Raw genomic sequence first — 57671 nt, forward strand, 5'->3', positions numbered from 1 at the left:
CGCAGCCGCTCCTCCACATCGAAGAACCCAGGCTGCCGAACCATCGCCTTCCCCCGCGCCGATCCGCGTCAGTGAATCAGCCAAACAGCGTCAGGGCGAGGGGTTTATGGAGGTGTCCACCTCGGCGATGTTCGGGTGCAGCCGCGGCAGCTCGGGCCGAGACCCGCCAGCGATCTCCGCTTCAAGCGCTATGCGCCGGGCCTCGAATTCGTCCAGCTTGCCCTGCAGGCCGGGCGCGCGCAGCCCGTCAGCAATGGCATCGATCAGCCCCGCGAGCCTGCGCCGTACACCATCCAGCTCGCGCTGCTTGCCCGCCAGACCGGCGCTTGCCTCCTGGAGCGCACCCCATTTCGACCGGACACCCGGCGCAACCTGAGGGCCTAGGTGGGAGCCTAGGCGTGCGCCTATGTCGAAGCCCGTTGAGCGCGTCGAAGTCATCACCGGCCGCGAGCGCCGGAGGCGATACACTGCAGAGGAGAAGGTCCGGCTGGTCGAGGAGACGGCCCGGCCCGGCATGACGGTCTCGGCCGTCGCCCGGCTTCACGGCGTCTCCCCGAGCCTGCTGTTCGGGTGGAGGCGCCGCATGGCCGAAGGTGGGCTGGAGGCGGTCAGGGCGGACGAGGACGTGGTCCCGGCCAGCCGCGTCCGTGAGCTCGAGGCAAAGGTCCGCGAACTCGAGCGCCTGCTCGGCCGCAAGACGATGGAGGCCGAGATCCTCCGCGAGGCGCTGGACCAGACCCACCCCAAAAAACTGGCGTTGCGCTTGCCGTCGCCGCCACCGGGCGGTTCCCGGTGAAGACCGTGGCCGACACCCTCGGCGTCGCTCGGTCCAACTTGGTGGAGCAGCTCCGGTATCCCGAGCGCCGCCGCCGCGGCCCATACCGCCGAGTCGGCGACGACGAACTCTTGGCTGCGATCCGCGCCATCACCGACGCTCGGCCCACCTACGGCTACCGCCGCGTCGCAGCTCTGCTGAACCGCGCCAGGCGGGCCTCCGGCGAGCCGCCGGTCAACCGGAAGCGCGTCCTCCGTCTCATGCAGGGGGCCTCGCTGACGCTGCAACCGCATACTGGCAGGCGGCCGATCCGTGCTCACGAGGGCACCGTCGTCGCGCCTGCTTCGAACCAGCGATGGGCGTCCGACGGCTTCGAGATCCACTGCTGGAAAGGCGACGTGGTCCGCGTCGCCTTCGCCATCGACACCCATGACCGCGAGGTCATGGCCTGGGTCGCCACAATCGGCGCCGGGATCAGCGGCGAGATGGTGCGTGACATGATGCTGGCGTGCGTCGAGCGCAGGTTCGACGCCGTCCGCGCCCCCGAGCCGGTGCAGTGGCTCGCCGACAACGGATCTGCCTACACCGCAGGCGAGACGGTCGATTTCGCCACCGCGCTCAACCTCGTCGCCTGCTTCACGCCGGTCCGCAGCCCCGAGAGCAACGGCGTCTGCGAGGCTTTCGTGAAAACCTTCAAGCGCGACTACGTCCGGGTGAACTCGCGCCCCGACGCCATCTCCGTCCTGCGGCGGCTCACCGCCTGGTTCGACGACTACAACATCGTCCACCCCCATAGCGGCTTGCACATGCTGTCGCCGCGTGAGTTCATCGCCCAGCAGTCGTCCACCCCAGCCGCGTGTCCGGTCTGACGGGGTGCACTCGAGACAGCCCGTCGGACCCAGTTCCAGATCGACTGCGCCGTCGGCTCGAACTCGCGCGAAAGCTCCTCCGGCGTTCGACCTGATCTGACCAGCTCCACCATCTGCCGCCTGAACTCCGGCGGGTATGGCAGCCTGAATTTCGGCATCTCGGACACCTCCGTCTCAAGCCTCGGGGCGTCCACGAAACCGCGTCAACTCCAACTCCAACCACCCGGGACGTGACCTCGGCATCGCGCCGCCACCGCCCAGGTCTTGCGGCAGCATGGCGCCTCCGCTTCATTGCCGGCGACCAAGAGGGGCGGATCGCGGATGACTGCATCGGCCATTGGCCGCTCCATGCCGAGGTCGGAGGCGCCCCGCCTTGTCGCCGGCGGCGGTCGATACCTCGACGACCATGCCGAGCGCGGGGAGTTGCAGGCCTGCTTCCTCCGCAGCCCGCTGCCGCACGCGCGCTTCGCGCTGGACGTTGCCGCCGCAAGGGCGCTGCCGGGGGTCGAGGCGGTGCTCACCGCCGCCGATCTCGCCCCCGTCTGCCGGCCCTGGCGCACGGAATCGCGGAGCTTCCCGGGCCTGGTCTCGCCGCAGCAGGGACCACTCGCGGATGGCCGCGCGACCTGGCAGGGCGAGCCCGTGGCGATGGTGCTCGCCGCCACGCGCGCCATCGCCGAGGACGCGGCCGAGGCGATCCTCGCGGAGTGGCACGAACTGCCGTCAGTCATCACGCCCGAGGCTGCGCTCGTGCCCGGCGCGCCGCCGGTGCATCCGGGCAGCGAGAGCAACCGCGCCTGGGGTGCGACGATCGGCGACGGCGATCCCGACGCCGCCTTCGCCGCCGCGGCGCTGGTCGTGGAGGAGCGCCTGGTCTTCACCCGCCACACCGGCGTCCCGCTCGAGCCACGCGGCGCGCTGGCGACATGGGAGCCGGGCACGGGCGCGCTGACGGTTCGCCTCTCGCACCAGATGCCGCACCAGATGCGCCTGCACCTGGCCGAGCAGCTCGGCCTGCCGGTCAACCGCGTGCGCGTGGTCTGCGGCGATGTCGGCGGCGGCTTCGGCATCAAGATGCATGTCTACCAGGACGAGATGGCGGTCGCTGCGGCGGCGCGGCTGCTCGGCCGGCCTGTGCGCTGGGTGTCGGACCGGATGGAGGCGCTGCTGGCCGACATCCATGCGCGCGAGCATGTCGTCACCGCGCGCATGGCGGTGGATGCCGAGGGCCACATCCTCGGCTTCGACCTGCACGATGTGCAGGGGCTCGGCGCCTATTCGGTGTATCCGCGCAGCAGCACGGTGGAGGCGATCAGCGTGGTGCGCAGCATCGGCGCGCCCTACCGCTTCGCGCATGGCCGCGCGCGGGTGGACAGCGTGCTGCAGAACAAGGTCGCGACCGGCCAGTACCGCGCGGTCGGCGCGCCGGTCGGCTGCGCGGTGACGGAGCGCCTGGTGGACAAGGCCGCCCGGGCGCGGGGCGAGGACCCCTTCGCCTTCCGCGCGCGCAACCTGCTGCGCAAGGCGGAGATGCCCTGGGTCAACCCGTTCGGCGCCGCGCAGCACGGCATGGATCATCACGCCGTGCTGGAGACGGCGCAGGCGCTGCTCGACCTGCCCTCGCTGCGCGCGGAGATCAAAGCCGGCCGCGCGGCAGGGCGGCTGCTCGGCCTCGGCCTCGCCTTCACGGTGGAATACACCGCCTCCGGCCCCGCCGTGTACGGCGCGGGCCATGTCGCGGTCGCGGCGACGGACACGGTGGTTGCGACGCTGGAGCCCACCGGCGAGATCAGCGCCCAGGCCTCGATTACCGAGATCGGCCAGGGCATCACCCAGGGCCTGGCGCAGGTGCTGGCCGATGCGGTCGGCGTCGCGCCGGAGGCGGTCCGCGTCGGCGCCGGCGACACGCAGGCAGCGCCGCATGGCGGCGGCGCCTGGGCCAGCCGGGGTGCGGCGATCGGCGGCGAGGCCGCCTGGGGCGCCGGGCGCGCGCTGCGTGCGCAGCTGCTCGAGGCCGCCGGTGCCTTGCTGCAGGCGGCGCCGGACAGCCTCGACATCCGCGCCGGCGTGGTGACGGACGCGGCGGGCGCGGCGCGCATGACGCTGGCCGAGCTCGGCACGCTGATGCTGTTCCGCGGGCATGAGATGCCGAAGGGCGTGACGCCCGGCCTCTCCGCAGCGTTCCACTACCGGCGCGAGCAGGATGTGACGCTCGCCAACAACGGCATGCAGGCCGCGCTGGTCGAGATCGACGGCGAGACCGGGCTGGTGCGCGTGCTGCGCCACTGGATGGCCGGCGATTGCGGCCGCGTGCTGAACCCGCTGCTGGTGGACGGCCAGTATCGCGGCGGCGTCGCGCAGGGCATCGGCGAGGCGCTGCTCGAAGCCTGCCGCTACGATGCGGAGAGCGGGCAGTTCCTGTCGGGGACGCTGGCCGACTACCTGCTGCCGATGGCGACCGACATCCCCGACATCGCGCTGGCGCATGTGGAGGTGCCCTATGCCGGCAGCGCCGTCGGCGCGAAGGGCGCCGGTGAATCCGGCACCTGCGGCGCGCCGGCGGCGATCCTCAACGCGGTGAACGATGCGCTGCTGGCCGCGGGGGGCGGCGTGGTGACGGAACTGCCGATCCACCCCGTCGCGGTGCTGCGCGCGCTGGGCCGTCTCGCATGACGCCCGCGCGCTTCGCCTATGAACGCCCCGCGACGCTGAAGGAGGCGCTCGGCATCCTGGCGCGCGCCGGCGAGGACGCCGCACCGCTCGCCGGCGGGCAGAGCCTGATGCCGATGATGGCGATGCGCGTCGCGCGGCCCGCGCTGCTGGTGGACCTCAACCGCGTGGCGGGGCTCGACGCGATCGTGCTGGAAGGCGGCGTGCTGCGGATCGGCGCGATGGCGCGCCACGCCGCGGTGCTGGCGCATCCGCTGGTGGCGGCGGAGGCGCCGTTGCTGCCGCGCGCGCTGGAGGAGGTCGCGCATCCCGCCATCCGCAACCGCGGCACGCTCGGCGGCAGCCTGGCGCTGGCCGATCCGGCGGCCGAACTGCCTTCCTGCATGGTCGCGCTGGATGCGGTGGTTGTGCTCGCCTCTGCGAAGGGCGAGCGGCGCGTGGCGGCCGCGGACTTCTTCCAGGGCCTTTATGCGACTTCGCGGCGCAGTGACGAGTTGCTGCTGCGCGTCGAGATTCCGCGCGCAGCCGGCTGGACACCCTGGTTTGCCGAGGTCGCGCGCCGGCGCGGCGACTATGCGCTGGCGGGTCTCGCCGTGATGGCACGACGCGAAGCGGGCCGGATCGCGGAAGCGCGCCTCGCTTTCTGCGGCGTCGAGGCCGCGCCGCGTCGGCTGCCGGCGGTGGAGGCGGCGCTGGTCGCGGGCAAGGATCCCGCGTCGCTGCTGCCCGGCCTGCTGGAGCCGCTCGGCTCGGCCGAGGCGCCAGCTGCATACCGCCTGCATCTCGCACAGGTGCTGCTGCGCCGCGCGACGGAGGCCCTGCATGCTGCCGCCTGACGAGCCCCTGGCCGAGATCGCCTGCACCGTGAACGGCCGCCACGTGGCGGGCCGCGCGCCGCTGCGCCAGACGCTGGTGGAATGGCTGCGCACCGAGCTCGGGCTGACCGGCAGCCATGTCGGCTGCGCCCATGGCGTCTGCGGCGCCTGCCATGTGCGGCTCGACGGCGCGGTGGTGCGCGGCTGCCTGGTGCTGGCCGTGCAGGCCGATGGCAGTGCGGTGGAGACGATCGAAGCAGCGACGGGCCCCGAGGTCGCGGCGCTGCGGGAGGCCTTCGTCGCCCATGCCGGCCTGCAATGCGGCTTCTGCACGCCGGGGATGATCCTGCAGGCGGCCGAGCTGCTGCAGCGCGACCGCGCCCCGACGCGCGAGGCGATCCGGGACCATCTGTCGGGAAACTACTGCCGCTGCACGGGCTACCACCAGATCGTGGACGCCGTCGCCTCAGCCGCCGCGGCGTTGCAGCCCGGCCGCGTAGAAGGCGCGTAGCCCCTCGGCGTAGCGGCGTGCCACCTCGCGCCAGGCGCGCGCCTCCGCCGCGCCGGTGCGCACCTGGGCATCCAGCTCGGCGCGCGCGGCATCAAGGTCGAGCCCGGTGAGACGGCCGCCGCGCACCACCTCGCGCCCGGCGACGACCAGCCGGCGTACATGCGCGCGCGTGGCCCGCTGCGCGAGCAGCGCGGGCTCCTCGGCCGGGATCAGCAGGTCCTCGGCGTCGCGCCGCAGCACCAGCAGGTCGGCGGCGGCGCCCGGCGCGAGCGGCGTGGCGTCGCGCCCGCCGCCCAGCGCCTCCCGCCCCGCGATGGTGGAAGCCTCGAGCAGCGCGGGTAGCGGCCAGCCTTCCTCGAGCCCCACGCCACGATGCAGCATCCAGTTCAGCCGCAGTTCGCGCAACGCGTCGTCGTCATCGTCCACGCTGAAGCCGTCGAGGCCGGTCACCAGGCGCACGCCTTGGCGGTGCATCTCTGCCGCGGGGGCGATGCCGTTGCGCAGGTTCAGGTTCGAGGAGGTGTTGATGCTGACGGCGACGCCGCGCTCGGCCAGCAGCGCCATTTCCTCGGGCCGCAGATGCGCAGCATGCGCGATCGAGAGCCGCGGCGAGAGCAGGCCGATGTCGTCCAGGAAGCGCAGCGGCCCCTGGGGGAAGGCGGCGTCGAGATACGCGCGCTGGATCGGGCTTTCGAGCAGATGCATGTGCACGCGCCGCCCAGTCATTGCGCTGCGCTCCGCCACCAGCCGCAGCAGCGCCTCGGAGCACCATTCGAGGCCGTAGGGGCCGTACTGCACATCCACCAGCGGATCGTCGAGCTCGGCAGCGAGGTCCTCCACCAGCCGGATCTGCGCCGCGGGCGGGGCGGGGGCGCGCAGCAGGCGGCGGCGCACCGCCTCGGCGACCTCGGGCGGCAGAGCGCCCAGCACCGTCTCATCCGGCGCATAGCCCAGCGCGTTCTCGTCGCGCAGCGCGACCGCGATGGCCACGCGCACCCCGACCGTGCGGGCGGCGCGCGCGACCTCGCGCAGTTCGGCGGCGACGCGGGCCGGATCCTGCGGGCGCGTGTAGTGCACCATGATCGCGCCGAGGCCGGACAACGCCTGCCGGCCGAGCGCATTCGCCACCACCAGCCAGGGATCGGCGACCGGCGCGCCCGTCATCACCGCGAGCCACATCTCGAGCGGCAGGTCGAAGGCGCCAAGCGAGGTCGGGCGCACGCCGCGCGCATGGTCGTGCGCATTGGCAAGCGGAGGCATGATCGAGTGCGCGGCCGCCGCCTCCGCGGCAACCGGCACAGCCTCCGTCACGCGCTCCGCGGCGAAGCCGATGCGCTGCGCGGTGCAACAGAGGCAGCCGCCGCCCGGACGGATCACCCAGCCTGTCGCCGCCTCAGCCATGCAGCCCCATCAGCCGCGGCAGCAGCAGCGCGAGGTCGGGCCAGAGTGTCACGACGACGGCCACCACCGACATGGTCAGCAGATAGGGCGCGAGCGCGCGCGAGATCGCCGGCAGCGAGCTGCCCGAGATGCCGAGCACGATGTAGAGCCCGACGCCGAGCGGCGGCAGGAACAGCGCGATGCCCATCACCGTGGTCATCACCAGCCCGTAATGCAGCGGGTCGATGCCGAGCTCTTTCGCGATCGGCACGAAGACGGGGATGATCATCAGCATGCCCGGGATGCCGTCCAGCAGCGCGAAGAGCACCACGAAGACCACCAGGCTGAACAGCAGGAAGCCGATGCGCCCGCCGCCCGTCTCGGTCATCAGCGCGGCGAGCGCCTGCGGCACCTGCTCCACCGTCAGCAGCCAGGCGAGGATGTTGGCGCCGGCGATCATCAGCATCACCGCGCCGGTGGCGATGCCGGAACGCACCAGCGCGCCCCAGAAGAAGGGCCAGGTCAGCTCCCGATGCAGCATGCCGGCGAGCACGGCATAGGCCACCGCGACCACCGCCGCCTCGGTGGGCGTGAAGGCACCGCCGAGGATGCCGCCGAAGATGATCACCGGCAGGCCGAGCGCCAGCCCGGCATCGCGGAGGTGCCCCAGCCGCCCGGCGAGCGGCACGCGCGGCTCCGGCGCCGGGCCCGCGCCTTCGAGGCGGATGTGCAGCAGCAGCGCGCCCGCCATCACCACCGCGGGCAGCAGCCCCGCGGCGAAGAGTGCGGCGATCGAGGTGTTGGTGACGGAGCCGTAGACCACCATGGTCAGGCAGGGCGGCACCAGGATGCCCATGCCCGCCGCGGCGGCCACCACCGCGCCGGCCCGCGCCGGGTCCCAGCCCTTCTGCCGCATGCTAGGGATCATCACCGAGCCGACCGCGGCGGCATCGGCATTGGTGCTGCCGCTGACGCCGGAGAACAGCATCATCGCCACCACGGTCACGTTCGCCAGCCCGCCGCGCACATGCCCGACCAGCGCGGTGGCCAGCGCGATCAGGCGGCGCGAGATGCCGCCGGTCTCCATCAGCTCGCCGGCCAGGATGAAGAAGGGGATGGCGAGGAAGGTGAAGCTGTCGATCGCGCCGAAGGTGCGGCTCGCGACGATGGACAGCGGCACGCCGTCCATGAGCCAGAGCCCGATCGCCGCCGCGGCGCCGATGCCGAAGGCGATGGGCACGCCGAGGGCGACGAAGGCCGCGAAGGCCACCAGCGCACCGATCATGCGCGCTGGCCGAAGCCGATGGCGCGCAGCACCAGGTGGAACAGCATCAGCGCCGCGCCGACCGGCAGCGCCGCATAGGGCAGCGACATGCGCATCGGCAACGTCGCCGCGTCCTGCAGGTGCGCCTGCATCATCTCCTCGATGCCGGTGACCAGCAGCACCAGAAGGAAAGCCGCCGCCACCAGGATGCAGACCACCCCGGCCGCGCGCTGCGCGGCGGGCGGCAGGCGCTCCGCCAACGCGGTGAGCGCGTAGTGCGCGCCCTGGCGCACCGCCAGCGCCGCGCCGAACATGGACATCCAGACGAAGAGGTAGCGCGCCGCCTCCTCGCTCCAGATCAGCGGCGCGCCGAAGATGTAGCGCGCGATCACCTGCGCGAGCGTCACGCCCGTCATCGCCAGCACGAGAAGGCCGAGCAGCGCGGCCTCGATCCGCGCCACCCAGTCGTCCAGCAACCTCATCCGCGCACGGCGGCGGCGAACTTGGCGACCAGCTCCTTGCCCAGCCGCTCCTCGCTCTGCGCGTAGGTGCGGCGGCCGGCCTCGACGAAGGGGGCGAGGTCGGGGCGGGTGATGGTCACGCCGGCCGCCGCGATGTCGGCCAGCGCGCGCGCCTCGCGCTTGCCGCGCTCCTCCGTCACCGCCTCGCGGCCGGTGAGCGAGGCCTGGCGCACCCAGCCCTGCTGCTCGGCCGACAGGCGGCCGAACTGGCGCTCGCTCATCACGAAGGCGTTGACCAGCATCATGTGGTTGGTGATGGCGAGGTTGCGCGCGACTTCGGCATGGCGGACGGAGAGATAGGTGACGTTGTCGTTCTCCGCCCCGTCGATGACGCCCTGCTGGAGCGCGGTATAGACCTCGCCGAAGGCCATCGGCGTCGGCGCCGCGCCGAGCGCGCGGAACAGCGCGATGAAGGACGGGTTCGGGATCACGCGGATCTTCATGCCGGCGAGGTCGCCCATCGCGTTGACCGGGCGGCGCGTATAGATGTTGCGGAAGGTCACTTCCCAGAAGTTCACCACGCGGAAGCCGGAGCGCGTGCCGCGCGCCACCAGCTCCTCCTGCGCCACGGGTCCGTCGAGCAGGCGGAAGGCGGCCGCCTGGTCGGGCACCAGATAGGGCAGGTCGAGCACGCCGAACTGGCTGACGAAATTCACCATGCTGGCGGTCGCGTCGATCACGCCGTCCAGCACGCCGGCCTGCACGTTCTGCCACATCTCGCGCTGCGCGCCGAGCTGCGAGGAGGGGAAGATGGCGGCCTTCAGCCTGCCGCCGGAAAGCTCCTCCAGCCGCCCGGCCATGCGGTTGGCGCCGATGATGATCGGATGCTGCGGATCGAGCGCGCTGCCGATGCGCAGCGTCCGCGCCTCCTGCGCGCGCGCCAGCGACGGCGCGGCGAGCATGGCGGCGGAGGCCAGGAGGAGGTGACGGCGGGGGAAGGTCATGTCCGGGCTCCGTTCGTTTCCGGCGAGTGAAGAACTCGACCGTCCTGCACGCAAGAGCGCGCCGCGCGCGCAAATCGCTGGGACGGACGCCTCATGCCGAGGCGCGCGGCATCGCGCACGATTCCTGTGCAGGCCCGCTCATGCGCGACCAGGCGCCAGGGAGGCCACCTGGCGCCGGTTGAGCAGGCCCACCGCAAGCACGGCGGCGGCGCCGACGAGGTCGGTCAGCAGCCCGGCATCCACCAGCGCGACGCCGGCCATCACCAGCACAAGCCGCGAGACGTGGCCGAGCGGCGCGAACCACGCGCCGGCCACCGCCATGCCGAAGGCGGTGACGCCGACGAAGGCCGTGGCGAAGGACAGCGCGATGCTCACCGCGCTGCCGTCGAGCAGCAGAAGCTGCGGCTGCAGCACCATGAAATAGGCGAGCAGATACGCCGGCGCCGCGATCAGCATCGAGAGGAAGCCGGTGCGGAAGGGATCGGAGCCCGCGATGCCCGCGGCGGCGAAAGCAGTCAGCGCGACGGGCGGCGTCAGCCCCGCGAACAGCGAGAAGTAGAAGATGAACATGTGCGCCGCGAGCAGCGGCACGCCGAGCTCGGCCAGCGGCGCCGCCGCGACCGAAGCGGCGATGATGTAGGCGGCGATGCCCGGCACGGCCATGCCGAGCAGCATCACCACCAGCATCGTCGCCACCAGCGCCAGCAGCAGCGAGCTGCGCCCGAGCTCCACCACGAATGCCGACAGCTCGATGCCGAGGCCGGTGACAAGGATCACGCCGACCAGCACGCCGGAGACCGCGCAGGCCAGGCCGATCTCCAGCGTGCCGTCGATCAGCCCGGCAAAGGCCTCGCGCAGGCGGGGAAGGGTGTAGCGGGCCGGACCCATGACGAAGCCGCCGATCAGGATGATGGCGGTCGCCTGCAGCGCCGCATGCTCCAGCGGATAGGAATCGGCGATGCGCCAGATCAGCCAGGTGACGCCGAGCAGCACCGGCCAGTTCGCCAGCAGGATGCGCCAGGCCGGGAGTTCCTCGGCCAGGTCACCGGCGCCGATGCCGAGCCGCACCGTCGCGCCATACACATAGGCCGTGACCGCGACATAGAAGAGGATCGCCGGCAGTACGGCGGAGGCGACGACCGTGGCGTAGGGCACGTTGGCGAGCTCGGCCATGATCAGCGCGGCCGCGCCCATGATGGGCGGCGTCAGCGCACCGCCGGTGGAGGAGACGGCCTCGATCGCCGCGGCGCGGGTGCGGCCGTAGCCGACCTTGTCCATCAACGGGATCGTCACCTGCCCGCCCATCATCACATTCGCCACGTTGCTGCCCGAGACGGTGCCGAACAGCGCCGAGGAGACGATCGAGATGTAGGCCGGCCCGCCGCGCAGACGGCCGGCGAGGCGGACCGAGATCCGCTCGAAGAAGACGTCGCCGCCGATCAGCGCCAGCGCCTGGCCGAAGGCGACGAAGAGGAAGATCCAGCGCAGCGCCACCTGTGTCGGCTCGCTGAACAGGCCGAGCTCCGTCATGGTCAGCGTGCCGACGACGCGGCGCAGCGAGAGGGTCGGGCCGAAATCCCAGGATTCGGGCAGGATCAGGCCCGACAAGGCGTAGAGCATCGCCGCGACGCCGATCACCGGCAGGATCCAGCCCACCGCGCGCCGCCCCGCCTCGATCAGCAGCGCGACGAAGAGCAGCCCGATCCAGACATCGGGCGGGCGCGGGATGGCGGCCCGGCGGACGAACTGCGCGTAGTCGAGGTTGGCGTGGACCAGCAGCGCGAGCGAGGCGGCGGCGAGCAGCCAGTCGTGCCACGGCACGCGGTGCGACGCGCCCGGCCGCAGCGGCCGCGCCGCATAGCGCATGAAGGCCAGCACCAGCACGACGGAGAGGAACCCCATCGCGTGCAGCAGCGGGCTGATCGGGTTGAGGTAGATCAGCCAGAGCTGCAGCGCGAACCCGACGAGCCCGACGGTCAGCCAGACGGCCAGGTCGAAGCCCGCGAGTTCGCGCCGGTTGTTCATGCCGGAACCTCAGCCCTGTGCGCTGCGCAGGACGCCGGCTTCGACGAAGTAGCGCGCTGCGCCGGGATGGAAGGGCACCATCGCGGCCTGGGCGCGCACCATGTCGGCCGAGAGCAGGCGCTGCGAGGCGTGGCGCGTCACCAGCTCCTCGCGCGCTTCCCAGATCGCCTTGGTGGCGCGGTAGACCAGCTCCTCCGGCACGCGGTCGCTGATCCAGTGGTGCACGCCGGCGTTCGGCCAGAGCATGTCGGTCGTCTGCGTCGCGTAGACGCCGGCCGGCAGGCGCGCGGCGTTGACGTAGGGCAGGTCGCGCGCCACTGGCGCCAGCTCCTCCGCGGTGAAAGAGACGAAGCCGATGTTGCGCGTGGTCACCTGCTCGGTGATGGCGCCGGCCGGCGGCGCGGTGCCCCAGATCACCGCATCCACGTTGCCGGCGGCCAGCGCGTTGAAGGCCTGGCGCGGATCGGTACGGAGCACGTTGGCGAAGTCGCGGTCGGTCATGCCGAGCGCCTTGATCGTCGCGGTGACCACCGCCTCCGCGCCCGAGCCGACGGGGCCGAGCGCGATGCGCTTGCCGCGCAGGTCGGCGAAGCTGCGGATCGGGCTGTTCGCGTTCACCATGATGCCCTGCGGCGCGTCGTAGCCGGGCATCCAGGACAGCAGGCCAGGGAAAGGCCGCTCGCCCGCCGCCTCGAAGCGCCCGAAATGGACGGAATAGGCGCCGGCGACGTTGCCGTTGGCGGCCTCCACGTCGCCGGCCTTGATCAGGTTGGCATTCTCGATGCCGCCCTGGGTCGCGATGATCTCCACGCGCACGCCGGGCAGCGCGCGCTCGACGATGGTCTTCTGCCCAACGCTGATCGAGTAGATCGGGTGCACCGGCTGGCTCGCCGCGATGCGGATGGTGAAGCGCTCGCCCGGCTGCCAGCGCCGCTGCGCAAGGGCGGGCGTGGCAAGCGCCGCGGCGGGCAGCGCGGCCAGCAGGGAACGTCGGCTGAATCCGGTCATGTCCTCGTCTCCTTCTCGGCGGTTCGGGCTCTCAGGTGCCCAGGGTGGTGCGGAAGAACAGCTCCTCGACCGCTAGCGGCCGGGGCGAGAGACCCTGCGCGTGGTGCCAGCGCGTGAGCGCCTCCAGCGCGCGGCGATTGCGCGCGACGCCATAGGGCCAGTAGTCGTCGCCCAGCGCCTCGCGCGTGCGGGCGAATTCGGCCGGCGCCCAGGGCAGCGCGACCTTCAGCGCCTGCACGATGGAGAGGTCGGCGATCGCCAGGTCCTTCGCCGCGGTGAAGGCCGCCATCAGCGACATGGCGAGCCAGGGTTCGGCCTCCGCCAGATCGCGGCGGATGCCCATCAGGTGCATGACCGGGAAGATGCCGGTGCGCCTTGCGTAGTCGCGCTCCCGCGCCTCGTAGTCGGGGAATAGCCGGACGATGCGCGGATCGCCCTTCACGAAGGCCTTGGGCGGCTTGTAGGCGAGCAGCGCATCGAGCTCGCCCTCCATCAGCATGTCCGCCAGCATCCGTCCCTCCGGCGCGCGTTCCACGCGGAAGCCCTCGGGCAGGTCGGGCAGCGGGATGTGGGTGCGTTCCTTCTCGTCCACGTCGCCCATCACCCAGGTGACGTCGCGCGCGCCGATGCCGTGCTCGTCCTCCATCAGGCCGCGCGCGACGACGGCGGCCGTCATGGAGTATTCGCGCACGCCGATGCGCCTTCCCTTCAGCTCCTCCGGCCGCGCGATGCCGGCATCGGCGCGCAGGAACCAGGCGCCGTGGCGGAAGCTGCGGGAGGGAAAGATCGGCAGGCCGAGATAGCCGTTCGTGCCGCGCGCCACCTGCGCCATGTGGTTGGAGAAGGACAGCTCCGAGACGTCGAACTCCGCGCCCCCGAGCGCGCGCGAAAACATCGTCTCGATCGGCATGTCGTGCAGCCAGATCGGATCGCAGCCTTCCACGGTCACGCGACCGTCAATCAGCGGGCGCGTCCGGTCGTAGTCCCACACGGCGATGGTCGGGCGCAGCCGGCCCATGGTCTTCTCCTTCTTCGAAGGACGCTCAGACGGCGCCCAGATAGGCCTCGCGAATCATCGGGTCCGCGGCCAGCGCCGCGCTGCTGCCCGCGCCCACCACGCTGCCGCGGTCCAGGATGTAGCCCGCATGTGCGACGTCGAGCGCGGCCATCACGTCCTGCTCCACCAGCAGAATCGCGACACCTGCCGCGTTGATCGCGCGCAGCGCGTCCATCAGCAGGTCCACCGCCGCCGGCGCAAGGCCAAGGGACAGCTCGTCGATCATCAGCACGCGGGGATCGGCCATGATGCCGCGGCCGATCGCGCACATCTGCTGCTCGCCGCCCGACAGGGTGGAGGCATCCTGGTGGCGGCGCTCCGCGAGGCGCGGGAAGGTCTCGTAGACGCGCTCCAGGTCGCGACGGATCGCGGCCTGGTCGCGGCGGAGATAGGCGCCCATCAGCAGGTTGTCGCGCACGCTCATCGCGGCGAAGAGGCGGCGGCCTTCCGGCACGTGGACGACGCCGGCGCGCACCATCGCCTCCGGCCCTGCATTCGTCAGGTCCTGCCCTGCCGCGCGCACGCGGCCGGCGCGGGCGGAAACGAGGCCGGAGACGGCGCGCAGCAGCGTCGTCTTGCCCGCGCCGTTGGAGCCGATGATGCAGGTGATCACGCCCGCCGCGACGGAGAGCGAGACGCCGCGCAGCACGACGACGTCGCCATAGCCGGCGTGCAGCTCCTCGACCTCGAGCGCCGCGTCGCTCATGCAGCGCCACGCTCCGCGTAGCGCCGGCCGAGATAGGCCGCCACGACCTCCTTGTCGCGCACCACGTCCTGCGGCGCGCCATCGGCGATCAGGCGGCCATGATGCAGCACCGCGATGCGGGTGGAGACGCCGAGAACGACCTTCATCAGGTGCTCGATGATGACGATGGTCACGCCCTGTGCGGCGATGCGGCGGATCAGCGCCAGCGCCTCGTCGATCTCGGCGGTGTTGAGGCCGGCATTGACTTCGTCCAGCATGATCAGGCGCGGCTTCATCGCCAGCGCGCGCGCGAGTTCCAGCCGCTTCCGGCGGGCGAGCGTGAGCGTCGCGGCCGGCGCGTCGGCCAGATCGGCGAGGTTGACGAAGCCGAGGCTCTCGCGCGCCGCGGCCAGCGCGGCGGCGACATCCGCGGCGCCGCCCGCGAACAGAGCGCCGGCGGCGACGTTCTCCGCCACCGTCATGCGCGGGAAGGGCTGCACGATCTGCCAGGTGCGCGCGAGCCCAAGCCGCGCGACGCGGTGCGGCGGCAGGCGGGTGATGTCCTGCCCCTCGAAGGTGACGCGGCCCGATGTCGCGGTGTGGACGCCGGTGACGACATTGACCAGCGTCGTCTTGCCCGCGCCGTTCGGGCCGATCAGGCCGAGTATCTCGCCGCGGCCGAGTTCAAGTGAGACGGAATCGAGCGCCGCCAGCCCGCCGAAGCGGCGGGAAACGCCCTCGAGGCGGAGCAGCGCGCTCATGCGGCGCCTCGTCCACGGCGGCCGAGCAGGCGGCGCGTCGCGTCCATCAGCCCGTTCGGCAGGAACAGCACCAGCACCACGATGATCACGCCGAGCACGGCGGCATGCAGCGTCAGGAAGCTGCGCCACACCGCTTCCTCGAACAGCAGCAGCAGGCCGGCGCCGACCACCGGCCCGAAGACGGTGCCGAGGCCGCCGAGCAGCACCATCACCAGCGGCTTGACGGAAAGCAGCACGTCGAAAACGTCGGGCGGCTCGATGTAGTGCGTCCAGCTGGCATAGGCGCCGCCGGCCAACCCCGGGAAGATCGCGGAGATCGCGAAGGCGAGCGTCTTGGCGCGGCGCGTATCCACGCCGAGCATGCCGGCCGCGTCCTCGTTCTGCTGGACGCAGCGCAGCGCGAAGCCGAGCCGCGATCCGCGCAGCAGCAGCGTGGCCGCGCCGGCCAGGGCCGCGACGCCGAGCATCAGGTGCAGGAAGAACGTCGCCTGGGCGTGCACGTCCATCCCCGGGACGGGCAGGTTCAGCCCCATGCCGCCACCGGTGAGCCATTCGAGCTTGGTTGCGAGCTCGCGCAGCACCTCGGCAAGCGCCAGGCTCGCGATGGCGAAGTAGTGGCCGCGCAGATGCAGGATCGCCCCGCCCACGGCCGCCGCGAACAGGCCGGCCAGCGCGCCGCCGGCGGCGAGCGACGGCAGCATCGGCCATCCGGCGGATTGCAGGATCGCGCAGGTGTAGGCGCCGAGGCCGAAGAAGGCGGCGGTGGCGAAGGAGGGATAGCCCGCGAAGCCGCCGATCACGTTCCAGGACAGGGCGAGCGCGGCATACATGCAGAAGACGGTGCCGAGCCGCAGCGTGTAGTTGTCCGCCACCATCGGCAACGCCGCCAGCACCGCGACGCCGAGCGCGAGCAGCACCCAGTCGCGTAGCCCGCTCACGCGAAGCCCCGCCGGCCGAGCAGCCCGTCCGGCCGCAGTGCGAGGACCGCGATCAGCACCATGAAGGAGATGGTGATCGCCCATTCCGGACCGAGCCAGAGCGCGCCGAAGCTCTCGATCAGCCCGAGGGCGATGCCGCCGACCAGCGCGCCGGGCACGCTGCCGAGCCCGCCGAGGACGCAGACCGTGAAGGCCTTGCCCAGGAACAGGCCGCTGTTGAGCGGCGAGACCGGGAAGATCAACGCCAGCAGCACGCCCGCCGCCCCCGCCATCGCCGCGCCGAGACCGAAGGTGACGGCGTTGATGCGTGGGACGTTCACGCCCATCAGCGCCGCCGCGTCGCGGTCCATGCGCACGGCGACCACCGCGCGACCCAGCCGCGTGCCGCGCAGCAGCAGCCAGAGCCCACCGGTCAGCAGCAAGGCCAGCACCATCGCCGCCACGCGGTCGCCCGGCAGCACGACGTCGCCGAGGAACAGCACGCCTAGCGGCGTCTCCAGGTTCAGCCGTCGGTAGTCGGCAGTGAAGGCGACGATCATCGCGTTGTTCAGCATCAGGTCGAGGCCGAAGGTCAGCGTCAGCGTCATCAGCACCGGCGCCGCGATCACCCGGTTCACCAGCAACCCCTGCGTCGCGTGGCCCACCGCATAGAGCGCGGCGGCCACTGGCACGATCGCCAGGAAGGGATGCAGGCCAAGCACCTGATAGGCGAACAGCGCCAGGTAGCTGCCTAGCACGATGAAGGAGCCGTGCAGGATGTTGATGACGTTCAGCACGCCCCAGACGAGCGAGAAGCCGACCGCGATGCACGCATAGAGCCCGCCGAGCACCAGCCCGTTGGCCGCAACCTGCAGATACAGCATCAGCCCACGCCGAAGCGCAGATCCGCCTGCTTGATCCCCTGCGGGAAGATGACGCGCGGCTGGCCGCCCTGGATCTGGAATACCGGCGGCTCGAGCGAGGTGATCTGCCCGGTCGGGCCGAACTTCACGCGGCCATAGAAGGTGGTGGCGTCCATCGCCGCCAGCGCGTCGCGCACCTTGGCCGGCTCGATCGTGCGTGCCGCCTCGATCGCCATCTGCAGGATGGCGCCGGCCGCGGCGGCGGAGGCCTCGGCGTAGTCGGGCTCGGCGTTGAAGCGCTGCTCCCAGGCCTGGTTGAAGGACTCTGTCGTGCCGAAGAGATCCTGGCCCTGGTAGCGCACCGCGGGATGCCACCAGGCGGCGCTCGTGATGTTCTCCGCCTGGCGGCCGGTCGCGCTGATGAACTCACGATAGGCGGGGCCGGCGATCATCGTCACGACAGGCGCGCGCAGGCCGAGATCGGCCATCTGCTTGCGGATCAGGATCAGGTCGTTGGTGTAGCCGGTGGCGAAGACCCAGTCCGGGCGCTGCGCGCGCATCTGGGTGATGGCGCTGGCGTGGTCCATGGTGCCGATCGCGTATTTCTCGTCGAACACCACCTGCAGGTTCCGCTTGCGCGCGCTCGCCACCATCTCCTGCCCGATCGCCAGCGGGAAGAGGTCGTTGCGCGCGAGGACCGCGACGCGCCGCACCTGCGGATTGGCGCCGGTGACGATCTCGGCCAGCGGTTCCGTCAGCGTGCTGTTGGGCGTGAAGGTGCCGAACAGGAACTTGTAGCCCTGGTCGTAGACCTGTTCCGACGACGCGGTCGCGGCGATGGTCGGGATGCCGTAGCGCTCGTTGACCGAGGATGCGGCCTTCGCCGCGCCCGAACCGAAGGGCGAGAAGAGGAAGTTCACCCGGTCCTGCGTGATCAGCCGCTCCGCCGTCTGCACCGCGCGCGGCGTGTTGGAGGCGTAGTCGGCATAGACGATCTCGACGCGGTGCTTCGTGCCGGCGACATCCACGCCGCCGCGCGCATTCGCCGCCGCCGCCCAGAAATCGTAGCCGTTGCGCTGCTTGATGCCCTCCGGCGCGAGCGGCCCGGTCAGCGGCAGCGGCGCGCCGACCCGGATCGTGGGCTGCTGGCCGCGCGCGGCGCCGAGCGGCGCGAAAAGGCCGGCCGCGGCGACGCCGAGCGCCGAGCGGCGACCGAAGGCCGGAAGCGTCGTCATGCTGTGTCTCTCCCCGCGGTTGGATCCGGTGCGGCGCATGTCGGCATGCGGCGACGGTGATGGCAAGAGCCGATCGGGCGCGCGCACGCTTGCCCGTCGGCCTGCCATCGGCTTCATTGCATGGCGATCGTGCAGGTTGCGGACGGGGTTGCGCATGGCTCAGACAATCGCGGTGACGGCCGCCGGCTACCGTTTCGTGCCGGGCGTCTTTCAGTACTCGGCCGGCGTCGCGGCGCTGCCCGGCTTCCGAATCGAGCGCGTGCGCTTCGAGGAGCCAGTGCCGATGGCGGAGGGCTGGCGCCGCATCGCCGCCTGGCTCGACGCAGCCGGCCGCCCGCGCAATGCCTTCTGCGCCTGCGAACTGCGCTCGCCCGCGCCCTTCACGGAAGAAGGCTTCCGCAGCTTCAACACCGCCTATGCCGCGGTGTTGCGCGACTGGGGCGTGCTGCTCGACGGCAACGTCAATCCGGTTGCGCGCAGCAATGTCTGTCCCGAGGTCGCGCCGCCCGCCGAGCCCGGCTTCCACGCCTTCTCCTACACGGTCCCGGCGGCCGACGCGCCGCCTTCCTTCGTTGTCGCCGGCAGCGGCGAGGCTGAGGAAGGCCATGCCAACTACCGCGACCACATCGTGGCGCTGGACGACACCTCACCGGCCGGCCTGCGCAGCAAGGCGCGCTGGGTGCTGGGCGAGATGGAGCGACGGATGGGCGCGCTCGGCGGCAACTGGGCGGGCACGACGGCGGCGCAGCTTTACACGGTGTTCGACATCCACCCCTTCCTGGCGGAGGAGATCGTCGCGCGCGGCGCGGCGCGCCATGGCCTGACCTGGCATTACTGCCGTCCGCCGGTGGTCGGGCTCGACTACGAGATGGACTGCCGGCGCGTTGCTGTGGAGCACGTCGCGGCGGCATAAGGGCGTTGCGCATGTCCGGCGCCGCGCCTTACCGGTCAGGTGTCCAGCGTCGCCGGATCGAACAGCTCCTCGACCGCGATTTGGCGCCGCGCGAGGTGCTGCGCGGCAGACCAGCGGCAGACCGCCTGCAGCTCCCCGCGGTTCGCCATGACCCCCTGCCGCCAAGGATCGGCACCGAGCAGCGCGTGCAGCGCCGCCCATTCCTCCGCCAGGAAGGGAAACATCGTGGCTGGCGAGCTGGCGGCCAGCGCCGTCTCCCATTCCTCCTCCGCCATGCGCTGCGCGGCGAGGAAGGCGTCGAACAGCGCCCGGCCAACAGCTGGGGCACGCGCCAGCACGTCCCGCCGCACGCCGATGACATGCATGATCGGGAACAGGCCCGTGCGCCGGAAATAGGCCTCCGCCGCCGCGCGCGGATCGGGGAACAGCCGCGTCACGCGTGGATCGCCGGCGGCGAAGGCGGCGGGTGGCGTGGGCGACAGGATGGCGTCGATCTCGCCGGCGAGCAGCGCGGCGTTCAGCGTCGCGCCCTCCGCCAGCGGGCGCACATCCATGCCCGGCGGCAGCTCGAGCGGCAGCCGCTCCTTGCGCCCGGCCGCATTGGTGCCGGCGGTGCGCCAGGCGATGCCGTTCACCTCCACGCCTTGGTCATCGGCCAGGATGCCGCGCAACCAGAGGCCGAGCGTCATCTGGTATTCCGGGATGCCGACGCGCCGCCCTTCCAGGTCCTTGGGCGTCGTGATGCCGGCATCGCGCCGGAGATAGATGCAGCCATGCCGGAAGGCGCGCGCGACGAAGACGGGCAGCGCGACATAGGCCGCATCGCCACGCGAGACCTGCATGATCTGCGAGGAGAGGGAGAGCTCCGTCACGTCGAACTCCGCGCGCGTGACGGCGCGCGGGAAGGTCTGCTCCGAGGCCAGAGGGAGCGCCGCGATGCGCGCCCCCGCCACCGCGAGGCGCCCGTCGAGCAGCGGGCGCACGCGGTCATAGGCGCCGCAGGCGAGCGTGAGGGTGAGCGTCACGTCGCGCGGATGCCGGCCCGCTGCACGGTCACGCGCATGCGCTCGAGCTCGGTGGCGATGAGCTGGCGGAAGGCCTCGGGCGAGCGCGGCGCGGGCTCCGCGCCTTCCAGCGCGAGGCGCTGGCGCACCTCCTCGTCTCCGAGCAGCCCGTTGATCATGGCATTGAGCCGCGCGATCACCTCCGGCGGCGTGCCGGCTGGCGCGACCAGCCCGTGCCACTGCACCAGCTCGAAGCCCGGCACCGCGCGAGCGCCCACAGGCGGCACGCCCGGCACCAGCGGGGACGGCTCATTCGCGCTGACGCCGATGGCGACCAGCCGGTTCTCGCGCGCGGCCGGCAGCACCACCGGCGCGCCGGCGAAGCTGCACTTCACCCGGCCGGAGAGAAGGTCGGCCAGCATCGGACCGTTGCCGCGATAGGGCACGGCGACGAGATCGAGGCCCGCCGCATCCGCGAAGGCCGCCATGGTGATGTGCGAGGCGCTGCCATTGCCGGCATTGCCGTATTCCAGGCTGCCCGGATTGGCCTTGGCGAGCGCGACGAATTCCTCAGCCGTGCGCGCCTGCACGGATGGGTGCACCACCAGCACGGATGGCAGCGTGGCGACCAGCGCCACAGGGGCAAAATCGCGCAGCACGTCGTAGGGGTTGTTCGGGTAGATCCAGGGATTCACCGCGAGCGTGCCGATATGTCCCCACATCAAGGTGTGGCCGTCAGCAGCGCTGCGCACGACGTGCATCGCGCCCACCGTGCCACCGGCGCCGCCGCGATTGTCCACCACCACCGGATGTCCGCCCAACGCCTGCTGCAGCTTCGCCGCCATCGGCCGCGCCAGCAGGTCATTCGACCCGCCAGGCGGGAAGGGCACCACGATGGAGATCGGCCGCGACGGCCAACCCTGGGCCAGCGCGGGCAGGGCCAGCGGAACAGGCATCGTCGCGGCCAACAAGCCAAGCCGGCGTCGGGTGATCATGTGTCGGTGCTCCCAGCGGTGCAGAGCCGAAGCTGGCCCCGCCGCGCCAGCTCGACAAGCCACCCGGGCAGGCGGCCTCATCGGAGAGGCCGTCCATGTGCTTCACCAGGTGCAGTCCGACCATGCGGCGGGTGGACAACCCGGGCCGGCCGACGCCGTCGCGATAGAGCGGGCCGAAAGCGGTGCCGAAGCGCTGCCAGTCGCCCGCTCCAGACAGGAGCCTTGCAAACGCAAATACTCGCGCCAGCCGGAAACCCCGCATTCCTCGGACTTCCGCGTTGTCCACGGCCGACGAGTCTAGTCTAGCGCCGGGCGCGAGGCTCAATCGGCCGACGACGAGCGAGCCCTGACGCCTCACCCCCTCACGATGTTCCTAGATTCAGCCTGGAGTCCGAGGCGTCGCGCAGCGCGTCGCCGACGAAATTGAAAGCTAGAACCGTCAGGAAGATGGCGAGGCCAGGAAACACGCTCATCCACCAGTACTGCCAGCGGTCCATGCCGATGGCGATCATGTAGCCCCAGCTCGGCGCCGGCGGACGCACGCCCAGGCCGAGGAATGACAGCGAGGACTCGGTGATGAGCGCGGTCGAACCGCTAAGCGATGCGTAGATGATGAGATTGCCCGTCACGTTGGGCCAGAGATGGCGCAGGATGATGCGCGTATTGCTGGCGCCCGCGACGATCGCCGCCTTGACGAACTGCCGGCTGCGCAGGCTGAGCACCTCGCTGCGCACGATCCGCGCGAAACCCGGCGCCTTGGCGATGGCGATGGCCAGTGCGGAATTCTGCACGGAGGGGCCGAGGATCGCGACGATGGCCAACGCGAAGATCAGGAAGGGAAAGGCCATCACCGCATCCATCAGCCGCATCAGCAGCGCATCGATCCAGCCGCCGACATAGCCGGCGACGAGGCCTATCGTTGCGCCGATCACCGCAGCGCCGGCGACGGAATAGCCGACGACCTGGAGCGAGATCTGGGCGCCCCATACGATGCGGCTGAAGATGTCCCTGCCGATCTCGTCGGTGCCGAACCAGTGCCGCCAGGACGGCGCCTGCAAGGCGCGTGCAACGATCCGCTGCGGCGGGAACGGCGCGATCCAAGGTGCGAGGAGCGCGGCCACTAGCACGAGGATCAGGAAGGCGAGACCCAGCATGCCGAGCTTGTGCGTGGCGAAGCGCCGCATGTAGCGGCGGGCGGGCGAGATGCCGGCGGACGAAGCGGCCGTGGCAGACATCGCTGCCTCCTCAGTATTCGATGCGGGGGTCGACGACGGCGTAGAGCACGTCGACGAGGACCGAGACGAGCAGCACGCAACAGACGCTGAACAGCACCGCACCCTGGATGGCGGGGTAGTCTCGCGAGAAGATCGCCTCCACCATCATCGAGCCGAGCCCGGGAAGCGAGAAGACCGACTCCACCACCACGGCGCCGCCGAGCAGCGCCCCGACCTGCAGCCCGATCACGGTGATCACGGGTATCAGCGCGTTGCGCAGCCCGTGCCGGATGACCACGCGCGCCTCGGACGCGCCCTTGGCGCGCGCGGTACGGATGTAGTCGAAGCTCAGCACCTCCAGCATCGCGCCGCGTACCTGTCGCATGATCAGTCCGGCGAAGGCGGTTCCGATCGTCACCGTCGGCAGCAGCATCAGCTCCAGGTTGCGCAGCGGGTCCTCCCTGAAGGGCACGTATCCCGAGGAGGGAAGCCAGCCGAGATGCAGCGAGAAGGTGATGATCAGCAGGATCGCGGCCCAGAAATAGGGCATCGCGACGCTCGCCATGGAGATCACGCTGACCACGGTGTCCGCCACGCTGCCCCGCCACTTCGCGGCGATCACCCCGGCAGGGATCCCGATGGCCATGGCAAGCGCGATCGACATCAGGCAGAGCTGGATCGTCACGGGAATGCGGCCGACCAGCATGTCCAGCACATACTGGCCGCGGTAGAGCGAGCGGCCGAGATCACCGCTCAGGATCGCCGTGAGCCAGCGCAAGTACTGGATCGGCAGCGGGTCATCCAGGCCGTAGCGGATGCGGGCGGCCGCGCGCTCCGCCTCGCCGGCATTCTCGCCGAGGATCGCGTAGGTGGGGTCCCCCGGCAGCAGGTTGGTCAGCGCAAAGACGATCATCGAGGCGAGCAGCAGCACCGGCAGCATCTGCGCCAGCCTGACGGCGAGGAACCGGAGGAACTTCAGCATCGCGGCCTCAGAAGATCTCGTCCGAACGCGACTTGTCGCTCAGGATCGCGGCGACGAAGGGCAGCATCCACTTGAAGTGATTCAGCATCAGCCGACGCGTGCGGTTGGGGTCGCGCGCGATGATGGATTCGCCGATGGCCTCGTGGAGCCTTATGTCCTGCTCGGGCACCCGCATGTCGCGTTGCAGGTGACAGACGCGCTGCACATAGCGGACATGTTCGCTGATGCCGTTGAAGGTCTGCAGGATCATCCGGTTCTTCGAGGCGCGGATGATCGTCGAATGGAACTCGTAGTCGGCCGAGAGCCATTCGGCCGGGGAATAGAGCCCTTCCCGCAAGCGCCCGGTAATGGCCCGCAGCTGCGTGGCCTCCTCCTCCGTGATGCGCTCGGCGGCGAGTGCGGCGGCTTCCGTCTCGAGCCCGCGGCGCAGCTCGACGACGTCGTAGAGCCCTTCCGGATAGGTCTGCACCGCGTAGCGGAAGAAATCCTCGAGCACCAGCGAGTTGAGCGGGTTGACCGTGGTCTGCTTGCCCTGCTGGACCTTGACGATGCCCATCACGCTGAGCTGGTCGATCGCCTCGCGTGCCGTGGGCTTGCTGATGCTGAACTCGCGGCAAAGCTCCGCCTCCGGCGGCAGCGCATCGCCGGCCTTCAGCGTGCCGGAGATGATCCATTTGGTGATCTCCTGCGCGACGATCGAGGACAACTTGCGCTGATCGCGTGCCCTGACCGCCGTCATCGGGCCACTCCTTCCTGCCCATGCGGCGCAGGCGCCTGGTTGCGCACCGCCAGGCGATCCGCAATGCCGACGAGATCAGCGGCGCGCCGGAGATGCCGCGCCAGATCGGGCGTGATGACGAGCCCGTCACGCTGCGCACGCGCTCGGGCCTGGCGCGACCGCTCGCCCGGCATCACCACAGCGTCGACGCCGGGCAGCGGCGGACAGCTCACGACGCGGTCGCGGAAGGCGGCCACCTGCCCGCGATAGCGATCCTCTTCCATCAGCTGGCCGACAGAGAAATAGACCGAGAACAGGCTGTTGGTGTGTGGATGCACGGCGCCGGCGGTGGCGAGGATGGTGGAGGCGATCTCGCTGAACACCGAGATGGCGAAGCCCTTGAACTCGCCGAAGGTCGTGACCGCGGCATCCCCGGCCATGAAGGCAGCGGGATCCGCGGTCATCGCGCCTTCCTTCGTGACCAGCCACGGGGCGTCGAGCAGCGTGCCGCGATCGAAGGCCTGCTTGATCGTGCTGCCGGAGACGGCGGAGGTCGCGCAATCCAGGATGATCGGATCGGATGCGCCAGGGCCCGGCAGGCCCAGCGCGATCGGGTTGGTGTTCAGCCTTCCCTCCCTGCCTCCGAAGGGCGCGACGGGCCCCTCCCGCGGGATGCCCTGGCCGAAATGCAGGGAGCCGACGCCCGCGGCGGCCGCGAGCTCGGCCCATCTGCCGTTGCGTCCGAGATGGCCGGAGCCGGAAAGGCACACGAGCGCGACACCGTCCCGTCGCGCACGCTCCGTGCCGATCCGCGCGGCGAAGACGCCGGTGATCTGCCCGAAGGCGCGGTTGCCTGCGATGCGCGTGATGCTGCCCGACCCGCTCTCGATCGCGGGGCGCGCCCGGCCATCCACCTCCCCGCGCTGCAGCCGCTCGATGTAGAAGTCGATCTGCCTCGATCCATGCGTATCGTGGCCGGAGATGTCGGCATCCACCAGCGCCTCCGCCACTTCCGCCGCGATGTCGGGCGCGCAACCGGCGGCCCGCAGGATGTCCGCCAGCGCCGCCTCAAGTTCCGCCGGGTCGAGACGGGCTGGCGTCATATCGCGCCCTTCATCGGCACCCATTCGGGCCGTCTCTGGTCCTTCGGCCAGGTCCCGTAGTAGTCGCCGACCTCGTCGAAATGCCTGGCGTAGAAGCGCAGCTTGTCGCGATCGATGGACACGCCAAGACCCGGGCCGGTCGGCACCGCGATCTTGCCGTCGCGATAAGCCATCTTGCCGCCCTCGATGATGTCGTCCTCGAGGTAGTGGTAGTGGGCGTCGCCCTCGAAGGTCATCTCGGGAATGGACGATGCGGTGTGGAGCATCGCGGCGAGTTCGATGCCGAACTCGGTGCCGGAATGCATCGCCATTCCGAGCCCGAAGGTGCGACAGACCGCGGCCAGCTCCTGCACGCCGCGCGGCCCTTCCCAGTAGTGCAGGTCGGTCAGGATGATGTCGGCGGCGCCAAGCCGGATGCCCGGCGCGAGGTCGTCGAACTTGGCGGGATACATGTTGGTGGCGATCGGGATGCGCACACCGGCGCGCACCGCGGCGTTGCCTGTCAGGCCCCAGGCCGGATCCTCGAAGAACTGGATGGCGAGCGGTTCCAGCCGGCGGCCGATGCGCAGCGCCGTCGGCACCGACCAGACGCCGTTGGGGTCGATGCGCAGCCCGAAGCCCGGACCCAGCCGCGCTCGGCAGAGCTCCAGCACGCGCGCCTCCTCGTCCGGGTCGAGCACGCCGGCCTTGAGCTTCATCGCGTTCACACCGAGCGTCTCGTGCAGTTCCACGCAGTGATCTGCCGCGTCCTCGGCGCAGGTGTCGTCGCGACCGTCCTTGCGGTCGTAGCGCCAGAACAGATAGGCGATGAAGGGGATCTCGCTGCGTACCGCGCCCCCCAGCAGGTCGCTTACCGGGCGGCCAAGCACCTTCCCCTGGATGTCGAGGCAGGCCATCTCGATCGCCGCATAGATCAGCGCGTTCGAGAGATAGTAGGCCGAGCGCAGCATGCGCAGCTTGATGGCGTTGAGGTTGAACGGATCGAGACCCGTCAGGTGCGGCCGGAACTTCTCCATCGCCTTGCGCTGGTCGCCGCCGCCGACCTCACCGAGGCCGACGATCCCCTCATCGGTGATCAGCTCGATGATGGTGCGCTGGAAGCGACCGGGATGGACGCCGGTGTTGTGACGCAGCTTCGCATTCACCGGAATGGCCGCGCAGGTCACGCGGAAATCGACGATCTTCATGGCGTATCCCCTGGCAGCGAACCATCGACGACCACGCAGGCGAGCTTCCGCCCTTCGCCGAGATCGCGCAGCGGCGGCACGATCTCCGCGCAGCGCTGCTCGGCGATCGGGCAGCGCGTGCGGAAGACGCAGCCACTCGGCGGGTTGATCGGGCTCGGCAGCTCGCCGCGCAGCACCTCGCGCGCCGCGCGCTTGTCGCCGTGGAGTCGCGGTGCGGCGGACAGCAGCGCGCGGGTGTAGGGATGCAGCGGCCGCGCGTAGAGATCGTCGGCGCGCCCGATCTCCACGATCGTGCCGAGATACATGACGATCACGCGGTCGGAGACGTAGCGCACCACCGCGAGGTCGTGCGCGACCATCAGCATCGAGAGGTGGAACTCGCGGCGAAGCCGTTCCAGCAGCTCGATGATCTGCGCCTGGACCGAGACATCGAGCGCCGAGACGGGCTCGTCCGCCACGACCAGGTCCGGCCGCACCGCGAGCGCGCGGGCAATGCCGATGCGCTGGCGCTGGCCGCCTGAGAATTCATGCGGGTAGCGGTCGGCGTGTTCGGGCCGCAGCCCGACCTGGCCAAGCAGTTCGCCCACCAGCGCCCGACGTTCGGCGGCGCTGGCGCCGATGCCGTGGATCTCCATCGGCTCGGCGATGCTCGCGCCGGCGGTCAGCTTCGGGTTGAGGGAGGAGTAGGGGTCCTGGAACACCATCTGCAGCCGGCGCCGATAGGGCTGCAACGCCTTGGGCCCGAGATGGCTGATGTCGATGCCGTCGAAGCGGATCTCTCCCGCGTCGGGCTCGTAGAGACGCAGGATGCATTGCGCGACCGTGGTCTTGCCCGAGCCGGATTCGCCGACCAGGCCCACCACCTCGCCGCGCCCGACCTCGAAGCTGACATCCGTCACGGCACGCACCGGAGGCTTGCGCCGGGCGAAGCTGCCGCCGCCGAACCATTTGCGCAGGCCGGTCACGGCGAGCAGGGGATTGGCCGCCGTCACGACAGCGCCTCGGCGCCGATCCGCTCGCAACGGACGTGGTGGCCGGGCCCTGCGTGGTGGAATTCGGCCGCGGCGGAGGGCTTATCGCAGAGGCCTGGCCGGAACCGGTCGCAGCGCGGATGGAAGGAACAGCCCGGCGGCAGGTTCCGCATGTCCGGCATCGCGCCGCGGATTGCCGAGATCGCCTCGTGCCGCCCGGCGTCGATGCGTGGGATCGAGCGGATCAGGCCCTGCGTGTAGGGGTGAGCGGGATGGTGCAGCACCGCAGCGGCCGGGCCGGTCTCCACGATGCGGCCGGCATACATTACCGCCACGCGGTCGGCGACCTCGGCGACCACGCCGAGATCGTGCGAGATGAACAGCATCCCCATGCCGAACTGCGCCTGGATCGCCTTGATCGTCTCCAGGATCTGCGCCTGGATCGTCACGTCGAGCGCGGTCGTCGGCTCGTCCGCGATAAGCAGCTGCGGCTTGCACGCCAGCGCCATCGCGATCATCACGCGCTGGCACATGCCGCCGGACATCTGGTGCGGGAAGGCCTGTGCGCGCAGCGCGGGCTCGGGAATGCCGACGACGGTCAGCAGATCGATCACGCGACGACGGAGTTCGGCGGTGGAGACCTTCTCATGCAGGCGGATTGCCTCGGCGATCTGCTCGCCGACCCGCAGCACGGGATTGAGCGAGGTCATGGGGTCCTGGAAGATCATGGCCATCTTCGCACCGCGGTAGTCACGCAGCCGCGCCTGCGGCATGGAAAGCAGTTCGACCGACGCATCGCGCTCCAGCGCAAGCGTCACCGTGCCGGCGATCGCCGCGGCCGGGTGCGGCAGCAAGCCCATCACCGCTAGGCTGGTGACCGATTTACCGGAACCGGATTCGCCCACCAGGCCCAGCGTCTCGCCGCGACCGATCGCGAAGGACACGCCATTCACCGCCGTGACCGTACCATGTGCAAAGCGGACCGAGAGATTCTCGACGCGAAGAAGCGGCGTGTCCGTAGGAGTCATGCGATCCAGTTCATCCAAGGCAACTCCTATCCCGCCGGCGATGATCGCGTTCGGGCGCGGAGGGAAACAAGCCCGTCCGCGCCCGGCGGATGCGCCGCGCCGCTTGCTAGTCGAGCCAGGTGCTGGCGATATCCCAGATGCCGCCACCATCGACGGTGACGTTGCGCAGGTTACGCCGCATCACGTGGCGCGCCTCGCGGAACATCAGGAAGGCGTAGTAGGTCTTGTCCACGATGATGCCCTGCGCGCGGTGGTAGTGCTGCTTGCGTTCTTCGCGATCCAGCGAACGACGCCCGGCATCGATCGCGGCGAACAGCTCCTCGTCGCCGGTGATGTTGGCGAAGTTCTGCACGGCATTGCGGCCGAAGTGGAAGTCGTAGATCTGCACGGGGTCTGGGCGCGGGACGTTGTAGCGTGCCTGGAAGATGTCCCAGTTGCCGGAATCGCGGATCGCGGTGATGGCGCTGCGGTCCGGTGCGTTGATCTCGACGGTGACGCCGACATCGGCGAGCTGCTGCTGCACCACCTGGGCGATCTGCGTATCCGGCTCCCGCTGCACGATCAGGAAGGAGAGCTTGAGCCCGCGCGGGTGCCCGGCCTCGGCGAGCAGGCGGCGCGCCTGGGCGGGATCATGCGGGACGATGGCCGGATGGTTTGGATTGTAGTCCCAGCCGGACGGCGCGGCCGGACCGCGTGCGACGGCGCCGTACCCCTCCGCGACGAGATCGAAGATGAACTTGCGGTCCACCGCCAGGCTGATGGCGCGGCGCACGCGGGGGTCGTTCATGGGCGCCTTCTGCGTGTTGAAAGCGATCCACTGCATGACCCCCGGCGGCACCTTCAGCAGGCTAAGGTTCCGGTCGCGCTCCACCGTCGCATAGTCCGTCGGCGGGATGTTGTCGGCGATGTGCAGTGCCCCGGATCGCGCCTCGATCAGCTTCAGGGCAGGATTGGTGATGAAGCGCACGCGCAGCGATTCGGCGTAGGGCAGCGCCTGACCGTCCGCACCCTGGCGCCAGTATGACGGATTGCGCGCCAACTGCACATGGCTTCCGACTACCCATTCGCGGAAGATGAACGGCCCCGTGCCCACGGGATTGAGCCCGTAATCCTGCACGCTGCGCGCGGCGAGCGCACGGGGTGAGGACATCATGCCGGCTTCTACTGCCAGCGAGGCGAGGATGCCGGCGTTGGGTTCGCTCAGGGTGAGCCGCACGGTCGCGCTGTCCACCACATCCACCGAGGTGACGCTGCGCAGGTCGATTGCGCGGGCAGCGCCAATTCGCGGATCGCGCGTGCGGTCCAGATTGACCTTGACGGCTTCGGCGTTGAACGGCGCACCATCGTGGAATGTCACACCCTGGCGCAGGCGCAGGACGACCACGCGCCCTTGGTCCGCGACCTCCCACGCTTCCGCCAGCCAGGGGGCGATGCTGCCATCCTCGTTCAGCCGCAGCAGCGCATCGAAAATGTGGCCGGTGGTGTAGCGGTCGCTGGTCGGCGCATTGCCCATCACCGGATCGAGGCTGCGCGGCTGAACATCCGTCGAGACGACGATGCGGCCGCCGCGCTTCGGCGCGCCCTGCGCCCATGCGGAAGACCCGGCGACCGCCGTGCCCGCAAGGGCGCCTACTTGCAGCAGGGTGCGCCTGCTGATGCCGTCAAAGGACGCCATTCAACCCTCCCAGGATCTTATCGACCTTATCTAGATATCTTCAACGCGGTGTTGGGTCAAGATGACGCAGTTCGTAACTTGAGATGCGGACGTAAATTACGCGGCGAACCGCATTTCTGCGCCCGCAGTCGAATATGTGCGGTTGGTGCTGCCAAGCCCGGATTGACCACCGCGACAAAAGATATCTAGATATGATCAGCTTCTTCAGGAGGAAACCGGGCATGCAGCCACCGAAGCCCATCATCCGGCCAGATCGCGCTCTGCTCGACGGTCTGCGCGCGATCGGAACCGCCAAGCTGTCCAGCGTCATTCATCGCATGGGCTATGACAGCGTCTTCATGGAAGGCCCGACCCGCGCGCATGCTGCCGGAGTCTCGCTTGCCGGACCCGCCCTGACGCTGCAATTCATGCCGAAGCGGCGCGACATCTATGGCGACGACGAATATGCCAACCCCGAGGCCCAGCTCCACCGCCACGTGCTCTACCAAGTGGAGCCCGGTGACTTCGTCGTGGTGGACGCGCGCGGCAGCATGACAGCCGGTGTCTTCGGCGAGATGATGCTCGCCTATTTCAAGGGCCGCGGCGGCGCGGGCATGGTGATCGATGGCTGCATCCGGGACTATCCGAATGTCAGCAAGCTCGACATTCCCCTCTGGGTGCGCGGCTTCACGCCAAACTTCCACACCCAGACCGGCATGATGCCCTTCGCAGTCAACGTGCCGATCTCCTGCGGCGGCGTCTTCGTCCAGCCCGGCGACATCATCGTTGCCGATGACGACGGCGCCATCGCCGTCCCCGCGGTTGCGGCGAAGGAACTGCTGAAGAAGGGCTCCGTCTGGCACGAGTGGGAGGACTATTCGCGCATCCGCCTGCTCGAGGGCGGCGACCTGCGCCGCTACTATCCGCTGGCCGATGACGCGCGCGCCGAGTTCGAGGCGTGGAAGGCTGCGCAGGCCGCTTCGCAGGGTTGAGCGCGGCGGCGTCCAAATCGCGAGCCCTCACGCATGGGCTTGGGCGTCACAGGCGGTCGGTTGGGACGAAGAGGATCTCAGGAGGCGTGTGCGCGTACGGGTCTGATCGCCGGGTGATTGGGCAAAGCTGCCCCCACCTCGGGGAGCACGCTTCTGTTGCGAAACACGGCGTTGAGCAACCGCGTAGTGCGTGGTTCGCGCTCGAAGTACGGATTTCGGGCAAGTGGGAGTCGAACCGCAGTATGTGCCGATCGCGCCGCAAGCGGCCTTTGACCAAGGTTCTTGAGTTCCGTACCAGATCGGCCAAGTCAGGAGGTCTGGAGAGAATTGGCCTCCGGAGAGCGACTTTCGGTTTTCTCTGCGCCAGGCCAGTAAACAGGGCTGCCCTGAGAACCCCGGGAAACCTGCCACTCAGCGCGGCGGTCGGTCTGGCGGAGGACGGGACGCCCAGAGGGAACTGGCGGAGCGAAGGGGATTCGAGCCTGCGATACGGCCTGCTGCCGCATCATGTGAGCACCGTTCGGCATAAGCCGATGCGGGTCCCCGCATCCAACGTTCCCATTACTTCTCGACCAACACCCGAACGGCCGTTCTCCACCCGGGGAACGGCCGTTTTGCCGTTCGCGCCCTGCTCGGCCTCCGCGGCATGCAGGAGCGCCGCCAGGTCGCCCCGCAGCGACATCGACACCTCCCCCCGACGCTCCCTGGGGTGGATCAGGATCGCGTCGATAAGCGTCCGCAGCGCCTCGCTCGCCGCCAGCATCGTCGCCGGGTCCTTCAGCGCCTCCTCCAGCGCCTCGACGCGGCGGCGATACAGCGCCGGCACGAAACGCTGCCGGTTCCAGATCCGCTCGCCGATATACAACCGGTTGCGCAGCATCCCGGTCTCCCGCGCCGCTCCGCCGAGCAGCAGGGAAGCGGTCCACTTCCCGTCACGGGGGCCCGGGATACCCTCGGCGTTCAGCGCCCTGGCGATGGCGCGGGGCGACTGACCGCCAGCGTAGGAAGCGAACACCCGCCGAACCACCGCAGCCTCCTCGGACGCGATCTCCGTCTCGCCAGTTATTGGCGTGCCGTCGGCACGCAGTCCGCGTCGGACCAGGTAGCCGTAGCTCTCCCGCGCTTCATCGAGGAGGTCTACAACCGCAAACGGCTGCATTCGGCTCTGGGATACCTGAGCCCAGCGCAGTTCGAGGAGCAGAAGGCCCGGCGCCCAGTCAAAGCTGCCGCCTGATGCCTGTCCGGCTCCAGGGGCCCACTCCACACAGGGGTCCTTTTTCCAGGCCGATTCACACAAATTTCCATAGAAATCAACACGTTCGATGAGCCCACATCCAACAATGGTAGGGTGGGGTGGAGGCCGAGCGCCAAGGACGATCGGCCGGACGGCTTCACCAGACCGGGTCGGGCGCTGCCACCACCTGCTCGGGGAAGTAGCCCGCCGGCGCCGGCGTGAGGTTGATGTCCTGCACCAGCCGCGCGCCCTCGGTCAGCGTGTCGTCCAGTACCCACAGCTCCCGCCCGGTCGCGGCCTCGGTGCGCGTGAAGTAGACCTCGCCGTCACCGCCGAGGGTCAGGTTGAAGACGTTGCCGAACCCGGTGAAGGAGGTCAGCTGCGTCGCCTCGGTCTCGCCGCCCGGCTGCGCGCCCGGCGTGAAGCGGAAGATCTGCGGCAGCCCGCCCGAGAAGGCGATCACGCCGACATCGCCGCCCAGCGCGGCCAGCTCGATCGGGACGCCCGGGATGCCCGGCAGCGCGAGGCGCGTCGCCGTCGCGCCGTTGTCGTCCAGCTGAAAGATGCGCTGGACGCCCGTGCTGTCGTCGAGCGCGGTGAAGAACATCTCGCCGTCCAGCTCGAGCAGGTTGCTCGGGAAGCCGAAGGGCGCGCGCAGGTCAGGGCCGGTCACCGGCGTCAGTAGGTTCGTGCCATCGGTGACCTGCACGCGCCTCTCGCCGAAGCTGCCGTCGGAGGAGCCGAGGAAATAGAGGTTCCCGTTCGCGAACACCGCCTCGTTGAAGTCGGAGCCGGAGATCGCGCCCGCGCCGACGTCGAGGATGGTGAGGGCGTCGCTTGCGAAGCTGTAGCTGTGGATCTCGACGCCGATGTCGCCCGGCCCGCTGACATCGTTCTGCTGCTTCCAGAACACGCGGCTGTCATCGCCGAGGAAGCTCAGCCCCTCCCGCGCCCAGGGCACGACCGGATCGTCGCCGAACAGCGCCCCGGCGCTGCCCAGCGGGAGGTCGGTCAGCGCCACCACGCCCTCGGCCGCGCTGTAGCTGTAGAGCGTCCAGACATCGTCGGCGGTGTCGGAGCCGCCATTCCCCAGGCGGCTGTCGTCGCGGGCGGTGAAGATGATCCGCGCGCCGACCGTCCCGGCCGATCCGAGGAGATGGTTGTCCAGCAGGACCGAGGTGGTGTCGGCCGCGAGGTCGTGGAGCCGCACCTGGTCGCCGTCGAAGCGCATGGTCGTGCCCAGCAGCACCTTGTCGCCGAGCGCGGCGATGGCCGCGCTGAAATTCGTGCTGTCCGTGTGGAGCGCGGTGAGGCTGTTCGCGTCCAAGCGGAACAGGCCGCTCTCCCCCGTGTCGTGGTTGACGCCCGTGCCGATCCAGCCGCCGTCGAAGGCGAGGCCGGTGCCGAAATCCAGTTCCGCCGTCGGCCGCACCGCGAAGAGGTTGATGTCCGCGCCCAGCGTGCCGCCCGCGGCGGAGAAGAGGCGCACGCCGAACTGCTCGGCCGCGATTGCCTGGAAGGCCACGCCGAAATCCGTGGCGACCAGGGTCGGGCCGCCCACCACGCCATCCGCGGTGCCGGCGCCGAGCGGCTCGTCGGTGGTGATCTCCAGCCCCGAGGAGGAGGCGATGTCGTGCACGAAGAGCGTCTGGAAGCCGGCGCCGCCGAAGGCCTCCTGCCGGTAGACGAGCTTGCCGCCGGCCAGCTGCAGCTCGTCGATCTCGCCGAGGCGCTCGACGATGTCGTAGATGCCGGTTCCGTCGAACACCCAGAGGCTGTCGCGCGCGCCGGTGTCCACGACCCAGGCCGCGCGGCCCTCGCCGTCGGTGACCAGGTGCTCGATCACGCCCGTGCTCGGGAAGACGATGTCGGCCGCTTCGAACGGCCCCTCCGTCAGGATGGTGAGCGTGAAGGCGCCGTCGCCATCCGCATCCGTCCAGGTCGCGACGAAGGGCGTGGCCGCCCCGGAGCCCGCAGGATCCCGCTGGCCGGAGAACAGCACGCCCCCTTCCCAGGGCTTGATGTCGAAGCCGTCCACCAGGGACAGGCCGCGCGCCGCCTCCCACCGCAGGCTGTCGCCATCGTCCTCCGCGAGGGCGAAGAGGGCCTCGCTGACGTCGCCGTTCGCGTCCTGCGCGCGGCCGAAGAAGAAGATCCGGTCGCCCTGGCCCGTCGCGGAGAACGTCAGCACTTCGGGGGCGAGCGGCAGCGAACCGCCCGTGCCATTCACGTCCACGAATTCGGGCTGGCCCGTTCCCTCGCTCGGGGTGGCCCAGCCGAATTCGTTGCCCCGCACGTTCACGCGCCACAGCGCGTCGCGCTGCTCGGTCCCGAAGCTGTCGAAGCCGGAGCCGGAGAAAAAGACGCTGACACGGCCCGGGGCGTCGAAGTAGGGCTCGGGCGGCGGGGGTCCGTCCGACTGCGGCCGGAAGGCGGCGAGTTCGCCGGTCAGGCTCCAGCCGCTCAGCTCGGTGATCGGCGTGCCGAGGCTGATCCGGGAGCCGTCCCAGGTCCTGAGGACGATGTAGACCTGCTCCTCGCCCGAGCCGTCCCGCGCGATGTAGCCGACGCCGCCGGGCAGCGCCGTGAGGTCACGGCGATCTTCCCCGTAGATGAACCGCGCCCAGACCGATTCGGCGCCATTGGCCTCGTTGAAGGAGAAGAGGATGTCGCCACCACCGTAGCTGATCCCGCCGAAGGCGCTCGGGCCGGCGATCCAGAGGAACTCGTCCGACTGCACGGCGAGCGTCCGCTCCGCGAGCGGCAGGTGGGCGTCGAAGTCGGCGTCGAAATCCGGCGACGATCCGACGCCGAAGATGTCCACGGTCTGGCCGTTGCGATGCGCGAGCCAGCGGGAATTCCCCTGGTCGTCCAGGGCGCGGAAGATCACCGTCTCGCCCATGCTGTGGATGTCGCGCGGGTGGCTGGAGCCGGGGCCGGGCACCAGCTCGGCCGTCGCCGGCGGGGTGCCGCTGGCGCCGGAACCGATCACCCACTCGGTCGTCACCACCGGCCGCGCGATGGGGTCGCTGTCGGGCGGCCCGCCCTCGCGCGGGCTGAAGACCCAGAGCTCGCGGCCGCGGCCGGGCGAGGAGGCCGAGAAGTAGAAGCTCTGGCCGAGCGAGAAATCGTCATCCGCGATGGTGTAGATGTTCTCGGCGCTCGAGACCGTGCCGACCGTGCTGCGGGAGAGGCCGACCCGGAAGGTCTCAAACCCTTCGGGCGCGATGTCGGCGACGGTGTAGACGAACACCCTAGCCTCCGTCTGACCGGGTGCGAAGTCAACGGTGTAGGTGCGCGTGCCGCCGACCAGATCGTACGCATCGGCACGATCGCCCGTCGTGGTGGAGAAGACGTAGTAGGTGACGGTGGCCGCCTCGGCCGTGCTGCCCGTCCGCTCGATGACGATGCCGAGCGGGAATTGGCTGGTGGTGCCTTCGATGATCTGTGCGTCGAGGCCCGTGGCCGGGCGCAGCGAGAAGACCGGCGGCAGGTCGTCGTCCAGCACCAGCGCCTCGGCCGCGGCGAAGCCCGGGGCGATGAACCCCGCACCGACGCTGTCGAGGGTGAGGCGGAGGCTCTCGTTCGCCTCCGGCAGCGAATCGCCGAACGGGGTGACCGCGACGTTCAGCAGCGTCTGGCCCGCCTGGAAGGTGATGGGGATCGGGAGGTTGAGCCCGACCACGTCGTTGCCGTCGACCGGGTTCGGCCCGCTGCCGGGGCGCTGCGTGTAGGTGATGCTTGTCTCCGGCAGGTCGGTGCCGAAGCGCTCGATGCGGAACGCGATCCCGGACTGGCTGATCGCCGGGTCGCTGCCCTCCGTGACGTCGGCGAGGCGCGTCACGCGCCAGCTCGTCGGCATGGTGAAGTTGATCGCCAGCGCGTCGTCCTCGAAGGGCGCGGTCGCGAAATTGCCCGGCGTGCTGTCCGGGTCGGGCTGGGTCGCGGTCGCGATCTCGGCGGTGACGGTGCGCGGGCCTATATCGCCGAAGACGACGTTGAGGTTCAGGAAGGCCTGCCCGCCGGGCTGGATCACCGGCAGGGTCCAGAAGAAGTCAGGGTCGCCCGCACCGGTGTTGATCCGCACCGTGCCGCCGCCCGCGACGCCACCCGCCGTGTTGCTGACGGTGAAGAGGATCTGGCGCTCCTCGCCGAACAGCACCGTGGTGTCGGTGACGCTGGCGGTCAGCGAGAGGTCCGCACCGAGGGCCACGGCGAAGTTCACCGTCGCCGCGTCGTCCTCGGGGGTGGGCTCGATGTTGGAGTTGCCCGGCGTGCTGTCCAGGTCGAGCGCCGTGTCCGAGAGGATCTCGCCCACGATGCTGCCGTTGCCGGCGAAGTTGAGGTCGAGCGTGTAGGTGATCGAGGCGGACTCGCCGGGGGCGAGCACGGGCAGCGTCCAGACGCCGCCCGCGTTCACGCTGCCGCCGCTCGCCACCGCATCCAGCAGCGGGAAGAGGTTGGCCACGAGGCCGAAGGTGCCGCCGCCGGCGTCGGGCCCGCTGTTCGTGACGACATAGGTAACCGTGCCGGTGCCGCCCAGCGTGCCCGTGATGAAGGTGCCGAGGGCGGAGACGGAGAGGTCGGCCGTCGGCTCGCGCACCGTGACGAAGAGGGAGGCGGCGTCGTCCTCGGCGTTCGTGGCGCCGTTGCCCGGCGTGCTGTCCGGGTCGCTCAGCGTCGCGGTGGCGACCTCCGCCTCGACGAAGAAGAAGCCCGCGCCCGTGAAGTCGAGCGTGACCAGCACGCTGTCCGTCGCCCCGGCCGCGAGGGCCCGGAAGTCCCACACCGCGTCGCCCGTGCCGGTGTCCACCTGGAAGACGGGCGCGGGCGCGCCGCCCTCGGAGGCGACGGAGAGGATGGTCGCGCCGCCGAACAGGGCGAGCCGCGCCGTGCCGTCGCCGCGGTCGGGCCCGTCATTGGTGACGCTGAGGCGGACGGTGGCGATGCCGTCTGGCGCCAGCTCGCCGCCGCCATCGGTGCGCACGAGTGCCAAGCGCAGGTCCGCTGCGAGCGGGACCACCGTGAAGCCCGCGCTGGCCGCGTCGTCCTCGGCGGTCGGCTCGGTGAGGAGATTGCCCGGCGTGCTGTCCGGGTCGGCGAGCGTCGCGCTCGCGATCTCGGCGAGGATGGGGTTGTTGCTGTCGGCCGCATTCGCACCGGCCAGCACCTCGATCGAGAGCGTGGCGCTCTGCCCCGCGCCGAGGGTGGGCAGCGTCCAGGTCGCGGTGGCGAAGTCGAACACCGCGGGCGCGCCGACGCCGACGAGGCCGACGCTGTTGAGCGTGACGTCCGGCGGCAGCGTCAGCTGCACCGTGCCCCCGCCCACGTCGGGCCCGTCATTGGTGACGGTGACGAGGAAGCTCGCCGTCTCGCCCACCTTCACCGGGTCGGCGGCGCCCGCGCGTGCGACGGTGAGGCTGAGATCGGCCGCCAGCGCCCGCACCTGCGCGCCGAGGAAGGCCGCGTCGTCCTCTGCGGCCGGGTTCGTGTTGAAGTCGCCCGGCGTGCTGTCCGGGTCGGGGAGATCGGCCGTGACGATCTCGGCCAGGATGGGGTTGCTGCCGCCCACGGTGGTCGCGTCGAAGCGCGCCGTCACCTCGAGCGTCACGGCGCCGCCGCCCGGGACGGAGGGGAAGCTCCAGGTGCCGGTCGGCGCGTCGAAGACCGCCGTGCCGCCGCCCGCGAGCGCCACGGCCTCGATGGTGACGCCAAAGGGCGGGGTGAGGCGCACCGTCCCGCCCGAGGCGTCCGGCCCGGCGTTGGCGACGGTGAGGAGGAACAGCCCTGTCCCGCCCGCCGGGATGACGGCGCCGCCATCGCCGCGTGCGAGGGTCAACGAGAGGTCGGCACTTGTTGACGGCGCGTCGTCGTCGCGGATCACCACCTCGGCGCTTGCCTGCGTGCTGTCGATGCGCCCGACACTGGTGCCCGTCAGCGTGACGGTGAAGGTCTCGTCCGCCTCCTGCTGCGTGTCGGGCTGGAAGAAGAGCTGGACCGCGGCGAAGGTCTGCCCCTCGAAGATCGTCGTGGTGAAGCTGCCGAGCCCGCTCAGAAGGTCCGCCGCGTCGGCGGGCGCGAGGCCGCTGCCCGCCACGCTGTAGGTGAGGGTGCTGGCGGCGAGGCTGCCCGAGACGCGCTCGATGTGGAGGGTGGCCGAGCCCGTGGCGCCGGGGCCGTTCCCCTCGGGCGAGGTGTTGTCCACGAGGCGCAACCGGAAGACGGGCGCGATCGCCTCGGCCAGCGTCAGCTCGCGGGTGCCGTCCAGCAGCACGAAGCCGGCCTCGACGCCGGCCATGTCGAGCTGCAGCGCGCTGGAGAGGAAGCGCGGCCCTTCGGCGCCCGGCGGCAGCGCCGCCAGCACGCCCTGGAGGCGCACCAGCTCGTCCATCACGGCGCCGTCGGCCAGCTGGGCCGAGGTCAGCTCGATGGTGAACGTGTCGAAGCCTGCATCGCCACGCACCAGGTCGCGCCCGGTGCCGACCGGGTCGAGGATCAGCCGCAGCTGGTCGTCGCCCGCCCCGCCGCGCAGTGTGTCCTGGCCGCGCTGGCCGGCGAGGATGTCGTTGCCGGCGCGCCCGATCAGGACGTCGTTGCCGTCACCGCCGCTGATCGCGTCCACCGAGTTGCCGCCGGTGGCGTGCAGCGCGGTGCCCGGGCCGAGGTCCACGCCGGTGATGGCGGTGAGGGTGTTCGCCGCGGTCGTCACCGTGATGCGCGACCCGAAGGCGGCGGCGGCGGTGTCGCCGAAGATCAGGATGCCGCCCGGCCCCGCAAGGCGGATCACCTCCATGCCCGACACGCCGGCGAATTCGGCGTCCCAGAGCTCCACGAACTCGCGGAACAGCAGCGTGTCGGTGCCCGCCCCGCCCTCGATCACGCGCCCGGGCGTGAGGAAATCGCCGGTGCCGAAGCGGCGGTCCGCCCTGTCGAAGGCGAAGCTGTCATCGCCCGCGCCGCCCTGGAGAAGGTCGGCGCCGCCGCCGCCGTTGATGATGTCGTCGCCGTCGCCGCCGAGCACCGTGTCGGCGCCGTCGCCGGCGCTCAGCGTGTCGTTGCCGGCCGCGCCCTCGAGCCGGTCGTCGCCATCGAGTCCGGTCAGCCTGTCGTTCAGCGCACCGCCGCGCAGCACGTCGGCCGCGGCGGTGCCACGCGCCACCAGTCGTGAAGCGAGGAGGGCGCTGCCGTCCACGACGATGCCGTCGCTGGCCGTGCCAGCCGTCACCGTGATCACTGGCCCGAAGGCCGCTTCTGCGTTGCTGCCGAGCACGACAGTTGACAGGCCGCTGCCCGCGAGGCGCAGCTCCTCGACGTCGGATAGGTTGACGAAAGCCGCATCGGCCAAGTTGACGGCTCCGAGCAGGTCGATCCGGTCGCGGCCGGCGCCGCCATCAACCCGTGCCGCTTTCAGTTGCAAAGCGTCGGCGAAGACGAACTGGTCGTCGCCATCGCCGCCCGAGAGGCTGTCGGCGCCGCCGCGGCCGGACAGCACATCATTGCCGGTGCCGCCGAGCAGCGTGTCATTGCCGCCCCCGGCCGTCAGCCTGTCGTTGCCGTCGTCGCCATCGAGGCTGTTGTTGCCGCCTGCGCCGTTCAGGATGTCGTTGCCGGCACCTCCTCGCAGCGTATCGTCGCCCGCGGTCCAGGCGACGCGCAGGCGCGTCGTGGCGGGCAAGGCGCTTCCATCCACGACGAGGGAGGTGACGGCCGCGGTGGTGTCGATGCGGATCTCGCTGCCGAAGGCCTCCGCCGCCTCCGCGCCGAGGGTCAGGGTGGAGGATCCGCTTCCGGCGAGCCGGAGGATTTCGACGTTCGACACATTGGCGAAAGCGGCGTCGGCGAGAGTCGCGGCGCCGAGAAGGTCAACGCGGTCCACGCCCTCGCCGCCGTCGAGGACGAGTCCGGCGGTGGTGAACTGCTCGGCGTTCTTGAAGACGAAGCGGTCGTTGCCGGCGCCGCCCGAGAGGGTGTCGGCACCGCCGTTGCCGGTGATCGTGTCCGATCCGTCGCCACCGGAAAGCGATTCGGGCAGGCTAGTGCCCGTACGAACAACACCTGACATCCGATCACAGCCCCGTGCTCTGCAGTGCAGTAACGATGACGATGTTCGTACAATCCGCAAGCGAAGTTTTCTAGGTTCGACGGGAGCGCAATGCTGGTACCGTAGGAGGTGAATGCTACGCAGTTTCGGAAAGACACAAAATAACCCCAGAAACAATCGAGGAAAAACAATAATATCGTCCTCGGCGATCGATGGGTGTATTGCTTCTAAGCGGATCGGAATTGAGGGTGAAGGCTCGGTCGTAGGTCTGTCTTGCGTTGCTGCGCCGCCCTTCTGTGGTCGGGGATGCCGTCCATGCCCGCCGGGCCGGTAGGCTGACTGCGCCAACGAGTAATGCGAGCCGGACGCGACCCCATCACCCGAGTGATCCGACAACCCAGCAGGCCCGCCACGATTGTAGCGGATCACCCAATCGCGCAGCGTCTGCCGGTTCATGCCTGCGAGGCGCGCGGCGGCCTCCCGGCTCAGCCCATCCAGCGCGGCCGCGACCGCCAGCAAGCGCCGGGCGACCCTCGGGTCGCGCTCAACCTTGGCCAGCCGACGCAGTTCGCCCGGGGCGATGTCCTCGCGGATCAGAAGGGCGGGCATGGGCGACCTCTCGATGCCATGCACGCTGATGAATCTTGCCCGCCCGCGTCGGCTCAAGCCAAAGAGTCAGCCTTTCAGCCGGTTGGTATGAGTTGCCTCCCGCCGGGCGGTGACAAGGTTGCGGACGTCGCATGGCGGACGCCCGGCTCCCGTCCGCCGCGGACAGCCGGCGAGCCGCCCTATGTGCCGGCGCTCCGGTACCGGAGCGCGAGGCACGTGATGTCATCGGCTTGCGGCGCATTGGCCGCGAAGCCCATCACCTCGCGAACCACCGTCGCGAGCAGGTCCTCGCAGTGAAGCCCGCGATGAGCCGCCAGGGTCGCCGCAAGGCGCTCCTCGCCGAAGCAGCTCCCCGCTGAATCGAAAGCTTCGGTCACCCCGTCGGTGTAGAGGAGCAGAACTTCATCCGGGGCGAGGGACTGCCGATGCAGGCGGTACTCCTGCGCCGGGAGTACGCCGAGGACCATGCCGTCGCACTCCGGAAGTTCACGCGCTGCTCCCTCGGCGCCGATCAGCAAGGGAGGCGGGTGACCGGCGCTCGCGTATTCGAGCAGACCGGTCGCGGGATCGAGCGTCGCATAGTGGGCCGTCACGAACATCATCTCGGCATTGTCCGCGGCCAGCAGATCGTTCACGGCCGAGAGGCATTGCGCCGGATCGACGCCCGTCAAGGCGACCATGCGCAGCAGCGTCCGGGTCACCGCCATGATCAACGCGGCCGACACCCCCTTGCCCGCGACGTCCGCGATGACCAGCCCCAAACGCCCGTCGGGCAGCGTGAAGAAATCGTAGAAGTCGCCGCCCACTTCGCGCGCCGCCTGCATGAAGCCGCGCACCTCGCGCGTCGGCGTATCGGGAAGCGGCTGCGGCAGGATCGACAGTTGCATGCGTCGCGCGACGGCTAGTTCCTCCCGCACGACGAGGAGCGCGTCGCGCGCCTGCAGCGCGGCGCGGACACCGCGGACATGCTCCACGGCGCGATTCAGCGTGACGCTGAGGTCGTCGAAGTCCACCGGCTTGGTCACGAAATCGAAGGCGCCGCGGTTCATGCCGGTGCGGATGTTCGTCATGTCGCCATAGGCCGAGACGATCACCGCGCGGAGCTGCGGGTCCACCTCCGGCAGCCGCAGCAGCAGCGTCAGCCCGTCCATGCGCGGCATGTTGATGTCCGTCAGGACAAGGTCGATCCCCGGCACGCGGCCCAGTACTTCGAGCGCTTCCTCGCCGTCGCGCGCGAAGTGGAAGATGAATTCGCCGCTGCGGATGCTGCGGCGGAAGCGCTGCGTGACGAGCATCTCGAAATCAGGCTCGTCATCCACCACGAGGATCGTCGTCGCTGCGCTCATGCAGCCGCCCCGTCCAGAGTGATGTCACGCAGCCGTCGCTTGAGTTGGTCGAAGTCGACCGGCTTGCAGAGGAAGTCGGCCGCGCCCAGCGCCGTGGCCCTGCGACGGCGTTCGTCGTCGCCATAGGCCGTTACCATCAGCACCGGAAGTTCCGGCCATTCGTGGTGGATGGCCTGCAGCAGGGCGAGGCCGTCGGTGCCGGGCATGTTGACGTCGGACAGCACCAGCAGCGGGTCGTGCCGGGCGTCGGAGCGCAGATGGTCCAGCGCCGCCTCGGCGGAGGCCGCGAAGTGCAGCGTGTAGGTGCCCTCGCGCAGTTCCCGCCGGAACCGCTGGCGAAACAGATCGGCCACGTCCGGCTCGTCGTCCACCACCAGGATGCAGACGCCGCGATCGCTCATGCCGGGCCTCCGTCGGCGCGTTCCGCCGCGGCGGCGGCCGTTCGCGGCAGGGCGCGCGGCAGCCTGATGGTGAATTCCGTGAAGGCGCCGGGCTCGCTCTCCACCTCGACGCTGCCGCCATGCTGCTGCACCACGATGTCGTAGCTGATCGACAGGCCGAGCCCGGTGCCCTCGCCGGTCGGCTTTGTCGTGAAGAAGGGGGTGAACAGCTTGGCGCGCACCTCGGGCGGCATGCCGGTCCCGTTGTCGCGCACGCGGATCTCCACTGCGTCGCCGTGGTCGCGCGTCACGGCAGTCAGGGTTGGCCGCCAGCCCTGGTCGCGTTCCTCCCTCCGCCGCTTGGCCGTCGCGTAGAGCGCGTTGCCGAAGAGATTGAGCAGCACGCGGGTGACGTCCTGCGGCACCATTTCGAGCGGCGCGATGTCCTTGCCGAAGTCGCGCTCGAGCGTGACGTTCATCTCGGGGTTCTGTGACCGCGCGCCATGGTAGGCGAGGTTCAGCGCTTCCTGGACGAGGGCGTTGACGTCGGTCTTCTGCCGCTCGCCGCTGCCGCCCCGCGAATGCAGCAGCATGCTGCGGATGATGCCGTCCGCCCGGCGGCCATGCTCGATGATCTTCCCGAGGTTGCCCGACAGCGTCGCCACGATATCGTTCGCTTCCTCGGCGCGGTCCGCGGCAAGGGCGGGTGCGATCTCCTGCTGCAGTTCGACCAGCAACTCCTGCGCCAGTGCCGCGAAGTTGTTGATGAAGTTGAGCGGGTTCTTCAGCTCATGCGCGATGCCAGCGGTGAGCTGGCCGAGCGACGCCATCTTCTCGGCGTGCACGAGGCTTGCCTGCGCGGCTTTGAGCTCGCGGTAGGCCGCCTCCATCGTCCGGCTGGCCGCGGCGGCGGCGTCGCGCGCCGCCGCCATCTCGCGCTCGGCGCGCTTGCGTTCGGTGATGTCGGCGTAGATGAGAACGAAGCCGCCGCCCGGCACCGGGTTACGGCGGATCTCCAGCACGGTGCCGTCCGGGCGGGTCCGCTCGTCGAGGAAGGGACGGTCGAGCGAGGCGACGCGGCGCCGCACTTCCGCGTCGGCATCGGCCGCGCCGTACTCGCCGCGCTCCGCCATGCCGCGGACGAAGTCCGGATAGGTGACGGCGAGCCCCACCTGGTCGTCGTGCAGGTCCAGCAACTCCTGGAAGCGCTGGTTCCAGGCGGCCATCCGATGCTCCGCATCGAACATCGCCACGCCGTGTCCCATGTTGTCGAAGGTCACGCGCAGCACCGCCCGGCGGCGCTCCAGCTCGGCGGTGCGTTCGCGCACCTGCTGCTCCAGTTGCGCCGCCGCCTGGCTGCGCTCCTCGAGAAGCCGGTCGAGCTCGATCGCGTTGCGGCGGAACACCTCGACCGCCCGGCCCATGGCGGCGATCTCATCCGACCCTTCCGCCGCCACGGGCGCGCCGAGCCGGCCGGCGGCGATCGCCACCATGCCGTCGCCGAGCGCGGTCAGTCGGCGGACGATGTTACGCCCGACATAGAGCCACACGATCAGCACGGATGTCGCGAGGCTGAGCAGCACCAGAGCGATCAGCACCTGGGTGCCGCGGCGCTGCACCGCGAGCGCGTCGCGCGTGGCCCCCGCGATGTCGGCCTTCGCCGCGGCGGCGAGGCGATCCACGGCCTCCGTGAGGCCTGCCGACAGGCCGGCATTCTCGGTCAGCAGCGCCGCGCCTTCGCGCACCAGAGCGAGTTCGCGGCGACGCGCCGCCGGGATTGCATCGGCCCCCTCGCTCATTTCCCGCAGCTTCGCCACCTGCGCCCGGAACAGCGGCTGCAGCCGCGGGTCGAGGCCGGTGGCGGTGGCGCCCACCTCGCGCAGCGCGCGGCCGAGCTGGAAGGCCAGCACCTGCAGGCGGCGCTCCTGGTCGGTGGTGGAGGCTTCGGCGAGCATGTCCACGATGGCCGAGAACTGCCGCTGCGCCGCCAGCGCCGGTTGCTGCGCCGCGATCGAGGCGGCGAGGTGCCGCGCCGCCTCCTCCATGGCCGCAGGCGACCCGGCGTGCCGAATGGCATCGGCCTGACGTGCGATCTGACCCTCGATCACCATCTGCCAGGGCGCGAGCAGCCGCTGGGTCTCGTCCTGGGTCTCATGCACGCGTCGGCGCTGGCGCGCGATGCCGTCGCCCGCAACCAGACGCCGGGCGACCAGGTCTTCCAGGCCGGCGAGGTTCGCGGACAGCCACGCGACGCTCTGCTCGATCGTCGTCAGCAGCGCCGCCTCGGCATCGCCGCGTTTCAGCTCCAGCAGCTTTTCCTTGAGGCGCGCCAATTCGGCGCGCAGCTCGCTCGCAACCTGGTCGCGACGCGCGGTGTCGGCGGCGGCGAGCAGCGCCGGCGCGGCGGCGATGATCCGCTCCGCCGAGCGGGACACCTCGAGCGAGGTGAGTGCAGGTGCGACCTGGGTTTCGACCATCTCGATCCGCGCGCCCACCTGACGGAAGGCATAGATCGCCGAGGCAGCGGCCAACGCGGAGAAGCCGCTGATGGCCAGGAAGGCGAGCAGCAGGCGCGCTCGAACGCCAAGGTGCCGCAAGGCCCTGTCGCCGGCGCGTGTCTCCTCTGCCGCCTCCCCCGTCACCCGTCCCCCGATACATTACGATTCGAGTATGCCTGAGAGCCGATCCGGCGGGAACCGGGAAGGTAGCAATTGGATAGCGATCGGCGCGCACGGCGGAGGATTCTCGCTTTCGTGCGAATTTTCGGGCTGTTATGCATCGTGGCGGTTACAACAAACGAGGGAGGCGAACGGGTCCATGAAGCGGCGAAACCTGCTGGCCGGAGCCGGGGCGGGCGCAACGGGTGCTGCTCTGGCTGCGCCGGCGCTCGCTCAAGGCGTTCGGGAACTACGGATGGTCACGGATTGGCCGCGCAACGTGCCGGGGACCCTCGACGCCGCAGTGCAACTTGGGGAGGCGATCCAGGCGGCAACCAACGGCCGGCTGCGGATCGAGGTCTCCGCCGCCGGCGAGGTAGTGCGCCCCTTCGAGACGTTCGATGCCGTGGCGGCGGGTCTGGCCGACATGTACCACTCGGCCGACTACTACTTCGAATCCAAGTCGCCCGGCTTCACCTTCTTCGCCGCGGTGCCCTTCGGCCTGACCGCGCAGGAGCACTTCGCCTGGGTGCGCTACGGCGGGGGCCAGGCGCTGTGGGACTCGCTCAGCGGCGAGCACGGCATCAAGCCGATCCTGTGCGGCAGCACGGGATCGCAGATGGGCGGCTGGTTCACCAACGAGATCTCCTCCGCCGCCGGATTCCGTGGGCTGCGCTACCGGATGCCGGGGTTGGGGGGCGAGGTGCTGCGGCGCATGGGCGCCACGGTGGTGAACGTGCCGGGCGGCGAGATCCGCCCCGCGCTCCGTTCCGGCGCGCTCGATGCGAGCGAGTGGGTCGGTCCGTGGGCCGACATGGCGCTCGGCCTGCACGAGGTGGCGGGCTTCTACTACTATCCCGGCTTCCACGAGCCCGGCACGGCGCTGACGCTCGGCGTCAACAAGGGCATCTGGGAAAGTTTCTCGCCGAGCGACCGCCGCCTGATCGAAGGTATTGCGGCCGGCGAGTTCTCTCGCTCGCTCGCACAGTTCAATGCGAACAACGCGATCTGGCTGACGCGCCTGCGGGACCTCCGCACGGTGCAGATCCGCCGCTTCGACGACGCGGTGCTCCGCAGCCTTGTGCAGAATAGTCGCGATGTCGTCGCCGAGGCGGGCGCGTACGACAGTCATGCCCGCCTGATTGCCGAGAACCACGGCGCCTTCCGAACCTCGATCCGCGACTGGAGCGACGTCGCGGAGCGCGCCTTTCTCAACGCCCGGGGCCTCGACTGAGCGCGCTCGAGTCGCGCCCGCCGACGCGCCCGGAAAACCTTGCCTACGGCGTTGCGGAGAAGCCGCCGGCGTTGACCTGTGCGCTGCTGGCGCTGCAGCACATGTCGGTCCTGCTGCTCTCCTCCACAGCGTATCTCCTGGTCGTTCTCGCCGCGGCGGGTGCAGGGCCGGAGGAAGCGATGCACGCCCTCAGCATCGCCTTCGCCATCGTCGGCGCGGGCACGCTGCTGCTCTGTCAGGCGGGTTCCCATTTCGGCTCGGGCTACCTGATCCCTTGGGGTTTCAGCGGCATCTATGTCGGGGCCACGCTCGCCGCGGGGCAGCGCGGCGGCATGCCCCTGGTGCTTGGCATGACCCTGTTCGCCGGTCTCGTGGAGATCGCGCTCTCACGCGTCATCGGCCGGCTGCGTTCCCTGTTTCCGACGGAGATCTCTGGGCTCTGCGTAGTGCTGGTCGGCCTGTCACTTGGCGTGCTCGGCGCGAAGCTGCTGCTGGGCGGGGCCGAGGCGCCGGGGGCGATCGCGCCGGGCGCCGAGATCCTGCTCGGCGGCGGCGCCTTGTCGGTGATGGTCGGTGTGCATGTCTGGGGCGGCGCGAAGCTGCGGCGGTACAGCCCGATCATCGGAATCGTCGCCGCCTATCTCGTCGCCCTGCCCGCTGGCCTGATCGACGCGCGGGCTCTGGCTGCCATCGCGCAGGCGCCGCTGGTCGCTCTGCCGCAGTGGTCGCCGCGGATGCCCAGTTTCGATCTCGGTCTCGCGATCCCCTTCGCCGCCGCCGCGCTGGCGTCCTGCCTGCGCGTCATGGGTGATGTCGTGGTCAGCCAGAAGGTCAACGACCGCAACTGGGTCCGCCCCGATCCTCGGACGATGTCGGGCGGCGCGCTGGCCGACGGAGCGGCGACGATGCTGTCCGCCGGCGCCGGCTGCATGGGCGGCACGTCCAACGCGTCGAGCGTCGGCCTCGCCACGGCGACCGGGGTCACTGCACGGATCGTCGGCCTCTGGATCGGTGGGGCGCTGATCGTGTTGTCGATGCTGCCGGCTGCCGCGTTGTTCTATCTGTCGATCCCGAAGCCGGCCTTCGGTGCGGCGATCCTGTTCTCCGGATCCTTCGTGCTGGTGAACGGCCTGCAGATCGTCATGAGCCGGGCGCTGGACGCGAGGAAGACGCTGGTGATCGGCCTGTCGCTCACGATCGCGCTGAGCCGCAACGTGCTGCCTGAATTCTACACCGGGCTGCCGCCTGCGCTGCAGCCGTATTTCGTCTCCGACCTGGCGATCGGCCTGATCGCCGCACTCGCGCTCAACGCGCTATTCCGGATCGGCGTGCGCAGCCGTGAGACGCTGCTGTTGGCGCCCGGTGCCGGCGCGATCGATGCCGTCCGCGACTTCCTCGAGACGCAGGGCTCACGCTGGGGGGCGCGTCGCGACGTTCTGCAGCGCGCGACCTTCGGCGCCTGCCAATCCGTGGAGGCGATCATCGAGCATTGCGGCGCGACCGGGCCCATCGCGGTCGAGGCAGCGTTCGACGAGTACAGCCTCGACATCCGCCTCAGCTATGCAGGCGAACTCCTCGTACTGACCGGGGAGGCGCCGAGCCACGACGAGATCGTCTCGGCGCCGGACGGGCTGCTTCGCCTTGCCGGCTACCTCGTCCGGGGGAACGCGGACCGCGTGCAGGCGATGATGCGCGGCGGAGAGTCGGTGCTGGTGCTGCACTTCGACCATTGATGTATCGGCCGCAGGAAAGCCCGCCCTCAGACGGCCTGCGCGACCGCTTGGTCCCGCGATGCGACGATGGGAAAGAGCTGCGAGAACTTTCCGAGGTCGAACAGTGCCCGAACGTCCTGAGACATGCCGCAGAGGATGAGGCGGGCCCCGCGCGACTCGGCGAGGCGCCTCGCGATCAGCAGCATGCGGAAGCCGGCGCTGCTGATGTAGAGGAGCTGCCCCAGATCGACGACGACGCACGGCGCCCCCGCTTCGAGCAGCCCGTCCAGCCGTGCGCCGAATTCCTTGGCGGTGCTGGAATCGATGCGCCCATGCACTGCCAGGATCCTTGCGCTCCCAGCAGCTTCCTCAACCAGCCTCAGATGCACCGGTCGCGCCCTCCCCGCGCGGGGCTGCCGCCCCGACCTTGATGCGCAGTCGGAGCCGATTGAAGCCTCCCTCGCGCCTGTAGCTAACATCGTCCATCAGGTGGCGCATGAAGAGCAACCCTAGGCCGCCGACCTTGCGGTCATGCAGGGCCTGGCCCAGATCCGGCGCGGTGGGGGAGGCGAGCGGATCGAAGGGAATGCCGTCATCCATCACCTCGGCCCAGACCTCCCCGCCGCAGCAGCCCAGGCTGACGATGATGACGTGCGACCCGCCATCCGGAAAACCATAGGACATCGCATTGGATAGCGCTTCGTCGAGAGCGACGTTCAAGGCGTTGACCAGATTTTCCGGAAGGTCGTTGGCGTTGCCAAACGCCTCGACGAAAGCCGCAACGTCGGCAATCTGGTCCAGCCGGTTCAGGATACGAATTTCCCGTTCCGCGCCGTCCGGCGAAGCTGCCATGCGCGCTTTCCGCCTATGCTCCGGTCAGCGTCCCATGGCGCCTAGCAACGCGCAACTGACATAGTGTATCTCATCGACATCCGAAGCTGCTCAGCCGAGCAGCGATTGTGCCTTTTCGAGATTGGGCGCGACCGGGATCAGGTGGCCCAGTCTCACGTGATCGATCAGCTGTTGCACCTGCACCTGCGGCGAGGAAAGCACCATCCTCCCGCCACGCTGATTTACCAGCTTCGCGGCGCCCAGCAGCATTCGGATACCGAGCGAGCCGCAATACTCCACGCCCGCCAGGTCCACGATCACATCGTGTCCGCCGACTGGCAGGAGCTCCGTGAACCGGCGTTCCATGCGCGATACCGCGGCAGCGTCAAGGAAGCCCGACAGATCGATCCGCCAAACACCTGCCTTGAGTTCCGTAGCCTGCATCGGAATCCCCGAACCCGCATTGTCCGGCCTACGGGACGCGGTGCATCCTTTCAACGTTCGCCGATCGCGCCTGTCAAGCAGGCGCTGAAGAATGACGTTGGAAAGCTCGTGGAGGGATCGATGAAGCCGACCGGCCGCGTCGCATCGTTGGCGGGCCAGGCGGTGCCAGATGGCATGGCCAAGATGGTTCACGCGCGGACAGCCTCGATGCCACAACTCGCCGGGTGCGGGGTGGTGCCGGCACTCCGCTGCACCAGCGTCTCGGTGTTGGCGACGCGCTGGATTCCTGCCTGCCTTGCCACGGCATCCTGCGGGGGACAGACACCGCACGATGCGGGGTGCGTCCGGCAACCCGTGGCGCCGGCCGGGAAACACAAGAGCGTCGCAGTGTTTCAGTTCGAAGGCCCGGTCATGGAAGCGCTTGGCGCCCGCTCCTCGCGGCATCGCGGTCGCGCGGCGTAGCGCCACGTGGCCGAGATCGACCTTACCCTGCAGGATTGCTTGGCTTCGCTTGAAGCGGTCCAGGAGCGTCTGGCCACCTGGCTGCCCAGCCAGGGCGTCACGCTGGCCCAGTCGTATCGGATCAGGATCGTGTTTGAGGAAGTCGCGACCAACATCATGAAGTATGCCCATGCCGACGGCGGGCAGGGACTCCACCGGATCGAGGCTGCGCTCCGCATCCAGGACGGCGCGGCTTTGCTGGTGTTGGAAGATGACGGCGCCGCCTTCGACCCACGCAGCGTGGAGCCGAGGAAGCTGGAGGGGCCGCTCGAGGATCAGGCTCTCGGCGGCCTCGGCCTGCTCATGGTCGGGCGCATTGCGGTCGGGCTCGATTATCGGCGCACGGCGCAGGGCAGGAACCGGGTCGAGATCAGGCTGGCGACCACGGACTGATACCCGGCGCATTATGATGGTCGTGGAAGCACTTGGATGTCCGAGCAGAGTTGCGAACTCGGACCGCCAAGCGCGGGCCGCAGGTCGCGGCTTTCCAACCTGGAGTGGGCCCCAGGAAGAAGACACGGGACGAGGGATGGTTTGTCCGGGGTGCCGGGCTTTCGAAGGATGGAAGCCGATGGCGAGCACCGATCCCACAGCGTCGAGTTCAAGCGTCGGGTGGCGCAGGAGGACCTGGGCGGGGAGGCCCTGCACGGGCTCACGCGCCACCGGCAGCCTTCGCGGAAGCGGTGCACGATGCCGGCGATCATCCGCCGTTCGTCCACGCGCCGCGCCTACGTCAATCGGGTACAGACTCGAGGGTTCGGCCGGGTTGCGGAAGATCAATGTCGGCGATGGCCGGCGGGTCCAGCATTTCCGATAGCGGCGGCGCTTGAGTCGGGCGGGCTGCGCCAGGATTGTGCCCGTCGGCAGCGCCCGGCACCGGGCTCGACCCGAGTGGACGCGAAACGTTGAGGAGATGGCATTGAGCAGCCGGGACGAGGTTGCTGCCCTGGTGGGGTTGTCGCGCCGCGACGCCGCGCCGGGCATGTCCGCCAGCAGCGAGCATGTGCTGCAGGAGCGCGGCTTCGATTTGGTCGCCGCGCTGTTCGGTACGCCGCATGCCGCGCCCGGCGCGCTGCCCGACGCAGCGCTGGCGATGCTGATGCACGGGATGATCCTGGATTTCGTCGCGCACCGACTGCCTGGCCCGGGCAGCGAGGTGCTGGGGCAGGAGGTCCGCTTTGCCATGGACCCCGCGGTCGGCGACAAGGTCGTCGTCTCCGGCACGCTGGCCTCCCGCCCTGCCGAGGATACGGCGCAGATCGTGCTGAGCGTGGACTGCGCCCGCGGCCGGCTGGCCGAAGGCAGCGTGCTGGTGCGCCTGCCCGCGGAGCCCGTCACGCTGCGGCCCGAAGCACGGCCCGACATCATTCTGCACAGCCATCGCCAACTCGACCGGCTGATGGAAGGCGCCGCACACGCGCCGGCCGTGACCGCCGCGGTCGCCTGGCCCTGCGACCGCGACAGCCTGCTCGGGCCGTTGCAGGCGATGCGCGAGGGCGGGCTGAGACCCATCCTTGTCGGCCCTCGCGCGGAGATCGAGAAGGCCGCCGCGGCCGCCGGCGTCTCGATCGACGGCGCGGAACTGCGGGAGGCGGCGACGCCGGTCGAGGCCGCGATGGAAGCGGTGAAGCTCTGCAGGGACGGCGCGGCGGACGCCCTGATGAAGGGCAGCCTGCACACCGACGAGCTGATGGGCGCGGTGGTCTCGCGCGAGGGCGGGCTGCGCACGGCGCGCCGCATCAGCCATGTCTTCGCGATGGACGTGCCGTCCTATCCGAAGGCGCTGTTCGTCACCGACGCCGCGATCAACATCGCGCCCGACCTGATGACCAAGGTGGACATCGTGCAGAACGCGGTGGACATGCTGCGGGCGTTGGGGAATCCGCGGCCCAAGGTGGCGATCCTGTCGGCGGTGGAGACGGTGAACCCCAAGATCCCCGGCACGCTGGACGCCGCGCTGCTCTGCAAGATGGCCGATCGGGGCCAGATCACCGGCGCGCTGCTCGACGGGCCGCTGGCCTTCGACAACGCGATCAGCCGCGCCGCGGCGCGGATCAAGAAGATCGTCTCGCCGGTCGCGGGCGACGCCGACATCCTGATGGTGCCCGATCTCGAAGCCGGCAACATGCTGGCCAAGCAGCTGAGCTACCTCGCCAATGCGGACAGTGCGGGCATCGTGCTGGGCGCGAAGGTGCCGATCATCCTGACCAGCCGCGCCGACACGGTCGCCTCGCGCCTCGCCTCGATCGCGCTGGCGCGGCTGCTGGCCGCTGCGAAGGCCAGGCCGGCATGAGCCAGGACCTGATCGGCGTGGTCAATGCCGGCTCCTCCTCGCTGAAGTTCTCGGTCTATGCGGGCGACGAATGCCTGCTGAACGGCCAGGTGGACGGCATCGGCGTGCGGCCGGCGGCAAAGGCGAAGACCGGCGCGGGCGAGGCGCTGCCGCCGCCCGACCTCTCGGCAATGCCGCCGACGACGCCGGGCGAGGCGCTGGTCGCGTTGCTGCCCTGGCTGCAGGACTGGCTTGCAGGGCGGACGCTCGCCGCGATCGGCCATCGCGTCGTGCATGGCGGCCCCAAATACGCCGCGCCCGCGCGCGTGACGCCGGCGCTGATCGAGGAGCTGGAGGCCTTCGTCCCGCTCGCGCCGCTGCACCAACCACACAACCTCTCGCCGATCCGCACGGCGCTGGAACGCAACCCCGGCCTGCCGCAGGTCGCCTGCTTCGACACCGCCTTCCACCGCAGCATCCCCGAGGTCGCGCAGCTCTTCGCCCTGCCCTACGAGATGGCCGAGCGCGGCATCCGCCGCTACGGCTTCCACGGCCTGTCCTACGAATACATCGCCTCCGTGCTGCCGCGTGCAGCGCCGGAGATCGCGGGCGGGCGCGTGGTGGTGGCGCATCTCGGCAATGGCGCGTCGCTCTGCGCGCTGCGGGCAGGGCGCAGCATGGCGACGACGATGGGATTCTCGGCGCTGGACGGCCTGCCGATGGGCACGCGCTGCGGCCAGCTCGACCCGGCCGTCGTGCTGCACCTGATGACGACGGAAGGGATGGACGCGAAGGCCGTGGAGGGGGTGCTCTACCGGCAATCCGGCATGCTGGGGCTGTCGGGGATCTCGTCCGACTTCCGCGACCTGCTGGAGAGCGACGCACCGCGCGCCCGCCTGGCCATCGAGGTCTTCGTCCACCAGGTCGCGCGCAATGTCGCCTCGCTCGCCGGCGCGATGGGTGGCCTCGACGGGCTCGTCTTCACCGCCGGCGTCGGCGAGAACGCGGTGGCGATCCGGGACGCCGTCTGCCGCGCCTGCGCCTGGATGGGCGTCGAGCTCGACGAGGCTGCGAATGCCGCGCGCGGTCCGCGCATCACGACGCGGCGCAGCCGCGTCGCGGCGTATGTCATCCCGACCGACGAGAACCTGATGATCGCCCGCCATACGCGGGCGCTGGTCGCGTAAGGAGTTGCCATGACCGATCCAAGCCGCCTGCCGCCCGTGCTCGCCGGCAAGAAGGCGCTGGTCGTCGGCGTCGCGAACGAGCACTCCATCGCCTGGGGCTGCGCCGCGGCGATGCGCAAGGCTGGGGCGGACATCGCCATGACCTACCTGAACGAGCGCGCAAGGCCGCATGTCGAGCCGCTGGCGAAGCGGCTGGAGGCCTCGCTCCTCCTGCCGCTGGAAGTGCGCGACGCCGCGCAGGTGGATGCGGTGTTCGATGCCATCGGCAAGGCCTGGGGTGGGCTCGATATCCTCGTCCATTCCATCGCCTTCGCGCCGAAGGAAGCGCTGCAGGGCCGCGTGGTGGACTGCCCCCGCGAGGGCTTCCTCACCGCGATGGACGTCTCCTGCTGGTCCTTCCTCGACCTCGCGCGGCGGGCGGAGGCGCTGATGGCGGGCGGCGGCACGATGCTGACCATGTCCTATCTCGGCGCGAACGAGGTCGTGGAGAACTACGGCATCATGGGGCCGGTGAAGGCCGCGCTGGAATCCGCCGTGCGCTACGTCGCGACGGAGCTCGGCCCGAAGGGCATCCGCGTGCATGCGGTGAGCCCCGGGCCGCTGGCGACCCGCGCGGCTTCCGGCATCAAGGATTTCGACGAGCTGATGGCGCAGGTCTCCTCCCGCGCGCCGGCACGCCGCCTGGTGACGATCGAGGAGGTCGGCGCGGCCTGCGTCTTCCTCGCCTCCGACTACGGCGCCGCGATGACGGGCGAGACGCTCTACATCGACGGTGGCTACCACATCCTGGCCTAGAGCAGATCGCGTTCAGATCGACTCATCTGAACGCGTGAAGATGCCCTAGAAACAAAGGCTAGAGCCTGCGGAGTGAGCACGAGCGAACGCAGCATGCTCTGGACACACGGCACGACCGAAGGGGACAAGACCATGAGCATCTTCGGCAAGACCTTCAGCGCCGATGCGGTGCGCGACCTCATCCGGTCCAGGAAGGAAGCGCAGGCCGCCGAGGAACGCGCCTATGAGGCCGCGCAGCGGGCCGAGCGCGAGAAGCTGAAGGCGTCCTTCCAGGAGCGCGAGGTGCAGCCCGAGGCGCTGGACCGCATCGCGGCCCTTGTCGCGAAGCAGGTCGAGCGCGGCGAGAAGCAGGCGCTGGTGCTGCAGTTCCCGTCCGACTGGCTGCCGGACCAGGGCCGCGCGGTCACCAATCACGACCCGGATTGGCACCGCAACCTCGAAGGCTTTCCCAAGCGCGCCTACGCCTATTTCGAGAAGGAACTGGCGCCGCGCGGCTTCCAGCTGCGCGCGGAGATCCTGGATTGGCCGGGCGGCATGCCCGGCGATGTCGGCTTCGTCCTGACCTGGAAGCGGCCGGACGAGGACTGAGCCCACACGCCGGCGAAACGCCGACGATATGCCTGGCGTCGCAGCCGCGACCGGACGGCGCGGGCGACGGATGTTGATGCCGACAAGCGGAGGACCCGCGATGACCGCGCCAGCCGAAATGTTCCCCTGGGTGTCCTACACGCTCGATGCCTGGCAGCGCTCCCTGCTGTTCCTCGACGTGCTGCGGCAGCGTGGCAACGCCTTCCTGGAGCGGGAGGACGACCCGATGCGGCATGTCCTCAGCTTCGACTTCGACCTGGTGCTGGACGGCCGCGACCTGCCGAAGCCCGTGAACTACTGGATGGCGCGCATGCGCCCGCCGGCCTCGGCGCCCGCGCCCGATCCGCGCAAGCGGCCTTTCATCGTCATCGATCCGCGTGCCGGCCACGGGCCCGGCATCGGCGGCTTCAAGGCCGACAGCGAAATCGGCGTCGCGATGCAGGCGGGGCACCCCTGCTACTTCGTCGGCTTCCGCCCCGATCCCGAACCGGGCCAGACGATCGAGGACGTGGTGCGCGCCATCATCGCCTTCGCCGAGGAGGTCGGCCGCCGCCACCCGGAAGCCGAGGGCAAGCCGGTGGCGATCGGCAACTGCCAGGCCGGCTGGTCGCTGCTGATGTCGGCGGCGATCCGGCCGGAAGCCTTCGGGCCGCTGCTGGTCGCGGGCTCGCCGGTTTCCACCTGGGCCGGCGTGGAGGGCAAGGCACCGATGCGCTACCTCGGCGGGCTGCTCGGCGGGTCCTGGCTCACGGCGATGACCGGCGACCTGGGCGCCGGCAGGTTCGACGGCGCCTGGCTGGTGTCGAACTTCGAATCCGGCAATCCCGCCAATACCTACTGGACCAAGCAGTACGAGGTCTGGGCCGACGTGGACCGCGCCGCGGACCGCTATCTCGGCTTCGAGAAATGGTGGGGCGGCCACGTGACGCTGAACGCAGCCGAGATGCAGTTCATCGTGGACCAGCTCTTCATCGGCAACCGGCTGGCCAGCGGGGAGCTCACCTTCTCCGACGGCACGCGGGTGGATCTGCGCAACATCGCCTCGCCGATCATCGTGTTCTGCTCGGAAGGCGACGACATCACGCCGCCGGCGCAGGCGCTGTCCTGGGTGAGCGACCTCTACAAGGACATCGACGACCTGCGCACGCACGGCCAGACCATCGTCTATTCCGTGCATGGCAGCATCGGCCATCTCGGCATCTTCGTCTCGGGCGGCGTGGCGAAGAAGGAGCACAACGAGTTCGCCACCAACATGGACATGATCGACGTGCTGCCGCCCGGTCTCTACGAGGCGGTGCTGCAGGAGTCGAAGGGCGTGGCGGGGGAGGAGCTCGTCGGCGGCGACTGGCTGGTGGGCTTCGAGTCACGAGACCTGCGCGACCTCGCCGCGCATGGCGGTACCAGCGCCGAGGATGAGAAGCGCTTCGCCGCCGCGCGCCGCGTGTCGGAGGCGAACCTGGCGCTCTACCGCACGGTCGTCCAGCCCGCGCTGCGCGCCGTCGCGACGCCGCCGGTGGCGGCGACGCTGGCGCAGCTGCACCCGGCGCGACTGTCCTACACCGTGTTCTCCGACCGCAATCCCTGGATGGCCTGGGTGCGCATGGGCGCGGAGATGGTGCGCGCGAACCGCCAGCCGGTGGACCCCGGCAACCCCGGCCGGGTCGCCGAGAAGGCGGTGTCGGATGCCATCGAGCAGGCGCTGGTCGCCTATGGGCAGCAGCGCGACGCCGCCACCGAGCGGCTGTTCCAGGCGATCTACGATTCGCCCGTGACGCAGGCGCTGACCGGCGTGGCGGGGGCCACCATCCCGCCGCGGCCGCGTCCGGGCGAGACGCCGGACCACCGCCGCTTCGTCGCCCTCGCGGTCGAGCGGCTGCGGGCCAGCATGGCCGAAGGCGGCATGCACGAGGCGCTGTTGCGCGCGCTCGTCTGGGTACGCCTGCCGGCCAAGCGCGCCGACGAACGCTCCTTCACCATCATCCGGCGGATCCGCCAGGCCTATGGCCGCGAGACCATCGGCCTGCAGGACTTCAAGCGCATCATCCGCCAGCAATTCTTCATGCTGCTGGTGGACGAGGCGCAGGCGCTCGCCGCGCTGCCGCGGCTGCTGCCGGCCGATCCCGAGAAGCGCGCCGAGGCCTTCACGCTGATCCGCTCCGTGGTGGAGGCGACAGGCGAGATCCCGCAGCCCGAGGCGGAGCGGCTGGCAGTCGTCGAACGCATCTTCCTGGGCGCGCCCGAACCGGGAGGCGCCGGAGGCAAGGTGCGCCGGCTTCGGGCGCCCGGGTCTGCCGCGGCATGAGCGCGGGCGTCATGCGGCCGGGCGGGCTCGCCTGGCCGACGCCACGGTGGGATGAGAGATGACGAAGAAGGACAGGGCCGACCGTGCGAAGGCCGCTGGAGCACGCGGGGGGCAGGGCCGTGCCGCGGCTGCCGGCACGGCCCGCCGCCGCAGACCGCGTCGGTCCGTGACCGCCAGGCGGCGGGTACTGCGCTGGCGAAGCGGGCGCCGCTGAAGGCATTGTCGGCATGGCGCGCAGCCCTGCGCAAGGACGACCCGATGACCTGCTGATCGAGAGCAGCAAGGGCCGCATCGAGCACCTCGTGCCGATCCGCTACGGGCGCATGCTGGCCAATCCCTTCGCCTTCTATCGCGGATCGGCCTGCGTGATGGCGGCCGACCTGGCGCGCACGCCCGCATCCGGCGTGATGCTGCAGGCCTGCGGCGACTGCCATGCCGTCAATTTCGGCGGCTTCGCCACGCCGGAGCGCCGCATCG

The 57671-nt window shown here is 70.2% G+C and carries 46 protein-coding genes and 1 pseudogene (1 of these 47 running past the window's edge); 16 read left to right on the plus strand and 31 right to left on the minus strand.

Annotated elements, in window-relative coordinates:
- Window positions 1-135 precede the first annotated feature (135 nt).
- The 5 genes from E4T13_RS00005 to E4T13_RS00030 all read left to right on the plus strand — a co-directional run bounded on the left by E4T13_RS00005 (window position 136) and on the right by E4T13_RS00030 (window position 5640).
- A complete protein-coding gene (locus tag E4T13_RS00005) occupies window positions 136-384 on the plus strand; it encodes a hypothetical protein (protein ID WP_137176219.1) in 249 nt (82 codons plus the stop codon).
- A gap of 22 nt (window positions 385-406) precedes the next feature.
- A protein-coding gene (locus E4T13_RS00010) for an IS3 family transposase (RefSeq protein WP_240790929.1) occupies window positions 407-1644 on the plus strand; the annotation gives its coding sequence in 2 pieces (ribosomal slippage) (window positions 407-743 and window positions 743-1644; 1239 coding nt in all).
- A 321-nt stretch (window positions 1645-1965) separates the two neighbouring features.
- Window positions 1966-4317 carry a xanthine dehydrogenase family protein molybdopterin-binding subunit gene (locus E4T13_RS00020; protein ID WP_137176221.1) on the plus strand — a complete coding sequence of 784 codons (2352 nt, stop codon included), beginning with the start codon at window positions 1966-1968 and terminating at the stop codon, window positions 4315-4317.
- Window positions 4314-5150, plus strand: coding sequence for a xanthine dehydrogenase family protein subunit M (locus E4T13_RS00025; RefSeq protein ID WP_137176222.1), 837 nt, complete (start codon window positions 4314-4316; stop codon window positions 5148-5150). The genes E4T13_RS00020 and E4T13_RS00025 overlap by 4 nt, the downstream gene beginning before the upstream one ends.
- On the plus strand, window positions 5137-5640 hold the full coding sequence (locus E4T13_RS00030; protein ID WP_137176223.1) for a (2Fe-2S)-binding protein: 504 nt from the start codon (window positions 5137-5139) through the stop codon (window positions 5638-5640). Before E4T13_RS00025 ends, E4T13_RS00030 begins: the two co-directional genes overlap by 14 nt.
- Here E4T13_RS00030 and E4T13_RS00035 read toward each other — a convergent pair.
- The 12 genes from E4T13_RS00035 to E4T13_RS00090 form a co-directional block, all read right to left on the minus strand.
- Complete coding sequence (locus tag E4T13_RS00035) at window positions 5596-7041, minus strand: amidohydrolase family protein (protein WP_137176224.1); 1446 nt, start codon at window positions 7039-7041, stop codon at window positions 5596-5598. The genes E4T13_RS00030 and E4T13_RS00035 overlap by 45 nt on opposite strands.
- A complete protein-coding gene (locus E4T13_RS00040; RefSeq protein ID WP_137176225.1) occupies window positions 7034-8305 on the minus strand; it encodes a TRAP transporter large permease in 1272 nt (423 codons plus the stop codon). The genes E4T13_RS00035 and E4T13_RS00040 overlap by 8 nt, the downstream gene beginning before the upstream one ends.
- A complete protein-coding gene (locus tag E4T13_RS00045; protein ID WP_170984711.1) occupies window positions 8302-8760 on the minus strand; it encodes a TRAP transporter small permease in 459 nt (152 codons plus the stop codon). Before E4T13_RS00045 ends, E4T13_RS00040 begins: the two co-directional genes overlap by 4 nt.
- A gap of 2 nt (window positions 8761-8762) precedes the next feature.
- Entirely contained in the window at window positions 8763-9749 is a 987-nt protein-coding gene (locus tag E4T13_RS00050; protein WP_137176227.1) for a TRAP transporter substrate-binding protein, read from the minus strand.
- A 138-nt stretch (window positions 9750-9887) separates the two neighbouring features.
- Window positions 9888-11774: a TRAP transporter fused permease subunit gene (locus E4T13_RS00055; protein WP_137176228.1), complete on the minus strand. Its 1887-nt coding sequence runs from the start codon at window positions 11772-11774 to the stop codon at window positions 9888-9890.
- A gap of 9 nt (window positions 11775-11783) precedes the next feature.
- Window positions 11784-12782, minus strand: coding sequence for a TAXI family TRAP transporter solute-binding subunit (locus E4T13_RS00060; protein ID WP_137176229.1), 999 nt, complete (start codon window positions 12780-12782; stop codon window positions 11784-11786).
- A gap of 31 nt (window positions 12783-12813) precedes the next feature.
- Window positions 12814-13800, minus strand: a complete 987-nt coding sequence (locus tag E4T13_RS00065) for an ABC transporter substrate-binding protein (RefSeq protein ID WP_137176230.1) — start codon at window positions 13798-13800, stop codon at window positions 12814-12816.
- A 25-nt stretch (window positions 13801-13825) separates the two neighbouring features.
- Window positions 13826-14545 carry an ABC transporter ATP-binding protein gene (locus E4T13_RS00070; RefSeq protein WP_137176231.1) on the minus strand — a complete coding sequence of 240 codons (720 nt, stop codon included), beginning with the start codon at window positions 14543-14545 and terminating at the stop codon, window positions 13826-13828.
- Window positions 14542-15285: an ABC transporter ATP-binding protein gene (locus E4T13_RS00075; RefSeq protein WP_137176232.1), complete on the minus strand. Its 744-nt coding sequence runs from the start codon at window positions 15283-15285 to the stop codon at window positions 14542-14544. Before E4T13_RS00075 ends, E4T13_RS00070 begins: the two co-directional genes overlap by 4 nt.
- Window positions 15282-16223: a branched-chain amino acid ABC transporter permease gene (locus E4T13_RS00080; RefSeq protein WP_206030043.1), complete on the minus strand. Its 942-nt coding sequence runs from the start codon at window positions 16221-16223 to the stop codon at window positions 15282-15284. Before E4T13_RS00080 ends, E4T13_RS00075 begins: the two co-directional genes overlap by 4 nt.
- Complete coding sequence (locus E4T13_RS00085) at window positions 16220-17086, minus strand: branched-chain amino acid ABC transporter permease (RefSeq protein ID WP_137176234.1); 867 nt, start codon at window positions 17084-17086, stop codon at window positions 16220-16222. Before E4T13_RS00085 ends, E4T13_RS00080 begins: the two co-directional genes overlap by 4 nt.
- Entirely contained in the window at window positions 17086-18300 is a 1215-nt protein-coding gene (locus E4T13_RS00090) for an amino acid ABC transporter substrate-binding protein (RefSeq protein WP_137176235.1), read from the minus strand. The genes E4T13_RS00085 and E4T13_RS00090 overlap by 1 nt, the downstream gene beginning before the upstream one ends.
- Window positions 18301-18454: 154 nt before the next feature.
- Between E4T13_RS00090 and E4T13_RS00095 the strand changes: the two genes are divergently transcribed.
- Window positions 18455-19213: a hypothetical protein gene (locus E4T13_RS00095; RefSeq protein ID WP_137176236.1), complete on the plus strand. Its 759-nt coding sequence runs from the start codon at window positions 18455-18457 to the stop codon at window positions 19211-19213.
- Between the two features lie 35 nt (window positions 19214-19248).
- Here the strand turns inward: E4T13_RS00095 and E4T13_RS00100 are convergent, their stop codons facing one another.
- The 10 genes from E4T13_RS00100 to E4T13_RS00150 form a co-directional block, all read right to left on the minus strand.
- Window positions 19249-20238 carry a 4,5-dihydroxyphthalate decarboxylase gene (locus E4T13_RS00100; RefSeq protein ID WP_137176237.1) on the minus strand — a complete coding sequence of 330 codons (990 nt, stop codon included), beginning with the start codon at window positions 20236-20238 and terminating at the stop codon, window positions 19249-19251.
- Window positions 20235-21212, minus strand: a complete 978-nt coding sequence (locus tag E4T13_RS00105) for a tripartite tricarboxylate transporter substrate binding protein (protein WP_240790930.1) — start codon at window positions 21210-21212, stop codon at window positions 20235-20237. Before E4T13_RS00105 ends, E4T13_RS00100 begins: the two co-directional genes overlap by 4 nt.
- Window positions 21213-21574: 362 nt before the next feature.
- Window positions 21575-22447, minus strand: coding sequence for an ABC transporter permease (locus tag E4T13_RS00115; RefSeq protein ID WP_137176239.1), 873 nt, complete (start codon window positions 22445-22447; stop codon window positions 21575-21577).
- Between the two features lie 10 nt (window positions 22448-22457).
- Entirely contained in the window at window positions 22458-23408 is a 951-nt protein-coding gene (locus E4T13_RS00120) for an ABC transporter permease (protein ID WP_170984712.1), read from the minus strand.
- A 7-nt stretch (window positions 23409-23415) separates the two neighbouring features.
- Window positions 23416-24147 (minus strand): FadR/GntR family transcriptional regulator, encoded by a 732-nt coding sequence (locus E4T13_RS00125; protein ID WP_137176240.1) that lies wholly within the window; start codon window positions 24145-24147, stop codon window positions 23416-23418.
- A complete protein-coding gene (locus E4T13_RS00130; protein ID WP_170984713.1) occupies window positions 24144-25229 on the minus strand; it encodes an Ldh family oxidoreductase in 1086 nt (361 codons plus the stop codon). Before E4T13_RS00130 ends, E4T13_RS00125 begins: the two co-directional genes overlap by 4 nt.
- Entirely contained in the window at window positions 25226-26416 is a 1191-nt protein-coding gene (locus tag E4T13_RS00135) for an enolase C-terminal domain-like protein (RefSeq protein ID WP_137176242.1), read from the minus strand. Before E4T13_RS00135 ends, E4T13_RS00130 begins: the two co-directional genes overlap by 4 nt.
- Entirely contained in the window at window positions 26413-27408 is a 996-nt protein-coding gene (locus tag E4T13_RS00140; RefSeq protein ID WP_137176243.1) for an ABC transporter ATP-binding protein, read from the minus strand. Before E4T13_RS00140 ends, E4T13_RS00135 begins: the two co-directional genes overlap by 4 nt.
- Window positions 27405-28415, minus strand: a complete 1011-nt coding sequence (locus tag E4T13_RS00145; protein ID WP_137176244.1) for an ABC transporter ATP-binding protein — start codon at window positions 28413-28415, stop codon at window positions 27405-27407. Before E4T13_RS00145 ends, E4T13_RS00140 begins: the two co-directional genes overlap by 4 nt.
- Before the next feature lie 106 nt (window positions 28416-28521).
- Window positions 28522-30090 carry an ABC transporter substrate-binding protein gene (locus tag E4T13_RS00150; protein ID WP_137176245.1) on the minus strand — a complete coding sequence of 523 codons (1569 nt, stop codon included), beginning with the start codon at window positions 30088-30090 and terminating at the stop codon, window positions 28522-28524.
- Between the two features lie 221 nt (window positions 30091-30311).
- On the opposite strand from E4T13_RS00150, the gene E4T13_RS00155 reads away from it, so the two are divergent.
- Window positions 30312-31061: a ribonuclease activity regulator RraA gene (locus tag E4T13_RS00155; protein ID WP_137176246.1), complete on the plus strand. Its 750-nt coding sequence runs from the start codon at window positions 30312-30314 to the stop codon at window positions 31059-31061.
- A gap of 505 nt (window positions 31062-31566) precedes the next feature.
- Here E4T13_RS00155 and E4T13_RS00160 read toward each other — a convergent pair.
- The 6 genes and pseudogenes from E4T13_RS00160 to E4T13_RS00180 form a co-directional block, all read right to left on the minus strand.
- A complete protein-coding gene (locus E4T13_RS00160) occupies window positions 31567-32220 on the minus strand; it encodes a recombinase family protein (RefSeq protein ID WP_137176247.1) in 654 nt (217 codons plus the stop codon).
- A 232-nt stretch (window positions 32221-32452) separates the two neighbouring features.
- The gene (locus E4T13_RS00165) at window positions 32453-40357 is read right to left on the minus strand and encodes a Calx-beta domain-containing protein (protein ID WP_240791021.1); all 7905 of its coding nucleotides are present in this window, start codon (window positions 40355-40357) and stop codon (window positions 32453-32455) included.
- 351 nt (window positions 40358-40708) lie between these two features.
- A pseudogene (locus E4T13_RS30360) lies at window positions 40709-40945 on the minus strand (helix-turn-helix domain-containing protein); the annotation flags it as partial.
- Between the two features lie 179 nt (window positions 40946-41124).
- Window positions 41125-42291: a PP2C family protein-serine/threonine phosphatase gene (locus tag E4T13_RS00170; RefSeq protein ID WP_137176249.1), complete on the minus strand. Its 1167-nt coding sequence runs from the start codon at window positions 42289-42291 to the stop codon at window positions 41125-41127.
- Entirely contained in the window at window positions 42288-42692 is a 405-nt protein-coding gene (locus tag E4T13_RS00175) for a response regulator (protein ID WP_137176250.1), read from the minus strand. The genes E4T13_RS00170 and E4T13_RS00175 overlap by 4 nt, the downstream gene beginning before the upstream one ends.
- The gene (locus E4T13_RS00180) at window positions 42689-45268 is read right to left on the minus strand and encodes a PAS-domain containing protein (RefSeq protein ID WP_137176251.1); all 2580 of its coding nucleotides are present in this window, start codon (window positions 45266-45268) and stop codon (window positions 42689-42691) included. The genes E4T13_RS00175 and E4T13_RS00180 overlap by 4 nt, the downstream gene beginning before the upstream one ends.
- A 316-nt stretch (window positions 45269-45584) precedes the next feature.
- Here E4T13_RS00180 and E4T13_RS00185 point away from each other — a divergent pair, with 316 nt between their 5' ends.
- Complete coding sequence (locus E4T13_RS00185) at window positions 45585-46562, plus strand: TRAP transporter substrate-binding protein (protein WP_240790931.1); 978 nt, start codon at window positions 45585-45587, stop codon at window positions 46560-46562.
- Between the two features lie 71 nt (window positions 46563-46633).
- Window positions 46634-48295, plus strand: a complete 1662-nt coding sequence (locus E4T13_RS00190) for a solute carrier family 23 protein (protein WP_137176253.1) — start codon at window positions 46634-46636, stop codon at window positions 48293-48295.
- A gap of 26 nt (window positions 48296-48321) precedes the next feature.
- Here the strand turns inward: E4T13_RS00190 and E4T13_RS00195 are convergent, their stop codons facing one another.
- The 3 genes from E4T13_RS00195 to E4T13_RS00205 form a co-directional block, all read right to left on the minus strand.
- Window positions 48322-48663 (minus strand): STAS domain-containing protein, encoded by a 342-nt coding sequence (locus E4T13_RS00195; RefSeq protein WP_170984714.1) that lies wholly within the window; start codon window positions 48661-48663, stop codon window positions 48322-48324.
- Entirely contained in the window at window positions 48644-49126 is a 483-nt protein-coding gene (locus tag E4T13_RS00200; protein ID WP_137176255.1) for an ATP-binding protein, read from the minus strand. Before E4T13_RS00200 ends, E4T13_RS00195 begins: the two co-directional genes overlap by 20 nt.
- Window positions 49127-49216: 90 nt before the next feature.
- The gene (locus E4T13_RS00205; protein ID WP_170984715.1) at window positions 49217-49741 is read right to left on the minus strand and encodes an STAS domain-containing protein; all 525 of its coding nucleotides are present in this window, start codon (window positions 49739-49741) and stop codon (window positions 49217-49219) included.
- A 276-nt stretch (window positions 49742-50017) separates the two neighbouring features.
- On the opposite strand from E4T13_RS00205, the gene E4T13_RS00210 reads away from it, so the two are divergent.
- The 7 genes from E4T13_RS00210 to E4T13_RS00245 form a co-directional block, all read left to right on the plus strand.
- On the plus strand, window positions 50018-50443 hold the full coding sequence (locus E4T13_RS00210; protein ID WP_137176257.1) for an ATP-binding protein: 426 nt from the start codon (window positions 50018-50020) through the stop codon (window positions 50441-50443).
- A 520-nt stretch (window positions 50444-50963) separates the two neighbouring features.
- Window positions 50964-52343: a bifunctional enoyl-CoA hydratase/phosphate acetyltransferase gene (locus E4T13_RS00220; protein ID WP_137176259.1), complete on the plus strand. Its 1380-nt coding sequence runs from the start codon at window positions 50964-50966 to the stop codon at window positions 52341-52343.
- A complete protein-coding gene (locus tag E4T13_RS00225) occupies window positions 52340-53509 on the plus strand; it encodes an acetate/propionate family kinase (RefSeq protein ID WP_137176260.1) in 1170 nt (389 codons plus the stop codon). Before E4T13_RS00220 ends, E4T13_RS00225 begins: the two co-directional genes overlap by 4 nt.
- A 9-nt stretch (window positions 53510-53518) precedes the next feature.
- Window positions 53519-54304 (plus strand): enoyl-ACP reductase FabI, encoded by a 786-nt coding sequence (gene fabI / locus E4T13_RS00230; protein ID WP_137176261.1) that lies wholly within the window; start codon window positions 53519-53521, stop codon window positions 54302-54304.
- A 132-nt stretch (window positions 54305-54436) separates the two neighbouring features.
- Complete coding sequence (locus E4T13_RS00235) at window positions 54437-54892, plus strand: hypothetical protein (RefSeq protein ID WP_137176262.1); 456 nt, start codon at window positions 54437-54439, stop codon at window positions 54890-54892.
- 100 nt (window positions 54893-54992) lie between these two features.
- On the plus strand, window positions 54993-57194 hold the full coding sequence (locus E4T13_RS00240) for a DUF3141 domain-containing protein (RefSeq protein WP_170984717.1): 2202 nt from the start codon (window positions 54993-54995) through the stop codon (window positions 57192-57194).
- A 227-nt stretch (window positions 57195-57421) separates the two neighbouring features.
- On the plus strand, window positions 57422-57671 hold the 5' portion of the coding sequence (locus E4T13_RS00245; RefSeq protein ID WP_170984718.1) for a DUF2252 family protein. It continues 140 nt past the right edge of the window; 250 of the gene's 390 nt are visible here — the first part of the coding sequence; it begins with the start codon at window positions 57422-57424; its stop codon lies off the right edge, out of view.

The sequence above is a fragment of the Roseomonas sp. AR75 genome, assembly GCF_005222815.1.
In the GTDB taxonomy this organism is placed as follows: domain Bacteria; phylum Pseudomonadota; class Alphaproteobacteria; order Acetobacterales; family Acetobacteraceae; genus Falsiroseomonas.

Excerpts from the sequence above, each read along its gene's own strand:
- E4T13_RS00020 (WP_137176221.1), top strand. The coding sequence starts at position 1,966 with ATGACTGCATCGGCCATTGGCCGCTCCATGCCGAGGTCGGAGGCGCCC.
- E4T13_RS00025 (WP_137176222.1), top strand. The coding sequence starts at position 4,314 with ATGACGCCCGCGCGCTTCGCCTATGAACGCCCCGCGACGCTGAAGGAG.
- E4T13_RS00030 (WP_137176223.1), top strand. The coding sequence starts at position 5,137 with ATGCTGCCGCCTGACGAGCCCCTGGCCGAGATCGCCTGCACCGTGAAC.
- E4T13_RS00035 (WP_137176224.1), bottom strand. The coding sequence starts at position 7,041 with ATGGCTGAGGCGGCGACAGGCTGGGTGATCCGTCCGGGCGGCGGCTGC.
- E4T13_RS00040 (WP_137176225.1), bottom strand. The coding sequence starts at position 8,305 with ATGATCGGTGCGCTGGTGGCCTTCGCGGCCTTCGTCGCCCTCGGCGTG.
- E4T13_RS00050 (WP_137176227.1), bottom strand. The coding sequence starts at position 9,749 with ATGACCTTCCCCCGCCGTCACCTCCTCCTGGCCTCCGCCGCCATGCTC.
- E4T13_RS00055 (WP_137176228.1), bottom strand. The coding sequence starts at position 11,774 with ATGAACAACCGGCGCGAACTCGCGGGCTTCGACCTGGCCGTCTGGCTG.
- E4T13_RS00060 (WP_137176229.1), bottom strand. The coding sequence starts at position 12,782 with ATGACCGGATTCAGCCGACGTTCCCTGCTGGCCGCGCTGCCCGCCGCG.
- E4T13_RS00065 (WP_137176230.1), bottom strand. The coding sequence starts at position 13,800 with ATGGGCCGGCTGCGCCCGACCATCGCCGTGTGGGACTACGACCGGACG.
- E4T13_RS00070 (WP_137176231.1), bottom strand. The coding sequence starts at position 14,545 with ATGAGCGACGCGGCGCTCGAGGTCGAGGAGCTGCACGCCGGCTATGGC.
- E4T13_RS00075 (WP_137176232.1), bottom strand. The coding sequence starts at position 15,285 with ATGAGCGCGCTGCTCCGCCTCGAGGGCGTTTCCCGCCGCTTCGGCGGG.
- E4T13_RS00085 (WP_137176234.1), bottom strand. The coding sequence starts at position 17,086 with ATGCTGTATCTGCAGGTTGCGGCCAACGGGCTGGTGCTCGGCGGGCTC.
- E4T13_RS00090 (WP_137176235.1), bottom strand. The coding sequence starts at position 18,300 with ATGACGACGCTTCCGGCCTTCGGTCGCCGCTCGGCGCTCGGCGTCGCC.
- E4T13_RS00095 (WP_137176236.1), top strand. The coding sequence starts at position 18,455 with ATGGCTCAGACAATCGCGGTGACGGCCGCCGGCTACCGTTTCGTGCCG.
- E4T13_RS00105 (WP_240790930.1), bottom strand. The coding sequence starts at position 21,212 with ATGATCACCCGACGCCGGCTTGGCTTGTTGGCCGCGACGATGCCTGTT.
- E4T13_RS00115 (WP_137176239.1), bottom strand. The coding sequence starts at position 22,447 with ATGTCTGCCACGGCCGCTTCGTCCGCCGGCATCTCGCCCGCCCGCCGC.
- E4T13_RS00120 (WP_170984712.1), bottom strand. The coding sequence starts at position 23,408 with ATGCTGAAGTTCCTCCGGTTCCTCGCCGTCAGGCTGGCGCAGATGCTG.
- E4T13_RS00125 (WP_137176240.1), bottom strand. The coding sequence starts at position 24,147 with ATGACGGCGGTCAGGGCACGCGATCAGCGCAAGTTGTCCTCGATCGTC.
- E4T13_RS00130 (WP_170984713.1), bottom strand. The coding sequence starts at position 25,229 with ATGACGCCAGCCCGTCTCGACCCGGCGGAACTTGAGGCGGCGCTGGCG.
- E4T13_RS00135 (WP_137176242.1), bottom strand. The coding sequence starts at position 26,416 with ATGAAGATCGTCGATTTCCGCGTGACCTGCGCGGCCATTCCGGTGAAT.
- E4T13_RS00145 (WP_137176244.1), bottom strand. The coding sequence starts at position 28,415 with ATGACTCCTACGGACACGCCGCTTCTTCGCGTCGAGAATCTCTCGGTC.
- E4T13_RS00150 (WP_137176245.1), bottom strand. The coding sequence starts at position 30,090 with ATGGCGTCCTTTGACGGCATCAGCAGGCGCACCCTGCTGCAAGTAGGC.
- E4T13_RS00155 (WP_137176246.1), top strand. The coding sequence starts at position 30,312 with ATGCAGCCACCGAAGCCCATCATCCGGCCAGATCGCGCTCTGCTCGAC.
- E4T13_RS00160 (WP_137176247.1), bottom strand. The coding sequence starts at position 32,220 with ATGCAGCCGTTTGCGGTTGTAGACCTCCTCGATGAAGCGCGGGAGAGC.
- E4T13_RS00165 (WP_240791021.1), bottom strand. The coding sequence starts at position 40,357 with ATGTCAGGTGTTGTTCGTACGGGCACTAGCCTGCCCGAATCGCTTTCC.
- E4T13_RS00170 (WP_137176249.1), bottom strand. The coding sequence starts at position 42,291 with ATGAGCGCAGCGACGACGATCCTCGTGGTGGATGACGAGCCTGATTTC.
- E4T13_RS00175 (WP_137176250.1), bottom strand. The coding sequence starts at position 42,692 with ATGAGCGATCGCGGCGTCTGCATCCTGGTGGTGGACGACGAGCCGGAC.
- E4T13_RS00185 (WP_240790931.1), top strand. The coding sequence starts at position 45,585 with ATGGTCACGGATTGGCCGCGCAACGTGCCGGGGACCCTCGACGCCGCA.
- E4T13_RS00200 (WP_137176255.1), bottom strand. The coding sequence starts at position 49,126 with ATGGCAGCTTCGCCGGACGGCGCGGAACGGGAAATTCGTATCCTGAAC.
- E4T13_RS00220 (WP_137176259.1), top strand. The coding sequence starts at position 50,964 with ATGGCATTGAGCAGCCGGGACGAGGTTGCTGCCCTGGTGGGGTTGTCG.
- E4T13_RS00225 (WP_137176260.1), top strand. The coding sequence starts at position 52,340 with ATGAGCCAGGACCTGATCGGCGTGGTCAATGCCGGCTCCTCCTCGCTG.
- fabI (WP_137176261.1), top strand. The coding sequence starts at position 53,519 with ATGACCGATCCAAGCCGCCTGCCGCCCGTGCTCGCCGGCAAGAAGGCG.
- E4T13_RS00235 (WP_137176262.1), top strand. The coding sequence starts at position 54,437 with ATGAGCATCTTCGGCAAGACCTTCAGCGCCGATGCGGTGCGCGACCTC.
- E4T13_RS00240 (WP_170984717.1), top strand. The coding sequence starts at position 54,993 with ATGACCGCGCCAGCCGAAATGTTCCCCTGGGTGTCCTACACGCTCGAT.